The sequence below is a fragment of the Providencia sp. UF-224 genome, from assembly GCF_058245955.1.
Genome location: NZ_JBSICC010000001.1, coordinates 171,852 through 229,522, shown reverse-complemented (window position 1 = coordinate 229,522; position 57,671 = coordinate 171,852). Strand labels below are relative to the sequence as shown.

The following is a 57,671-nucleotide window of genomic DNA, read 5'->3' as shown; positions in this document are numbered from 1 at the left end:
CTAGTTGCGATACTGTTTACTGCTCTGAGCTACGGCAAGCTGGTGAAACGCTTCCCATCTGCTGGCTCAGCGTATACTTATGCTCAAAAATCAATGAGCCCACACATTGGTTTCCTTGTGGGTTGGACATCTTTGCTGTCCTACATTTTTATGCCAATGATCAATATCTTATTGGCTAAAATTTATTTACAAGATATTTTCCCTAACGTAGAACCTGCGATTTTTGTTGTCGGTCTGGTTATCGTGATGACAGCGGCAAACTTACGCGGTATCAACGTGATTGCGAATTTAAGTACGGTTATTGCGATTATTCAAATTGGGGTAATGGCGGTATTTACAGGCTTAGTGATCCATGGTGTTTCTAGCGGTGAAGGCTCTGGCGAAATCTGGACATTCAACCCATTTGCCAACGAAAAAACAGAAATGATCCCATTAATTGCTGGGGCAACGATACTCTGTTTCTCATTCTTAGGCTTCGATGGTTTAAGTTCACTGTCAGAAGAAACGCCAAATGCCGGTAAAGTCATCCCACGTGCGATTTTCTTAACGGCACTCATTGGTGGGATTATCTTTATCACCGTTTCATTCTTCTTACAGCAATACTTCCCAGATGTATCGCGCTTTAAGAATATCAATGAGACACAGCCAGATATTATGCGTTTTGTTGCTGGAGCATTCTTCCAGTCAATCATTTTGGTTTTCTCATGCGTAACAGTACTGGCTTCAGGAATGGCAGCTCATGCAGGTAGTGCCCGTTTAATGTACGTAATGGGACGTGATGGCGTATTTCCAGAGAAAGTATTTGGTTATGTTAGCCCGAAATGGCGTACACCGGCGTACAACGTATTAATGGTCGGTTTCTTGGCATTAGGGGCAATCTGGTTCGAAATGGACTTTGCGACCGCACTTATTAACTTCGGTGCATTAATCGCCTTTACTTTTGTTAACATTTCAGTGATCAGCCAGTTCTTTATTCGTGAACGCCGTATGACAGGCTTCAAAAATATTGTTAACTATTTGATTTTACCTATTATCGGCACACTAACCGTGTGTGTGTTATGGTTGAATATTGAAGAAGATTCAATGGTTTATGGACTTATTTGGACTGCGGTTGGTTTAGTCTATATGGCTGCATTGACGCGGATGTTTAAGCGGCCTATGCCGCAGATGAGCGACATCTAAGTATATTCTTCATATTTTACGTTGTAGCGGTGTTGCGTTCTCAAAACGACATGGGTCACATACTTATGTATGCTCCCCATGATCGTTTGGCTCCGCGCCTTGCTACAACGCGAACTATTTTGAATATGCCGATTGTAAGAAAGATAAATAGCGCCTTGGGCGCTATTTTTTTGTCTGTTAAGAATTCTTTAAGATAAACCGTGTAGCCTATTAACATCTTAATATTATGTGATATTGTTGTTGGAACTAATATCGCACATCTCATAATCAATATGAATTCGAGTAAGAAGGCGCACACATGAAAGATGCACAAAAACCTGAGAATCAACGATTATTACTCACACTCAGGAACATTGTTGGTAAAAAAAATATCCTCACTGAGCCACACAAAACAGAACGTTACCGTAAAGGGTTCCGCTCAGGAACCGGAGATGCGATTGCCGTTGTATTTCCAACCACCTTGCTTGAGCAATGGCACGTATTTAAAGCGTGTGTAGAAGCGGATAAAATTGTCTTAATGCAAGCGGCGAACACTGGGTTGACTGAGGGCTCAACACCGAGTGGTTATGATTATGACCGCGATATCGTGATTATTAGTACCTTGCGATTAAACCAAATCCAAGTGCTTCCTGAATTTAACCAAGTGGTTGCCATGCCAGGCAGCACCTTATATGACCTAGAAAAAATCCTAAAACCTCTTGGGCGTGAGCCGCACTCTCTGATTGGCTCATCTTGTATTGGTGCATCCGTTGTTGGTGGAATTTGCAATAGTTCTGGCGGCTCATTAGTGCGCCGTGGCCCTGCGTATACCGAGCTTGCGTTGTACGGTCGCGTTAATGATGATGGGAAAGTTGAGCTAGTTAACCACTTAGGAATTGATTTAGGGAATACGCCAGAAGAAATTTTGACCAATCTGCAAAACCGTGGTTATAGCAGCGAAGATGTACAAGTCAGTGATAAATTAGCCTCTGACCATGAATATGCTGAACGAGTTAGAGACGTTGATGCAGACTCTCCATCTCGTTTTAACGCCGATGAGCGTCGTTTATTTGAAGCATCAGGGTGTGCGGGCAAGTTAGCTGTATTTGCGGTGCGTTTAGATACCTTCCCAGCGGATAAAAAAACACAAGTTTTTTATATTGGCTCAAATAACCCTGATGTACTGGAAGATATTCGCCGTTATATTCTGAGTGAATTTAAAAACCTACCCGTTGCCGGGGAATATATGCACCGTGGTTGTTTTGATATTGCGGAAATATACGGCAAAGACACCTTCTTAATGATTGATAAATTTGGCACCGATAAAATGCCAATGTTTTTTACCATTAAAGGACGTATTGATGCTGTATTAAATAAAGTGCCATTCTTACCGTCTAATTTAATTGACCGTACAATGCAAGTACTCAGTAAATTATGGCCATCTCATTTACCGCATCGCATGAAAGAATTCCGCGACCGTTATGAGCATCATTTAATGTTAAAAATGGCAGGTGATGGAATTGATGAAGCTAAAGTTTGGCTAAAATCCTATTTTGCGCATGCAGATGGCGGCTACTTTGAATGCACCCCAGAAGAAGGGGCAAAAGCCTTTTTACACCGTTTTGCTGCGGCGGGCTCTGCGGTACGTTACCACGCGGTTCATAATAAAGATGTCGAGGATGTATTGCCGCTAGATATTGCATTGCGCCGTAATGACCGGGATTGGTTTGAAAAACTGCCTCCTGAAATTGAAGATTTATTAGTGCATAAATTATATTGCGGGCATTTTATGTGCCACGTTATGCACCAAGATTATGTTTTGAAAAAAGGGGTTAACCCAAAAGAATTAAAAGAAAAAATGCTCGCTTTGTTGGATGAGCGCGGTGCGCAATACCCTGCTGAGCATAATGTTGGGCATTTATATAAAGCGCCACCACAATTAAAGTCATTTTATAAAAATGCGGACCCAACCAATACAATGAACCCTGGTTTAGGTAAAACGACTAAACGTAAACATTGGGAAGGGGATTGTGGTTGCGGGCAATCAGGCGATCATTAATCTAAATTAATTTAAATAAAAAACGGGCAGATAATTTCTATTCTGCCCATTTTTTATTAACTCGCTAACTCCATCGCATAATTGACCAACGCTTTTAATTGCTGGCAGCGTTTTTCATCATGTTGATGTTCTTCTAATAAGAATTGTATTTGTTGCATATATTCCGTTAAGCGAGCTTCACTGAAATAATCCCGACGATGTTGTAACCAGCGCTGCTGTTCTTCATAAGAAAGGGTCGCTGGGTAATTACGTGCTTTATACCGGAAAAAGAGTTCTTTCATTCGTTTATCTTCAAAACTTAAATCTAACGCAGGTAAGTTTTGCGGCGGGGTTTCACGAATAATATCCATGGTAGAGCGGTCAGAAGGGCTAAAAAAGCCATTATATATTTGTGTATCCACATCATCCGAAATTTCGAACTTTTGCGGCTCGCTAAATAATTCGATCAATTTATTCCGAATATCGGGGTTCTTACGCAAGATGTCTAAATTGCGATGACAAAGATCTCTATCTAACCCTGTACGCACTGCATCTTCATCACGTAATGTTTTTTCAGGCGCTAAAATAGGGCATTTATTGATATGCACTAATTTGACAGGAACAGGAGGCTCACCATTTAGCTCAGATTTAGGTGTATATAAACGCTCGCGTAATTCTTGGGTATTTAAGGTTAACAATGGCGAAATATCCGCGGATAAATCACACATAATGACTGCGTTGCGGTTTTCAGGGTGCCAAGCTAGCGGAGCGACTAAGCTGACATAAGAACGCAATGCACCAAACATACCTGAAACATGTACTAAAGGCGTTATTTCTACAATATCAATAAGTTGACTGACTTTGTTTTTATTGCGTAGTTGATAAAAATAATCAAACATACGCGGTTGCGCCGCTTTGAGTAACTTTGCCATGCTAATAGTTGCTATCACATCTGACATCGCATCATGAGCATTTTCGTGAATAATGCCATTGGCTTTTGTTAAGTGCTCTAAACGCATACTTGGCAAACCGTCTTCATTTTCAGGCCATTCAATGCCTTCAGGGCGTAGCGCAAAACAGGCGCGCAGTGGGTCGAGTAAATCCCAACGTGAATTATTCTGTTGCCAGCTATATGCATAAGGGTCGTAAAAATTACGGTAGAGAATATTACGAGTGACTTCATCATCAAAACGAATGTTGTTGTAGCCCATAATACACGTATTGGGCACACTAAACGCTTGGTGGATGCGTTTAGTAAACTCGGCTTCATTAACACCTTGTGCTAAGGCAATTTGCGGGGTGATCCCAGTGATCATGACGGCTTCAGGCTGTGGCAGATAATCATCAGCAGGTGCACAGTAAAAAACTTCAGGCTCTTCAATGATGTTAAAGTCTAAATCAGTGCGTACACCGGCAAATTGAGCAGGCCTATCAAGTGCAGGGCGCTTGCCAAAAGTTTCGTAATCGTGAATAAAAAAAGAAGGTTGTTTTTTATTGTTTTGCAACGTTATCACCGTTTGAATTCTGTGCGTTTGAATCTGATAGTGGGATATTGTTAGATTCACTATTCCATATAAATCAATGATACCTTATCTATAATCAAAGCTAAACCAAGGTCATCTGAAATAGCAGGAAAATCAAATTGAATATCAATGAGGTATTTTTGAGTGCCAGAGGTGGGAGCCTAATGCTATTGTTAGTCTGTAGAGCATGAAATGTTATGTCTATCACATAAATAAATTGTTAACGTTAACATTGGTGATTAACATCACAAAACAATAGCTTTTGAGTGGGAATTAATAAATGTTAACCTTAACATTTGCCAAAGGTAAATTAAGAATAGGTGATTAACATGAATAGTAGTGCAAGGAAATACTATGTGTTATTGAGCGCATTGTTGTTTTTTTTCTTTTTTACATGGTCATCTACATTTTCAGTTGTTGCCATTTGGCTACGCAAGTATGTCGGCCTAGAAGGGGCGGATACAGGGTTTATTTTTGCCTGTATTTCAATTGTCGCGCTATGTGCTCAACCATTGTATGGCTTCTTGCAGGACAAATTAGGGTTACGCAAAAACTTATTATTATTTATTGCCGTTTTACTGATTGCGTCTGGGCCATTTTTTATGGTTTTTGGGTCGTTATTAAAATGGAACGTCGTGATTGGCAGTATTGTTGGTGGGTTATTTATTGGGATGACGTTCCATGCGGGAATTGGCGTCCTTGAATCTTATACCGAGCGTGTCAGTCGATTACGTAATTTTGAATATGGTAAGGCGAGAATGTGGGGTTCTTTGGGGTGGGCTGCTGCTACATTTTTCGCTGGGCGCAATATTAATATCGACCCTGACTATAATTTTATTATGGCGACGGTGTCTGGTGTGCTTTTTTTAATCATTCTATTAAACCTTAAAACGGCAAATGCGGATGCTTATAATAATTTAGAGCATGGTAATCCTTCTTCAATTACATTGCGTGATGCCTTACAGCTTTTTGCTTTACCGCGTTTTTGGGCGTTAATATTATTTGTATTAGGCACGTGTATTTATAGTGTGTATGACCAACAATTTATGGTGTATTTTTCGCATCAATTCCCAGATGAGAAACTAGGGAATGAGATGTACGGTTATCTAAACTCATTGCAAGTATTCCTAGAAGCAGGGGGAATGTTTTTAGCGCCGTTCATCGTCAACCGAATTGGGGCAAAAAATGGTTTACTATTTGCCAGTTCAGTGATGGCATTGCGGATTATTGGTTCAGGATTAGTCGAGGGGCCTATTCTTATCTCTGTCATGAAATTGCTGCATGCGGTTGAGTTGCCTATTTTACTGGTGGCAATCTTCAAGTATAACAGTCGCCATTTTGATAAACGCTTGTCATCAACACTTTATTTAGTTGGGTTTAGTTGTGTAAGCTCCGTGGTTGCCAGTGTGCTATCACCATTAGCGGGCTGGGGGTATGACAAAATTGGTTTTGCGCAGACCTATTTGATAATGGGCTTGTTTGTCGTTATAACAACGATATTGTCTGCTTTTTGTCTTAGAAATGATAAAACGAATAATACAAAGCCTAATCTTGATGAGAAATCAGCAGAATTAAATCAAAATAATCCAGAAATTCGAGCAGTAAAAGCATAACCCAATGATCTTTTTCAATAGATTAAATCAATAAATATGTGAAACTGACTTGTAACGTAAGGCGATTAGATTGTATTGTGTAATGAGATTATGCGTTTTGAATATTGACTAGAGGGTTTTAAACATGGACAACGCTAACAAGCCGTCTTTCCAAAATGTTCTGGAATTTGTGCGTATGTTTCGTCGCAAAAATAAAATTCGTCGTGAAATTACCGACAATGAGAAAAAAATTCGTGATAACCAGAAGCGTGTTTTGTTACTGGATAACTTAAGCGAATACATTAAGCCCGGGATGTCAATTGAAGACATTCAGGCGATTATTGCTAATATGCGCAGCGACTATGATGACCGTGTTGATGATTACATTATCAAAAATGCAGAATTGTCAAAAGAACGTCGTGAAATCTCTAAAAAATTGAAAGAGATGGGCGAGCTGCCACGAATTGACGTAAAATAGAATAAAATAGCCGAGTTAATCTCGGCTTTTCTTTACTCTTATTTAATCAACACTAACGATTATAATACGAGAGTCTTTACCTGCTTAATAAGTGCGTTAGCTAATGGCGCCATTTCTGTTTTTTCAATAAACCCCATTGTAATAGCTGCCGCGATTAATTCTCCCCCCTGATTAAATACAGGGCAGGCAATAGATTGTGCGCCGGGGATCCCCTTTGTGGGCTCATATCGAATCGCATAACCTTGGCTAACCACTTTATTGAGTTCATCTTGCGAATAATCTTCACACAAAAATTGCTTATCAAAAGCCGCATAAATTAAACCTGCTGCACTTTTGGCAGTGGGTAATGGGGTGTTTGGTAAGAAATCAATTTCAATATTTTTAAAACTACGGTTGTATTTAACCAGTGATAACAATTTCCCAGAACGTAATGCAACGCCAGTGGAAACATTTTGTTCATCGCGAAATTGAATCAAACTGTTATTAATAACATCGACAAAAGACCCTTCAGGCTCAACAAAATTTGCTAGAAAGGTGAGGTTTCGGCCTAAGCCATAACGGCTCGTTTGGGCATCTTGGTATAGCATTTGTGTCCGACACAGCGAAACTAAATATTTATGCAATCGGCTTTTGGATATTTCACAACCTTTGGAAATATCTGCGGCTCGCGCTATTCCACCATTTTGAGCAATAAAATTCAGAATGCTGACAGCGATATCAACAGAATTAACACCTTGCAGGGTAGACATACATAAACCTCGTTTTAACAATTCCTTCTATTTTACCATGAGTAATCTGTCCCTCCTAACAACCAAAGAATCTGAGAGTTAATCATTAAGTGGTAGTTATTTTGCACCTATAAATAATAACAAAGCTTGATTCGCCTCAAGTTCACTATTTGTGAATGGAGTATATATATAGTGTACTTTTAAAGGCAATGTCGAGGTTTACTATAATGAAAACAATAAATGAATTACGTCTAAAACGCCGAACGCTCCTAAAAGGGCTTGGTGTTGTTGGGTTGGCGACTATCACACCGTGTTCTTTTGCGCAGGGAAACAATAATCAGCCCCTGCCAAAGGTGCGATTAAAATTGTCTGACTACAAAACGTTTCGTTCAACCTGTGCAATGGAGTGTTTGCACTGCAACTTAACGGCTTATACCTACCAAGGTAAGTTAATGAAAATACAGGCAACAGAGGGCTTTAACGTTAAATGTTGCTTACGAGGAATGAGTAGAACGAAGTGGGTATATCATGACCAGAGGATCACAACACCGTTATTGCGTGTAGGGGAAAAAGGAAAAGCGGAATTTAAACCCATTAGCTGGGATGAAGCGCTTGATCTTATAGAGAAAAACATTCGAGAGACAATCGCTAAGTATGGTAACGAAGGATTGTTCATTTCGACCCATGCAGGAAATATGGATTCCATCAAAAATGATATGGGTAAGGCATTTTTTGATTATTTAGGCGGTTCGACAAAACAAGCGGGTTCTTTGTGTTGTTCAGCAGTCACTGCGGCAATGATCCCAATGGTGGGATTACGCTACGCTGATACACGGGATACGGTGGCGGATAGCCGTTATATTTTGTGTTGGGGAAATAACCCTGCGGTGACCATGCAGGCCTATTTTAAAAACTACAATCAAGCACGGAAAAATGGTGCGAGGTTAGTCGTCATTGACCCGAGGTTTAATGAAACCGCGGCAAAAGCGGATGAGTGGATCCCTATCATTCCAGGGACAGATACAGCGTTAGCACTTGGCATGATTAAAATTATTATCGAAGAAAATCGTATTGATGAAGGTTTTCTTCGTGCACATACTGGTGCGGTTTATTTGGTAGATGAGAAGCAACAGCAGCTTAGGCAAGATGCCTCTGACCCTGATAGTTATCTGGTATTTGATATTCTAAGTCAGCAACTTGTTCACCACGATTCCACAGGGATAAAACCTGCATTATTTCAACATGAGTTACCTAGGCAGTTCGCGTATACCACTGTTTTTGAGCAAATTTACCAGCAAGCGCAAGGGTGGGATGTGGCACGAGTTAGCGCGGAAACTGATGTGCCTGTGGAAACAATTGTGCGCCTTGCCCGTGATTATTCTTCAATTACCCCCTCAATGATTGTGCAAAATATGTCTGGTGCTCAACGTACTGAGCATGGTGCATATGTGGCGGCAAGTCAGTTTTACCTTGCTTTGCTAACGGGGAATATCGGTAAACGCGGCGCAGGTGTTTGCGATGCAGGCGGTGCAAGACAGATGGCTAAATTTAGCCCAATTGTACCACCTGCACCGAACGCAAAAAATATTCCGCCAATACCTGTGGCAAAAGTCGGCGACTATATCGTCAATGAGAAGCCCCATCCGATTAATTTTTGGTGGGTAATGACGATGGGCGTGATGACGCAATTGCCTAATACTAACAAAGTGCGGGAAGCACTGAAGAAAGTGCCTTTTGTGGTGGTTGCAGATAACTTAATGAGCTCAACAGCGCTATATGCGGACTTAGTCTTGCCTGTCACCACTATTTTCGAAGATACCAGCTTGATGGCTGGGGTGCGCAGTCAGTATGTACAATTGATGGAAAAAGCGGTTGAGCCTGTGGGGGAAGCTAAACCAGACTATTGGATCTTTGCTCGTCTAGCTGAGCGCTTTGGCTTTGGCGAGGTATTTAATAAGCCTATAGAGCATTATATTGATGCTTGCCTTGTGGGCTCGGGCATTACACGTGAAATGCTAGAGAAAGGCCCCGTAAGGCCAGTCGAAGGGGATTGGATCCCGTTTAAAGACGGGGTGTTTAGAACGTCGACCAAAAAAGCCCATTTTTTCATTGAAGATTGGCAAAAGAAAAACTTTTCACCTGTAGTGGCTTATTACCAAGTAAAAGAGTCGGTGAAGGGCTCCCCTGAACTTGCTAAAAAATACCCTTTAATGGCAGTGCAGCGCAAGTTAGCGCGCAGTGTTCACTCCAGTCATGGAATGAATGAATGGATCCTCGAGGTGCAACGTAATCAACCCAATGTGTTAATCCACCCAGAAGACGCTAAAACACGCGGCATTCAAAATGGTGAATGGGCAGTCACATTTAATGATAGGGGGGAGCATAGAGCGATTGCGGTAGTCACGACACACATTAAAAAGGGCGTCATTTCCCTCGATAATGGCTGGTGGGAGCAACAAGGGGGAAGCAGTAGCCATGTGACTAATGACCAAGTGGAGCATTTAGGCACAGGCCATTGCTGTAATAGTACGCTCGTTGACGTGAGAAGGGAGGCATAATCATGGTTAAGCAATATGGTTTTCTCATTAATACAAAAGATTGCTATGGTTGCCGCACTTGTTCAATGGCATGTAAATCAGAGAATGTGACTCCTCCTGGGGTTTTATGGCGGCGTGTACGTGAGTTCAATGATGATTCACCGAATACACAGGCATTCATTACAATGTCGTGTAACCATTGTGATGACCCTCAATGCTTAAAAGTCTGCCCTGCAGATACTTACACTAAACGGCCAGATGGAATTGTGGTGCAAGACCATGAAAAATGTATTGGTTGCCAAATGTGTATTATGGCGTGTCCATACCATGCCCCAGTTTTTGACCCGGCTGAAGGTAAAACCAGTAAATGTAATATGTGTGCTGAACGATTAGATGAGGGATTACTGCCTCGCTGTGTGGAGTCTTGCCCGACAGGGGCAATTGAGTTCGGCGAAATTTCTGAACTTCGTAAAAAACATACAACAAATTGGGCGGTACTGGAGAAGCGCTATAATATGCCCGATCACACAATCAGCCAGCCTAATATTGTGATTATTGGAATGGAGGACTAATCATGAATATTCATCATATGGAACTCCCTTTGGTATTTTTCACTGTGATGAGTCAGTGGGGGATTGGTGCGGTACTCGCCTTGACGTTATACCAAATGAAAGCCAGTACGGAAAATAAACTTGTTGGCAAATCCCTACGTACAGCGGTGTTAATCATTTGGTTAGTTGAAGTGATAGGATCGTCTATGTCTATGGGGCACTTAGGGGTTCCATTAGAAGCTTATCGTTCAGTACTTGGATTAGGCCATTCGTGGTTAAGTCGTGAAGCGGTTACGTTTGTTTTGCTTAATGGCCTAGTGACTCTCTGGGCACTTTCTTGCTGGTTACAACCAACAGCAAATATGCGTAATATTGTATTGGGTTGGTTGAGTGGTGTCGGTGGGTTAGCGGCAATTCTTGTCACAGCACAAGTGTATTATCAAATGGTAGCCCATCCACTCTGGCATAGCCCTGCAACACAAATTGCCTTTATTGGTAGTGCAATTGTATTAGGGTTTAGTTTTATCACACTGTTTGTTCGTGCTTTAGCCAAACCGGTGCCAACCGTGATTAAAATCGGCGTGATATTGGGTGTTGTGTTTGTATTGATATCACAAATTATTCGCGTGCAAATACCTGCAAGCCAAGGGGGAAGTTATCTCTTATGGTGGCAAGTTGTTATGAGCATGATATTACCGTGCGTGATAGCCCTAAGAGGGGGCAAGGGTAAAAAGCCATCAATACTGTTATTGGTTGCATTGATGGTGGCTATGTTTAGTGGTGAGTTAGCGGGTCGAGCGTTGTTTTATGGAGCGGTTATGATGCAGGCGCCTTGGTTCTAAAAATCCTCGTCATATTTCGGGCTGTGGCGTTGTTGGCTTCGCTCAGTCACACAGGTCACATACTTGAGTATGCTCCCTGTGCTGCCTTCGCTTTGCCGCCTAGCCACAACGCGAACTATTTAGAGAATTGGTCATTGGTATACAGCCATATTTCGGGCTGTAGCGTTGTTGGCTTTGCTCACTCACACAGGTCACATACTTGAGTATGTGGCCTGTTCTGTCTTTAATTTGTCGCCTAGCCACAACGCGAACTATTTAGAGAATTGGTCATTGGTATACAGCCATATTTCGGGCTATGGCGTTGTTGGCTTCGCTCACTCACACTGGTCATATACTTGAGAATGTGGCCTGTTCTGTTTTTAATTTGTCGCCTAGCCACAACGCGAACTATTTAGAGAATTGGTCATTGGTATACAGCCATATTTCGCGCTATGGCGTTGTTGGCTTCGCTCACTCACACAGGTCATATACTTGAGTATGTGGCCTGTTCTGTCTTTAATTTGTCGCCTAGCCACAACGCGAACTATTTAGAGGATTGGTCATTGGTATACAGCCATATTTCGGACTATGGCGTTGTTGGCTTCGCTCAGTCACACAGGTCACATACTTGAGTATGTGGCCTGTTCTGTCTTTAATTTGTCGCCTAGCCACAACGCGAACTATTTAGAGAATTGGTCATTGGTATACAACCATATTCAGGGTTGTAGCGTTGTTGGCTTTGCTCAGTCACACAGATCATATACTTGAGTATGTGGCCTGTTCTGTCTTTAATTTGCCGCTAGCCACAACGCGAACTATTTAGAGAATTGGTCATTGGTATACAGCCATATTTCGGGCTGTAGCGTTGTTGGCTTTGCTCAGTCACACAGGTCATATACTTGAGTATGTGTCCTGTTCTGTCTTTAATTTTTCGCCTAGCCACAACGTGGACTATTTTAAGGATTGGTATTAAATAGCCAATGAGATCCAGCCTTATTATTTGTTGACGAAGATATTTTTAGCAATATGCTTTTAGGCTCAAGGCTCAAGGCTCAAGGCTCAAGGCTCAAGGCTCAAGGCTCAAGGCTCAAGGCTCAAGGCTCAAGGCTCAAGGGCATTAGTTGCTATTCGTCAGGGACAAATGCGCTATTCATCAACTTAATAATAGGGTCGGATTTTTTATAACTATTGATAAGCGGGACGAGGCGTTTGAAATGTTCGCTCGCACAGTGAATATCAAGCGCGTGTTGGTCAGGCCATTCCTCAATAAAAACAAAATGCCCAGGATTTTTTTGGTCAACATACAAATCATAACTAATGCAAAGGGGCTCTTGTTTTGTCGCTTCAACCAATTCACGGTATAACGGCATCACAGTTTCAATCGCTTCTGTTTTGATAAAGTCTTCTGCAATCACTTTCAGCATAATAGATCCCTTTCTGTGTGGTGGTTACTGTATAAAAACACAGTTATATAACCATAAGGATAGTACTAACACAAGCGTTGATTATCGATAATCAATGAAACTTTTTAATTGGTAAATTAATAATTTGAATGCAGATAAATAACAAAAAAGCCTTGGTGGTTTCCCAACAAGGCTTTTTAGTCAGTACTGATTTAGCTTAGAAACTAGCAGGTTTTGCCATTTCTGAAGTTGCAACATTCGATGCCACATGGCCACCTGCGCCACCTTTACCTTCAAACGTAGAGGTCTCGCGTTGGTACTCAGTAATTTCAAATGCTGCCGCTGCATCAGTTGGTGCAGGTGCCTTAGTCATTGGTGAGTAGGCATGGCGTTTATGCAAGCTATTTGCAGTCGTATTAGAGGTTACTGGCGCCTCGACCTTAGTTGGTTCAATTACCACTGGGGCAACTGGCTGTTCAACGACAGGCTCGATAACAGTTTCTGCAATTTCTTCAACGACAACGGCAGGTTGAATGTTTTCTTCAATGATAGCTTCAACAACCGTTTCAACTTCGGTATCTGCAGCAACAATGGCTTCTTCAACCTCAGTTTTTACATCGTCGATAGCTGTTTCTGTTGTTTGCTCTTCAACAACTGCGGTAACTTCAGCGGTTGGTGTAATAACTTCAGCAGGTTGAATTTCTTCAACAACAGCTACTTCCTCAACCACAGGCGTTGCGACAACAGCAGGTGCAGCAGCCACTACCGCGTTTGCATTGACTGGCTCAATGCCATTTTGCTGTTCAAGCATTTCTTCATTCGTAATGATTGCCATGCTCTCTTGTTGAGGCTGAACAATTGGGTAATGAATGAAAACTTTACCTGAAGCAAGTTCTGGTGATGCTACCGCAGCCGCTAATGGCATTGGCGAAGCATTGAGATGACGCTCATCACGGTAACGACGACGACGTTGACCGCTCACACGTAGGTGGCGAGGAGAACGGCGTGAACGACGAGGAATGATGGTGTCTTGTTTTTCTTCGTTATCTGCTTGATGGTTTAAATCTTGCAGATCATCAGCTTGCACTTGGCCTTCAACTTGATTAACCGCAGCTACAGGAGCGGGTAATGCAGCAACTGGCGTAGAAACAACAGGTTCTGCAACATCGGTTTTAACCACTTGCTCGTTATCAGTCACACGAATTTTTTGTGTTAACTGACGACGTTGGCGACGAGGAGCCGCTGGACGCTGCTCTTCTTCTTCCCTTGCATTTGTAGCTTCAACGTTATCTTGTTGTGCATCTTGCTGAGTTTTTGCAGTTTGTTGCTGACGTTTTTCATCTTGACGGCGACGGCGATCAGCGCGCTGTTCACGACGCTGTTGGTTGTCACGATTGCCGTTTTCTGCAGTTTGCTCATCTTGCGGTGCCGCATTTTTATTATTGCGACCCTTGTTACGATTATTCGTCTCTTCCGATGAGGCATTGCGATCATTGCGGTTATTGCGATTGTCACGGTTGTCGCGATTATCACGGCTATCGCGGTTTTCGTTATCATCACGGTCACGGCGATTATTATTGCGACGATCATTATTACGACGACGATCGTTATTACGGCGACGGTCATTATTATTGCGTGGCTTAGGTGCTGGTGCTTCAACCACTTTCTCTTCTTCACCACCGAAGAGACCTTTAAAGAATGCTGCAATTTTGCTGAATAAGCCTGGTTGTGCAGGTTCATTTGCTGTTGCTACAGGCGCTTTAGTTGGCACCGCATCTTTTAGTTTGGCAGCAGGAAGTTCGACTGGCTCTTGCAGAGCAAATGCGGAAATAGCAGGTTGCTCAGGTGCTTTACGCTCAGCGGTTGTTTCATCAGTATGAGTTAAGGTTTCGGTTTCGTGATATTGAGCTAAGTTATAGCTCAACGTATTCACTTCTTCACCTTTACGGATACGGATCACGTGGAAGTGAGGCGTTTGCATCTGGTCATTTGGCACGATAACAACACGAACGTGAGTTTGGCGTTGTTCGATTTCACTTACTGCCTTACGTTTTTCGTTCAGCAAGTAAGACGCGATTTGTACCGGAACGATTGCGTGCACTTCGTGGGTATTTTCTTTCAGTGCTTCTTCTTCGATTAAACGAAGAACAGATAATGACAGCGATTCGTTATCACGAATTGTCCCTGTACCCATACAACGCGGGCAAACATGGTGGCTTGATTCACCTAATGATGGGCTCAAGCGCTGGCGGGACATTTCTAATAAACCGAAACGAGAGATACGGGCTATTTGAATACGAGCACGGTCTTGGCGAACAGCTTCGCGTAAACGGTTTTCCACTTCACGTTGATGCCTAACAGGCGTCATATCGATAAAGTCGATAACAATCAAACCACCGAGGTCGCGCAGACGTAATTGACGTGCAATTTCATCCGCAGCTTCAAGGTTAGTATTAAATGCGGTTTCTTCGATGTCACCACCACGCGTTGAACGTGATGAGTTGATATCAATCGCAGTTAATGCTTCAGTGGTATCAATGACTAACGCACCACCAGAAGGTAAACGCACTTCACGTTGGAACGCTGATTCAATTTGAGATTCGATTTGGTAATGGCTGAATAATGGCACATCGCCACTATAATGTTTGATTTTGCTTGCAAAATCGCCGCGACCAATCGCTTCAATATGGTTGCGAGCCATTTCGACGACTTTCGGATTATCAATCAGAATTTCGCCAATATCTGGGCGCAGATAATCACGGAACGCACGCACGATTACATTACTTTCCTGATGAATGAGGAAAGGTGCAGGGCGGTTTTCAGCGGCTTTTTGAATCGCTTCCCAGTGACGTAAACGGTACAGTAAATCTTGTTGCAGGGATTCTGCGGATTTACCAACACCCGCGGTGCGGACAATCAGGCCCATGCCATCTGGAATTTCTAAAGAAGACAGAGCTTCTTTGAGTTCCGTACGGTCTTCACCTTCGATACGACGAGAAATACCACCTGCGCGTGGGTTATTTGGCATTAACACTAAATAGCTACCTGCCAGACTAATAAAAGTGGTTAACGCTGCACCTTTATTACCACGTTCTTCTTTATCAACTTGAACGATAACTTCTTGGCCTTCTTTTAACACATCTTTGATGTTAGGACGGCCTTGAGAGTGATAGTTGCTTGGAAAGTATTCGCGAGCGATTTCTTTGATAGGAAGGAAACCGTGTCTTTCTGCGCCATAATCAACAAAAGCAGCTTCAAGACTAGGTTCGATACGGGTGATTTTACCTTTGTAAATATTCGCCTTTTTTTGCTCATGACCCGGGCTTTCGATATCCAAATCATAGAGACGTTGCCCGTCAACAAGGGCAACACGCAACTCTTCCTGTTGAGTTGCGTTTATTAGCATTCTTTTCATGTTATTACTTACTCATTATTTTCTTTTAAATAAAGAGCAGCGAAAGAAAGAGCTACTGTAAACCGATGGCCTCGTGATTTTTACAAAACCGTCTGCCTCGCGGCAGTCGTTCGTATAGAGACGCGCAGTATTCGGTGAACCTGATTTTTAGATTAAAAATTCAGCGTTCTTAATTAAGGTGCCGTTAATTATCATTAAAACGGAAGTCCCTAACCCAATAAGCCAAAATTCGTTGCTCGCTAATTTATTTGATATTGCTAAATGTCTTACGCCATTGCTGCATTGTTACGCTATCAAATAAGAAATCCTATAAACGCCAATTTTCGTTTTTTAAACATCTCGGCAACTACATATTATTCCATTGCCATGTGCATTATAGCAAGTCGATAAGGAAGTTATATGGAAATTTTATTTAGAAATAGGATAAATCATGCAGAAAATAACCAAAATAAAAAAAAACATAAAAAAATTCGTGGAGTCGGTATGATAGAGAGAGTCAATAAGCGCATATTTTAATCAATTAGAGTTAACGCATTCCCGAATGAATACACAAAATCAAGTTCAATTTATAGACATCAGCGATGACGAGGCTAGGCAACGCATCGATAACTTTTTGCTCGCTAAACTTAAGGGCGTACCAAAAAGTATGATTTATCGCATTATCCGTAAAGGGGAAGTGCGTGTGAATAAAGGGCGGATTAAGCCTGAGTACAAACTCGTTGAAGGGGATCAGGTTCGTGTTCCGCCGGTGAGAGTTGCAGAACGCGAAGCACCCGCTGTTTCCGCTAAATTAGATAAAGTGGCTGCATTAGCAAACTGCATATTATTTGAAGATGACGCCATACTTGTACTGAATAAACCTTCTGGTACTGCGGTACACGGTGGAAGTGGGTTAAGCTTTGGTGTTATCGAAGGGCTTCGTGCCTTACGGCCTGAAGCGCGCTTTCTTGAGCTGGTTCATCGCCTCGATAGGGATACCTCAGGCATTTTATTGGTTGCGAAAAAGCGTTCGGCATTAAGAGCCTTACACGAACAATTACGCTTGAAAACCATGCAAAAAGATTATTTGGCCTTAGTGCGTGGCAATTGGCAATCTCACGTAAAAGTGGTTCAAGCTCCGTTATTGAAAAATATTTTGCAAAGTGGTGAGCGAGTCGTCAAAGTGAGCAGTGAAGGCAAGCCATCGGAGACGCGTTTTAAAGTAGAAGAGCGTTTTGAGAATGCAACGTTAGTAAAAGCGAGCCCTGTGACGGGGCGAACGCACCAAATTCGTGTGCATACCTTATATGCAGGCCACCCAATTGCGTTTGATAACCGTTATGGTGATGAACAATTTGATAGCCAGTTAGCGGATACAGGCCTTAATCGATTATTTTTGCATGCAAGTGCATTAAAATTCACACACCCAAAAACTGGGGAAGAAATGCGCCTGCAAGCGCCAATGGGTGCAGAGCTCAACCAATGTTTAAAAGTCTTACGTAATCGTAAAACCTCATCTTAAGTTCCAATGATTGGCGGGTAGGGACGATTACCCGCCAATCATTGACTAATCCAGCAGTGGGTTCACATCATGCTGGCGTAGCATATCGAGCAGCAAGATAATTGGTAATCCAATTAAGGTGTTAGGGTCGCGCCCATCGAGCTTATCAAATAACGTGATGCCGAGTCCTTCTGATTTGAAACTCCCAGCACATTGGAACGGTTCTTCCTTATACAAGTAGTTGGTGATTTCCTGGTCAGTTAGCTGACGGAAATACACATCGAACAATTCACACTGCAAATTAAATTTGCCAGTTGCGGAATCTAATAGGCACAATCCAGTATAAAAAGTGATTTTATTGCCCGATGCTGCTTTCAATTGTTTGAATGCATTTTCAAAGGTGTGCGGCTTACCGACAATTTTGCCATCAATGACACACACTTGGTCAGAGCCAATAATTAAATGTTGAGAGTATTGTTCTGCAAGTGCCGCTGCTTTGGCATGAGATAACCGCATGACCAAAGCTTGAGCGGATTCATTTAAAACAGGCGATTCATCAATGTTCGGAGGCGAGGCTAAAAATGGCAACCCTAATTTTTTTAATAAGGATTGTCGATAGGATGAAGTTGACGCCAAAATAATCGATTTCATGATTTTTCTCGAAACTCGTAGCCAAAAGGGTTAACTCATTTTAAACTATAAACCGCAAAACCTGCGATTTTTTGGTGAAAAGGCGAGTTTACCCCGCCTTTTTCTTTGACTATAGCTCATTACAAAGTTAATATGCGCGCCTTATGCAAAAGGTAAAATTACCCCTGACTATCGATGCGCAGCGTGCAGCTCAGAAAAACCTCGACTATGTCGGGAGTTATACACCTGAGCAAGTTGCACGTCTTGCAGAATCAGTAGTCAGTGTAGACAGTGATGTAGAAACCGAATTATCATTTAATATTGATAAACAGCGTCTCACGGTTATCGAAGGGAAGTCCGATGTGGATCTCACCCTCCAATGCCAACGCTGCGGAAAAAATTTCAAGCATCATGCCTACGTATCGTATTGTTTTAGTCCTGTCGTCAATGACGAAAAGGCCGAAGCATTACCGGAGCTCTACGAACCAATTCAAATTGATGAATTTGGTGAAATAGATTTGCTGGGAATGATAGAAGATGAAATAATTCTTTCCTTACCAGTTGTTCCGGTTCATGATTCTGAACACTGTGAAGTGTCCGAAGCGGACATGGTGTATGGTGAACTGCCTCCTGAGGCAGAAAAACCAAACCCATTTGCCGTATTAGCCAGTTTAAAGAAAAGTACTTAAGGAGTAAGGTCAATGGCCGTACAACAGAATAAACCAACTCGTTCAAAACGCGGTATGCGTCGTTCACATGATGCACTGACTGCTACCCTAGTTTCTGTAGATAAAACTTCAGGTGAAACTCACCTGCGTCACCATGTGACTGCAGACGGTTTTTACCGTGGCCGTAAGGTTATCAGCAAGTAATTGTTGGTACCTTGGCTAATCTAACCATCGCGTTAGATGCAATGGGCGGGGATGTTGGTCCCCGCGTCACAGTGCCTGCTGCATTGCAGGCTCTGGCATCTAATTCAGCACTCAAATTACTGCTTGTCGGTCAACCCGAAGCCATTCAACCTTTGCTTGCACATTTAAGTGCTGAGCAAATTTCGCGCGTCGAAATTATCCCTGCAGACGGAATTATTGCTAATGATGCTAAGCCATCGAATGCAATAAGACAAAGCAAAGGAACCTCGATGCGAGTGGCATTAGAGTTAGTGAAGACAGGGCAGGCACAAGCGTGCGTGAGTGCAGGTAATACAGGCGCGTTGATGGGGTTAGCAAAGTTGATGTTAAAATCCATAGACGGCATTGAGCGCCCAGCGCTAATGACCATCTTACCGAATCAGCAAAAAAGCCAAACGGTGGTGCTGGATTTAGGAGCAAACGTCAACTGCAGTAGTGACATGTTAGTGCAATTTGCCGTAATGGGTTCGGTGATGGCTGAAGAAGTGGTCAACATCACAAAACCAAAAGTTGCTTTGCTTAATATCGGTGAAGAAGAGAGCAAAGGGCTGGATAATATCCGCGAAGCCGCCGCAGTGTTAAAAGAAACGGCGTCCATTAACTATATCGGTTACGTTGAAGGTAATGAATTACTGACAGGTAAAACGGATGTGTTAGTGTGTGACGGCTTCGCAGGTAACGTCTCATTAAAAACAATGGAAGGGGTAATCCGCGTTATTCTTTCCTTGTTAAAATCGGCGGACGATGAAAAGAAAAAACGCAGTTGGTTGATGCAACTGGCGAAAAAATGGCTTAAAAAACGTTTAATGAAGCGTTTTGGGGATATGAACCCCGACCAGTATAACGGTGCGACTCTGTTAGGATTAAAAGGTATTGTGATCAAGAGTCATGGTGCGGCTAACGAAAATGCATTTAAAGCTGCGATTGACCGTGCAGTGCAAGCTGTTGAAAAACAAGTACCAGAAAGAATAACAGCGCGATTAAATATTGTTTTACCCAGGAGCGATCAATAACCTATGGCTATGTACAGTAAAATCTTAGGAACAGGCAGCTACTTGCCAGCGCAAGTACGCACCAATGCTGATCTGGAAAAAATGGTTGATACTTCCGATGAATGGATTGTCACCCGCACTGGGATACATGAAAGAAGAATTGCTAACGAAGACGAAAATGTCTCCGTAATGAGTTTTCATGCGGCACAAAAAGCCCTTGAAATGGCGCAAGTTGAAGCCAGCGAAATAGGTTTAATTATTGTTGCAACAACGTCTGCAACCCACGCTTTCCCAAGCGCAGCTTGCCAAGTACAACAGATGCTAGGCATTCATGATTGTGCAGCCTTTGATGTTGCCGCTGCGTGTGCAGGTTTTACCTATGCAATCAGCATTGCAGACCAGTTTGTTAAAACGGGCATGACGAAAAAAGCATTAGTTATTGGCGCAGATGCATTGTCAAAAACATTAGACCCAGAAGACCGCGGTACCATTATTTTATTTGGTGACGCCGCAGGTGCTGTTGTTGTAGGTGAGTCTAACGAACCCGGTATTATTTCTACCCATTTACATGCTGATGGCCGTTATGGGGATTTACTCGCATTGCCTAATCGCAGTCGTTGTTCAGACGACCCTGCGTATTTAACCATGACAGGTAACGAAGTATTCAAAGTTGCAGTCCGTGAATTGGCGCACATTGTTGATGAAACTTTGGCCGCAAGCGGTATTGCAAAAGAAGAACTTGATTGGTTAGTGCCACATCAAGCAAATTTAAGAATTATTGCTGCGACGGCAAAAAAACTCGATATGACCATGGACAAAGTGGTTATCACCTTAGACCGTCATGGTAATACTTCTGCGGCATCGGTCCCAACTGCATTTGATGAGGCAGTGCGCGATGGACGTATTCAACGTGGCCAACTTGTGCTGTTAGAAGCATTTGGTGGCGGTTTCACGTGGGGCTCTGCCTTAGTTCGTTTTTAATTTACTGAGAAAACAGACATGACACAATTTGCGATGGTATTTCCCGGACAGGGTTCTCAGTCTTTAGGAATGTTAGCAGCATTAGCTGAAGAAAATCAGCTGGTTGAGCAAACATTTGCTGAAGCATCAGAAGCATTGGGTTACGATCTTTGGGCATTAGTCCAAAATGGTCCAGAAGAAGAATTAAACAAAACATGGCAAACACAGCCTGCATTACTAGCGGCATCTGTGGCGATTTTCCGTGTTTGGCAAGCTAAAAACGGTGCAATGCCTTCAATTATGGCAGGGCACAGCCTTGGTGAGTATTCTGCGTTAGTTTGCGCAGGCGTTATTGACTTCAAAGAAGCCATTAAGCTTGTCGAATTACGTGGCAAGTTAATGCAAGAAGCGGTTCCTGAAGGTACAGGCGCAATGTATGCCATTATCGGTTTAGATAATGAATCCATTGAAAAAGCTTGCCTAGAAGCGGCGCAAGGCCAAGTGGTTTCGCCAGTAAACTTTAACTCCCCAGGCCAAGTGGTTATCGCAGGGGAAAAAGCGGCAGTTGAACGTGCGGGTGCTGCGTGTAAAGAAGCGGGTGCAAAACGCGCACTGCCGTTATCGGTAAGCGTGCCTTCACACTGTGCATTAATGAAGCCTGCTGCTGAAAAATTAGCCGAAGCGTTAGAAAAAATTGAATTTTGTGAGCCAGTCTATCCAGTTATCAACAATGTTGATGTTAAAATTGAGCAATCGGCACAAAATATTCGTGATGCTTTAGTCCGTCAACTGTATAATCCAGTACGCTGGACAGAAACAGTAGAATTGATGGCAGATCAAGGTGTTGAACACCTTATCGAAATGGGACCGGGTAAAGTATTGACTGGTCTTACCAAGCGGATTGTCTCTAATTTAACTGCCGTAGCAGCCAATGATCCTGTATCATTAGACACTGCTTTAGAAAATAGCTGAGGACGACATGAGCTTTGAAGGAAAAATTGCACTGGTAACAGGTGCGAGCCGCGGAATTGGTAAAGCCATTGCTTTAACGTTAATTGCACGCGGTGCTACCGTTATTGGTACAGCGACCAGCGAAAAAGGCGCAGAAGCTATTACCGCTTACCTTGATGGTAAAGGGAAAGGTTTAGCGTTAAACGTGACTGATGCAGCATCAATCGAAGAAACGTTGACCAAAATTCGCGAAGAATTTGGCGAAATTGATATTTTGGTTAATAATGCAGGTATCACTCGCGATAACTTATTGATGCGTATGAAAGAAGAAGAGTGGCAAGATATTATTGACACCAATCTTTCATCCGTTTACCGTTTGTCTAAAGCCGTTTTGCGTGCCATGATGAAAAAACGTTGTGGGCGTATTATTTCCATCGCATCTGTTGTGGGCGTGATGGGGAATGCGGGACAAGCAAACTATGCAGCAGCGAAAGCTGGGCTGATTGGTTTTAGTAAATCATTAGCTCGTGAAGTCGCTTCTCGTGGTATTACTGTTAACGTCGTTGCTCCAGGTTTTATCGAAACGGATATGACGAAAGCATTGACAGATGAACAGCGTGCAGGCATTTTATCTCAGGTTCCTGCAGATAGACTGGGTGATGCACAAGAAATTGCCAGTGCTGTAGCGTTTTTAGCTTCTGACGAAGCTGCTTACATCACAGGTGAAACATTGCATGTCAATGGTGGCATGTACATGATCTAAAGAAATGATGGAACTATTTGCATTATTAGTGTTATCCAACGCTAAATAATGCAAAATAATGGTTCCAACAGCCGGGATTGGGTTGTATCTTTTCCTGTATTTCATAAACTACGAAAACCATCGCGAAAGCGAGTTTTGATAGGAATTTTAATAGTATGAGCACTATCGAAGAACGCGTTAAGAAAATCATCGTTGAACAACTGGGTGTTAAAGAGGAAGAAGTTGTAAATACAGCTTCATTTGTTGATGACTTGGGCGCTGATTCTCTTGACACAGTTGAGCTGGTTATGGCTCTGGAAGAAGAGTTCGATTGCGAAATCCCTGACGAAGAAGCTGAAAAGATCACAACAGTACAGGCTGCGATTGACTACGTCGAGAACGCATCTAAATAATTGTACGAAAAACATGTCTAGGCGATCACTCGATCGCCTATGTTCCTTTTGTAACTTTTCCCTCCTTGGAGGAAATACGTGTCTAAGCGTCGTGTAGTCGTAACCGGACTGGGCATGTTATCTCCTGTCGGCAACACAGTTGAGTCATCATGGAAAGCTGTTTGTGACGGACAGAGTGGTATCAGCCTCATAGATCATTTCGATACTACTAACCACGCAACTAAATTTGCTGGCTTAGTAAAAGATTTTAACTACGAAGATTTTGACATCTCTCGCAAAGATGCGAAGAAGATGGACCCATTTATTCAATATGGTATTGCAGCAGGCTTCCAAGCCTTTAAAGATGCTGGATTGGAAGTAACAGAAGCCAATGCTACTCGTATCGGTTTAGCGATTGGTTCTGGTATTGGCGGGTTAGGGTTAATTCAGGATAACTGTGAAGCTATGATGGCCGGTGGCCCTCGTAAAGTTAGCCCATTCTTCGTACCATCGACAATCATTAACTTGGCAGCAGGCCATTTAAGCATTATGTATGGTTTGCGTGGTCCAAGTATTGCGATTGCTACTGCTTGTACATCCGGTGTTCACAATATTGGACACGCTGCACGTATGATTGCCTATGGCGATGCAGACGTTATGTTGGCAGGCGGTACTGAAAAAGCGACGACACCTTTAGGTGTGGCAGGCTTTGGTGCTGCACGTGCACTATCAACTCGCAATGATGACCCACAAGCAGCAAGTCGTCCTTGGGATAAAGACCGTGATGGTTTTGTTCTCGGTGATGGCGCAGGTATCATTATTCTTGAAGAATATGAACATGCGAAAGCGCGTGGAGCTAAAATTTACGCAGAAGTGGCTGGCTTTGGTATGAGCAGCGATGCTTACCATATGACTTCTCCGCCTGAAAATGGTGAAGGAGCTGCATTAGCGATGGAAAATGCGCTAAAAGATGCAGGCATTGAGGCGAGCGAAGTGGGCTATATCAACGCGCACGGCACATCAACAAATGCAGGTGACTTAGCGGAAGCGCAAGCGGTTAAGTCTGTATTTGGTGAAGACTCAAATGTGTTAGTAAGTTCAACAAAATCCATGACAGGCCACCTATTAGGTGCTGCGGGTGCAGTTGAATCTATCTTCACAATTTTGTCTCTGTGTGATCAAATTGTCCCACCAACGATTAATCTAGATAACCCTGATGAGGGTTGCACACTGGATTTCGTTGCAAATAAAGCACGTAAAGTTGAGAACATGGAATACGCTCTGTGTAACTCCTTCGGCTTTGGCGGCACAAACGGTTCATTGATTTTCCGCCGTTACCACGCAGAATAATCAATTCGTTCCGTTATTAATTCAGCCTCAGTTGTGTCTGCAACTGGGGCTTTATTTTACCCGTCTCTTTGCACAGCTCTATGCTTTAGTTTATGATAGTTCAACCTGATTACTGTCTGATTTATCAGCTTTTATTATAAGTGTTATCAATGTCATATTGGGTTAATGGTCAACTTTGTCAGCAAATTAGTGTCTCTGATCGCGCTGTTGCGTTCGGGGATGGTTGTTTTACGACTATCCACGGAATGAATCAGCAAGCGAAGATGCTAAAAGAGCATATTGCGCGTCTAGCACGTGATTGTGAACGGCTAAAAATTACGGTGCCTGATTGGGATGAACTAGAGCGGCACTTAGTTGAAATTTGTGCAAATCAAGCGGATGACGAATTTGTATTAAAAGTCATTATTAGCCGTGGTGAAGGCGGGCGAGGTTACAGCTCTGTCGGTTTTACGAAGCCAACAATTATTGCCAGTGTTTCACCCTTTCCATCGCACTATACTCAATTACAGTGCAAAGGCGCTAAGCTGATATTGAGCCAAACACCTGTTTCGCGAAACCCATTATTGGCAGGGATGAAACACCTAAACCGCCTTGAACAAGTGTTGATCCGTCAAGAAATCGATGAGGCTCAAGCGGATGAAGCGATTGTACTCGATACTGACGGTACTATTGTCGAATGTTGCAGTGCAAATGTGTTTTGGCGCATCGGGCAAACAGTTTATACCCCCGTGTTATCACACAGTGGGGTGAATGGATTAATGAGACAAAAGATCATAGCGTTATTAGCAGGGAGCCAGTACCATTTTGAAGAAATTGAACGGTTCGCTTCCATATTAGCTCACTGTGATGAGGTCATTATGTGCAATGCCTTGATGCCAGTTCTCCCCGTTCAAAGTATCCAAATAGGCACACAAGAAAGCCCATTGCAGTATGATTCGCGGGAACTGTTCGAATACTTATTTTTACGCTGCAAAATCTAATTTGCATAAATTAAAGTCTAATACGCATTGGTATGGTCAATAAATGAAATTAGCTAAAAAAATCATTTTGATTGCTGTTGTTCTAATTACCGTTGTGGCGATTGCACTTTATTTGCAATATCGCCAAGTATTGAATTACGCGAAAACACCGATTAACCTCACACAAGAAAAAATTTTCACTGTGCCTGCGGGGACAGGGCGTGTGGCATTTGAAACATTGCTAATCAATGAAAAACTGATTGAGCAGGGAAATGAATTTCAATGGTTATTAAAGCTGCGTCCTGAATTGGCACAGCTCAAAGCGGGCACATACCGTTTACAACCTGATATGGATGTCGAACAGTTACTAAAATTGATCGTCAGCGGTAAGGAAGCTCAGTTTTCGATTCGGTTTATTGAAGGTAATCGTTTAGCCGATTGGAGCAATATTTTACGTGATGCGCCATACTTAGCGCACAAGTCCACTGAAATGACACCGACTGAGCTTTACACTGAAATAGGTTTTAAAGGTGAGGGAACCTTGGAAGGTTGGCTCTATCCAGACACCTATCTCTATACAGCGGGAACACCTGACACCGAAATTTTGAAACGTGCTCATAAGCGTATGCAAACCAGCCTTGATGATGAATGGAAAGGACGCGATAGGGATCTGCCGTATAAAAATGCCTATGAAATGTTGATTATGGCGTCAATTATCGAAAAAGAAACGGGGGTTGATAGTGAACGTTCGCAAGTAGCCTCGGTATTTGTTAACCGCTTGAAGCAAAAAATGCGTTTACAGACAGACCCAACGGTCATTTACGGCTTGGGTGATAAATATCGTGGTAAAATTTACCGCAGTGATTTAGATAATTACACCGAATATAACACCTATAAAATTGACGGGTTACCGCCAACACCAATAGCAATGCCAAGCTTGGCATCCGTAAAAGCAGCTGCACATCCAGCGAAAACAGATTATTTATATTTTGTCGCGGACGGTAAAGGGGGACATACCTTTAGCCGTAACTTGAATGACCACAACCGTGCCGTCAAAGTTTACCGCCAAATTGAACAGCAAAACTGATAAAACATGAAAAACCAATTTATTGTTATTGAAGGATTAGAAGGCGCAGGGAAAACCACCGCAATCAACACAGTGGTTGACACGCTTAACCATGCAGGTATCAACGATATCGTATTTTCCCGTGAGCCTGGGGGCACACCGCTGGCAGAAAAGCTGCGAGAGCTTATCAAACAAGGTATTGAAGGAGACAAAGTCACGGATAAAGCCGAACTTTTAATGCTGTATGCAGCCCGCGTGCAATTAGTTGATACCGTGATTAAACCTGCGCTTGCTGCTGGAAAGTGGGTTGTTGGAGATCGCCATGATATGTCATCGCAAGCTTATCAAGGCGGTGGACGCCAGATTGATCGCCATTTAATGCAGTCTCTACGTGATTTAGTGTTAGGTGATTTTAAACCTGACCTGACGTTATACCTTGATTTATCGCCAGAACTCGGTTTACAACGTGCTCGTTCACGGGGCGAGTTAGATAGAATTGAAAAAGAGTCACTCGCGTTTTTTGAAAGAACTCGAGAAAGATATTTGGAACTTGCTGCGGGTGATAAATCCATCGTGACGATTGATGCAAGCCAAAATATCGAGCAAGTTCAAAATGATATTCGCACTGCATTACTGACATGGTTAGCGAAATAAGGTGTTGATGGCATGAATTGGTATCCTTGGTTAAATGAGCCTTATCGGCAAATCATTGCGGCTTACCAAAGTGGCCGAGGTCACCATGCCTTGTTGCTTAGTTCTATTTCAGGTAATGGTGCTGATGCATTATGCTATGGGGTTAGCCGTTGGTTAATCTGTCAAAATCGTGATGGGATGAAAAGTTGTGGGGAGTGCCATAGTTGCCATCTGATGCTGGCAGGGACACACCCTGATTACCATGTGATAGAGGTTGAAAAAGGGAAATCGACGGTCAGTGTTGATTCGGTCAGAAAGCTGATTGAAACCTTAAGCAGTCATGCGCAACAAGGTGGTAGTAAGGTGGTGTATATTCCCAGTACGGATGCCCTTACCGATGCCGCGGCGAACGCATTGCTAAAAACCCTTGAGGAACCGGCTAAAGGTACCTATTTTTTGTTAGGTAGCGAAAAGCAAGAAAACTTGTTAGCTACGATCCGCAGCCGTTGCCTGAGTCACTTTTTACCAGCACCAGATTCGCAAATCGCATTATATTGGCTGCAAAAGCAAAAGCCTGATTTGGTTATGGCTGATGCGGTTACTGCCTTAAAACTTTGCCAAGGCGCACCAGTTGCGGCGTTAGCGCTACTTGATGCCAATTTATGGCAAAAGCGCACCGCACTATGCCATAGTATGGCGTTAGCATTACAAAACCGCGATATGCTAAGTTTGTTACCGTCGCTCAATATAGATGATGCGGTGATGTCTCTGAATTGGCTATTAAGCTTATTTGCTGATGCCATTAAGGTACAGCAAGGCGCAGCGCAGTTTTGCATTAACCAAGACTATAGCGCGCAAGTGATGCAGTTAGCATCCATGATGAACCGTACACAACTTCATGATGTGTACAAGCAATGGCTGCACTGTCGCCATCAATTACTGACCGTTCCTGCGTTAAACCAGGAACTTCTGTTGGCTAATCAATTATTACAATGGGAAGCCTTACTGGCGAGCCCCTCATTTTAAAAAGAGTTAAATATGTTTGTTGTTGATTCACACTGCCATCTCGACTGTTTAGATTATGAAAAATTACATACGAATGTCGATGATGTGATAACAAAAGCGTCTGCCCGTGATGTTGGTTTCATGTTAGCGGTGGCAACGACGCTGCCGGGCTTTGAAAAAATGAAAACGTTGATTGGTGAGCGTGACAATATTGCATTTTCTTGTGGTATTCACCCCCTGAATTTAGATGAAGGGCACGATTTCGAGCGTTTAGCGCAGTTAGCGGCGGGGAAGGAAGTTGTTGCCTTAGGGGAAACTGGCTTAGATTATTATTACCAGCAGGAAAATGCAGCGTTACAGCAAGAGTCATTCCGCCAACATATCCGTATTGGCCGTGAGGTGAATAAACCTGTCATTGTGCATACCCGCTCAGCGCGAGAAGACACGCTAGCAATCTTACGTGAAGAAAAGGTAATGGATTGTGGCGGTGTATTGCACTGTTTTACTGAAGATAAAGACACCGCTATCGAGTTGCTTGATTTAGGCATGTACATTTCATTCTCAGGCATTGTGACATTCCGTAATGCAGAGCAAATTCGTGAAGCGGCGCGAATTGTCCCGCTAGATAGAATTCTTGTCGAAACAGATTCACCTTACTTAGCACCCGTTCCGCACCGTGGAAAAGAAAACCAGCCTGCTTATGTGCGTGATGTGGCGGAATACATGGCTGTACTCAAGGGTGTTAGTGTTGAGGATATGGCCGAGATCACCACACAGAATTTCAATCGTTTGTTTCATTTAAATGTCGGCGTGAATAACGCATAATCAACACACGATAATTAAATCATTCTTGAATTATTAAGGAAATTAACATGGCAGAAGAAACCATTTTCAGCAAGATCATCCGTCGTGAAATCCCTGCGGATGTGGTTTACCAAGATGAGCTAGTCACGGCTTTTCGTGATATTTCACCACAAGCGCCATCACACATCTTAATCATTCCTAATAAATTGATCCCAACTGTGAACGATGTCACTGCGGATGATGAACTGGCTCTTGGCCGTTTATTTACGGTTGCGGCAAAAATTGCGAAAGAAGAAGGTATTGCAGAAAGTGGATACCGTTTAATTATGAATTGCAATGAGCACTCGGGCCAAGAAGTTTTCCACATTCATATGCACTTAGTGGGTGGTCGCCCATTAGGCCCATTATTGGCCAAATAATGAAAATATTGGGAACAACAATGAACCGCGCGGTATTACTAGGTACGCTCGTCGTACTTTTGAGTGGTTGCCTCTATAAAAAGCCACAAGGGTTGGTTTTTAATGAGCAGCAGCGTGTGATCATGGAACCGTCTGTGTTGGCACAAGGTATCATTGTTGAAAACCCAATTGTGAGTATGGTGGAGCATCAACTTGTTGCCACCATCAATATTAGCAATGTGGAGTCGAAAGCGGTCAATATCGCTTATCGCCTGTATTGGTACGATAAGCAAGGGTTGAAGGTGGAGACATCGGCAATTGCAGAGCAATTATTATTACCGAGCTCCACAGAGCAAATTCGCGCGGTAACCTCTTCTCCTCGTGCAGATAATCTGCGTATTCATATTTTTTTATCCCCTAAGGCCGGAGAATAATAATGAAACGGATCTTAATGGTAGCCGCGGCAGCGCTTATTTTAGCTGGCTGTCCGTCATACCCACCACAACAACCTGTTGAGCAGCCACCGATTGTGCCGATTGAGTCGCAGCAGCCAGAAGTGACGCCGCCACCGCCACCGGATAAGGTGCCAACACCGCCTAAACAGCAAACAACGGATTGGTCTGCGGCAATAGCACCGTTAGTTGCACAAATGGCAGCGGCAGATGGCGTGGAGTCTGGCAAAGTTTTACTTGTCGACTCAGTCAAAAATAATACGAATGGTTCTCTTCCTGTGCAACAGATTACAGCCAATATGATGTCTGCGGTAGAGAATACTCACCGTTTTAATGTTGTCCCACAAGATGTGGTTAATGCAGCGCGTAAGACGCTGGGGTTATCCCAAGAAGATAGCCTTGTGACTCGCAGCAAAGCAATTGGCCTTGGTCGCTATGTACAGGCAAATTATGTGATTTACAGCGTGATGTCTGGGTCAAACAAAGAAAGGCGTCTTGAGATGCAATTAATGGAAGTGCAAACAGGCGAAATTATTTGGACTGGAAAAAACAATATTGAGTAACATGCAGTCATTGCTTGCTTTACTCTCGGCACATTTCCCAGCAATTTCAAACAAGTGCTGGGAAATTTCTCCCTTAGTTGGGTTATCCGGTGGCAGCTTTTTAGTTGAAAGTCATCAACCCAATTGCCCCTTAAAACTGGTGGCTCGAGCTGATACATATCGGCAAAATGCCTTGTATGTCTCTCGACATAAAGAAGCCCGTATTTTACAGCAAATTCAGCATTTACCCTTTGCTCAGGCGGTGGTTGCACATAATGCTGAGTGGTTAGTTTTAGCATGGTGTGAAGGGCAACATCCCCACGAGGATCGGTTTTACTCGCAAGAATTTCAGCAGAAACTTGCCAGTATCGTTGCTACTTTGCATTGTTCATCGTTATTGACTTACACATTGCCATTGAGAGCCGAAATAGCCCATTATGGGGAACGCGTCGATCCACAACGGTTTTCTCCACGCTGGAAGCGGCTTCATCGAGACTTTTTACAAAAAAAGATGCCAAAGGCGTTGAAATTGGCACCTGCCCATATGGATATTCATCCTAAAAATATCATTATTCAAGAAGATGACGAATTGATGTTATTGGATTGGGAATATACCGCAAATACCGATATTGCGTTTTCGCTAGAAACCTATTTTCAATTCAATAACTTTACCGTGCGCCAGCGCCAGCAATTTCTGACGCAATATTGTGATATTCAAGGCGCTTACCGCGATAAATTTCAGTTAACGCATCACTGTAATTTATGGTCACCTTGGGTAAAATACATGACATTAATGTGGTATGAAGTGCAGTGGCATGAAAGTCGAGACCCTGACTTTTTGTTACACTCTCAACCACTACGACAATATTTCAGTTTGCTAGGCTAAATGCTTAGCACAACCTCTATACAGTTAACGAATGAAATAAGTGAGGCAGGTTATGGGCCCGATAATGCTCGATGTTCAGGGGTATGAACTGGACAATGAAGAACGCGAAATATTAGCTCATCCACTGGTGGGCGGCTTAATTTTATTTACCCGTAACTTTCATGATGCAGCACAACTGCGTGAATTGGTTCGTCAAATCCGGGATGCATCACGAAACCGACTGTTGATTGCAGTCGACCAAGAAGGTGGGCGTGTACAACGTTTTCGCGATGGTTTCACAGCACTACCATCAGCACAAGCATTTGCCGCACTGAATAATGAACATGATGGTGCAAAATTGGCAGAGGAAGCAGGCTGGTTAATGGCCGCAGAAATGATAGCGATGGATATCGACATTAGTTTTGCGCCTGTACTTGATTTAGGCCATCAAAGTATTGCGATTGGTGAGCGCTCATTCCATGAAAACCCTGAGATAGCGATGGTGATGGCAGAGCGCTTTATTAAAGGGATGCATAGCGCTGGAATGAAAACAACAGGGAAGCATTTTCCTGGTCACGGTGCAGTAAAAGCGGACTCTCATAAAGAAACACCTCGGGATGACCGTACCCTTGATGTAATTCGCGGCAAAGACATGTCGATTTTCAAAGATTTTATTCAAAGAGAATTGTTAGATGCCATCATGCCTGCCCATGTTATTTATACACAGGCCGATGACAGGCCGGCAAGTGGTTCGCCTTTCTGGTTAAAATCTGTTTTACGTGAGCAACTTGGCTTTAATGGCGTTATTTTTTCTGACGATCTATCGATGGAAGGTGCTGCGATTATGGGCAGTTACCCTGAAAGAGCCAAGGCGTCCTTGAATGCAGGTTGTGACATGATCCTGGTCTGTAATAACCGTGAGGGTGCAGTGAGCGTATTGGATAATCTACCAAAACAACATGATAGCCAAGCCTCGAAGCTTTATCACAGTGGCCGACAATACAGTTTGGCAGAGTTGCAAAGTGCGGCACGTTGGCAGGAAAGTAACCAAAAATTGGTTGAATTACATAATAGATGGCAAGAATCTAAGCAGTAATCAAAAATAAGAACCGATTAAGCCAGTGAGAAGACTTATCTCACTGGCTTTTTTTATGTAATAGCTAGCCTTAATGTGGCGCGTTTAGGAGCAGGGTATTCGCTGGTTATTTTCTATAACGTTACCCGTAACGCTATTAAATAAATTTAATAGGATTTAATTTATTTAAAAAATAGGATAAATAAAAAACCAAAACTTATTTTTTAATAAAAATTAATAATCCACAAAAACAACACAAATGAAACAAAGTTACTTCAAGAATATGGCAGAAGTATAAATGCTGATATTTTAATCGGACTGTAATTGGGAAGATAAACTAAATAATTTAAGATTAAAGTAATAAAAGATTGTTTTCAATTTCTCTTAGGGTAGTTTGGCTATGGTTCATAAATTGAGCTTATAATTAAAAGTATTAGAAAGGCTAAATAGCTGAACATTAACTCTCTGTTATTTGGGCATATTAGTTAACGCAAACGTTTTGCATAAAAACTAAACATATAATGCCGTATCTTAAGCTGGGCTAAAGGTATATATGTATTTAATATTCCAAAAACAAATGGGGTATTGACAAAAAGAATGGGGATATCAAGTTCTGAAAATGTGCATATAAGCACATAATGTTGTAGTTATGCTCAGATTTTAAAGGTTTTTTCTTTTGGCCTTAAGGTAAATAAAGTTTTCAGTTTTATATCTCTTAATCTATATAGAAGGTAAATAGGATTTATATGTGATGTATATCACATTCATATAGATATTGAATGCAACTTATGTAACGTGTTGTGACAGTGATCGTTTTAATTGACGTTAAATTACGTTAGCATTCCTATTATGATAGTTTTATGACAATGCGCCATCAAGTACAGTGCATTGAAAAAGAAAGCCATTCACAAACAAGATATTAAGTAAAATAGAGCAGGTAAATTCTGAGAAGCTTATTTCTCATGGGATAACTTTGCCCAAAAGAAAATAGAGATAGCTAACAGAATTTTGACCATAAATGATACTTTCTATGCTGTTTAAATATTAACACCTTATTGTTACTTAACCGAAATGAAACACGAAAAATGAGTGAGAATGCCTCGGAATAATTAAAATTAATTAAGTTTTAACAGTAAGGATAACACCTTATTAACTCAAAAAGTAAACACGTATGCGGCTAAATTGCTGTATGAATTTTTTTATTTAAAAAATGACTTTAGTGTTTGAAATGGACGTATTTGTTTATCGTTAAGTTAAATTGTTTTACTAAGCTAAAAATAAAAATGGTGATTTGTTGTTCATGAGAACATGGCACAACATAAAATTAATTCAAATAATCATTAACTAGGTTAATTCCAATGAAAGTTAAAAATCTTGCGCTATTAATGCTTTCTCCTTGCTATTTAGCAGTTACCATGGCAAATGCGAGCAACTGGGAAAATTCAATCAAAGAAAACTCATTTATTGCGGATTCAGAGTTAGAGCTGTCAACTCGTAATATGTGGAAATACCTGAAAACTGAAAACCGTTTCGATAAAGACGAAGGTCGTTATAGAAAGCAAGTTGCAAATGCTTGGGGTCAAAACTTCCAAGCTGATTTTACTTCAGGTTATTTTGCTGATGTGATTGGGTTTGATGCATCCTACTACGGCGGTATTAAATTAGGCGCAAGTAAAGACTTCGCCTCTCGTGCAATTTTATATAACGATGATGGCCATGCGAAAGGTTATAACAAAATTGGTCAGCGTTATGCCAAAGTAAAATTAGATTTAGAACCTGTTAAATTTAATGCGAAAGCAGGTTGGTTTACACTGAAAAACACGGGTATTTTCACGAACTCACAACGCCTTTCTTTAAACAGCTACAGTGGTTATTACACCAATACAGCCATTGATGATTGGAGCTTGGATTTATTATATCTCGACAAGAAAGTCATGCGTCGTGATAGCCCAAACATTGATGCAATGTATTTTACTGATGGTAATGGTGTAAGACACAACGTTAACCACGTGATCACGGGTGGCATTAACTACAATACTAAACCACTGAAAGTACATTATTTTTACGGTCAAGCTGACGATTTATTCCGTCAACAAGGTCTTGAAGCAAAATATAAGCTGACCTCTGACTTAACACTCGGCACACAAATTTATAATCATGAATACGGTAGTGACGGTAAACGTACTGAAACTAACGATGCAAAAGGCAAACGTAACTTTGACAAACGTGCATGGCACTATGCGGGAACCGCAGAATGGCGGGTACCAGAAACCCCATGGACACTTAGCACTGGCTTAACCCATACCCAAGCGAAAAAAGCGAACGGCGTTGGTCAATTTGCTCGTAACCCAATCGGCAACACCCGTGGTCGTTTTAACTCACCTGCATACTCAGATATCGACTATGTTCGTGACGGTGAAACGATGATCGCGTTAGCTGCTGAATACCGTGTGAGCAAAGAACTGTCTGTAGGTGCGCGTACCAACTATTCAGAATTCAAATATGAAGGCGAAAGATTAAAACAAGGTCAATTTGGTCTATTCAGCTACTGGAAACCAACAGAAAACTTATCGGTTTCATTGAGCGGCGGTCTGGGTTGGCACCATCAGCAAGAAAACGACTATACCACACCAAAACTGTATGACGGCCACTCACGTCGTGCACACTCGTTGTCAGGTTCTATGACAACCACTTATCGCTTCAAAATGTAGTCGGCAGTTGAGTCCTGCTTAAAATAAAAGGGTTGAAAAATGAAACATAAAATTGGATTACTGACCGTTTTGATTTCGGGAGCGCTACTTGCAGGTTGTGCAACCAAAACGGCCGACACAGTGAAAGTGCAGGTTATTGGTATCAATGACTTCCACGGCGCATTACAAGCTCCGGGCGATGGTAAATTAGGTGGCATCGAATCTATCGCGACTTTAGTTAACCAACTACGTGCACAAAACGATAAAACTATCGTGGTAGGTGCAGGTGACTTAGTCGGTGCGAGCCCATTATTGTCTTCTATGTTCTACGATGAGCCGACAATCGAAGCATTAAGCGCGATTGGTATGGAAACCAGTGCTGTAGGTAACCATGAGTTCGATAAAGGCAAAGAAGAGCTGCTGAGAAAACAAAACGGTGGCTGCCATCCGACCGCTGGTTGTGTGGGTAAAGATTCCTTTGCTGGCGCTGACTTTAACTACTTAGCGGCGAACGTAATCGTGAAGGAAACAGGCGAAACCCTGTTCCCATCTTACTTTATTAAAGAGTTTGATGGCATTCCGATGGCGTTTATTGGCCTAACATTAGAAGGTACACCGGCTATCGTGACACCAAGTGGTACCGCAGGTTTAGAGTTCAAAAATGAAGTCGAAACCATTAACAACCAAGTTAAATTGTTAAAAGCGAAGGGTATCAATAGCATCGGTGTTTTGATCCATGAAGGTGCGACCCAACAAGTCGATACTAAAGTCAAAGATATTAATCGTTGTGATAATATCAAAGGCCCAATTGTTGATATCGTTAATCAATTAGATGGCGCTGTTGATTTTGTGGTCAGTGGCCATACTCACCAAGCATATAATTGTGAAATTAACGGTAAAACAGTTATTTCAGCCCAGTCTAACGGTACGTTGTTATCTCAGTTAAACATTGAGATTGATAGAAAAACAAAAGATATTGTTAGCATTAAAGCGAAAAATATTCCTGTTGAAACAAAACGTTATGAGAAAAACCCTGAGTTAACGACTTTCGTCCAAAAATACGAAAAAATTGCGTTACCAATTTCGCAAGAAGTGATGGGTTCTCTGAGCGCGGATTCAGACAAGAAATTATTGTCTGGTGGGGATTCAACGCTAGGTAAAATCATTGCCGATGGCCAATTGTACGTTGCTTCTGCAAAAGATGCGGGTGGCGCACAAATCGCCTTCATGAACAGTGGTGGTATTCGTGCTGACATGAAAGCGGGTCAACAGACTTACGGTGATATCTTTACCGTTCAACCATTCTCTAACGTTGTGGTAACACAGTCCCTGACTGGAGCTCAAATTAAAAAAGCCCTTGAGCAACAATGGGATCGTGCGCGTCCACAAGTGATGCCAGTTTCTAAAGGTTTCTACTATGAGTGGGATGACAGTCGCGCAGTGGGCGATAAAGTTATCCAAAACTCAATCAAGTTAAATGGCAAACCATTAGACATGAAAAAAACCTACCGTGTTGCTGCTAATGAGTTCTTAGCAACGGGTGGTAGCCGTTTCTCAGCCTTCGATGAAGGTAAAGACCGTGTTTACAGCTTGCCAGATAACGAAGCATTAATGCAATACTTCAAAGATAACTCACCAGTTGCAGTCCCAACTGACGTGCGTATTAAAAAAATCAAATAACGAAAATTGATTTTTGAATAATTGAAACCCGAGGCGCTCAGCGTTTCGGGTTTTTTGTTGTTTTTATTCATTCCGCTATCCCACCATACAAAGATAATCAATTGTCTGTCTTAAAATAAAAATGATACAATAATGATTCTCATTATCATTAAATAATGTGTGGATTTAATCATCTGATTGATATTAAACAGTTTCAAGCTGACTCGATTCATGCCCTGACAAAAAATGATTTGAAGAGGGTTGCCGATGCCTTGATAATCAATTAAATTGATGTAAATCAATATTTGGTATTACCAATAGACCAAGCGTGATATTCTAAATTTTCTATCAAGAATAACGAGAGCGTTAATTATTGTTATCTAAGATTTTTATCACTAGAAACCTTAAATAACTTTAATATATTTGTTCGAGGAATTTATGACCTTATCTCAACCAAAAATCATCGTTGTCGGCGGTGGTGCGGGTGGCTTAGAGCTAGCAACACGTTTGGGCCGAAAATTAGGTAGAAAAAAACGTGCGCACATTACGCTTGTTGACCGTAACCCAAGTCACCTTTGGAAACCTTTGTTACACGAAGTGGCAACGGGCTCATTGGATGATGGTGTTGATGCGATTAGTTACTTAGCGCATGCAAGGCATAATGCATTCAATTTTCAGTTAGGTTCATTAACAAATATTGACCGTGAGAATAAAAAAATCGTGTTAGGCGAACTGCATGATAAGCACGGTGAGTTATTAGTACCTTTACGGGAATTGGAATACGATATTTTAGTGATGGCGCTGGGCAGTACATCAAATGACTTTGGTACCCCGGGTGTGAAAGATCACTGTATTTTCTTAGATAATCCGCATCAAGCTCACCGTTTTCATGATGAAATGTTAAATTTATTCTTACGCTATTCCGTGCGTGATAACGCAGAGGAAAAAGTGAATATTGCCATTGTTGGAGGCGGTGCGACAGGGGTTGAATTATCGGCAGAACTGTACAATGCCGTTGAGCAACTCACCAGCTACGGGTTTAAAGGGTTAGATACTGATGCCTTAAATGTGACGCTGGTTGAAGCGGGTGAACGTATTTTACCTGCATTACCACCGCGAATTTCAGGGGCGGCGCATCAAGAGCTGAATAAGCTAGGTGTCAATGTATTGACGAAAACTATGGTGACTAGCGCTGAGGCTGATGGGTTAAATACTAAAGAAGACGGTAAAATTCATGCAGATCTTATGGTGTGGGCTGCTGGCATAAAAGCGCCTGATTTTATGAAAGATATCGCAGGGTTAGAAACGAATCGAATTAATCAGCTAGTTGTTAAGCCTACGCTACAAACAACACTGGATGAGACGATTTTTGCCATCGGCGATTGTGCATCTTGCGCCAAACCCGAAGGGGGCTTTGTTCCTCCACGGGCACAGTCCGCACACCAAATGGCGAGCTTATGTTACGACAATATCCTTGCCATGATGAAAGATAAACCGCTTAAGGATTATATCTATAAAGATCATGGCTCGTTAGTGTCACTTTCGCGCTTTAGTACGGTGGGTAGCCTGATGGGCAATCTAATGCGTGGTGATATGATGGTGGAAGGGCGTATCGCTCGATTCGTTTATATTTCGTTATACCGTATGCATCAAATTGCACTGCACGGCTATATTAAAACGGGTTTAATGATGTTAGTCGGCAGTATTAATCGAATTATTCGCCCAAAACTTAAACTTCACTAATTTTACTCGTAGAAAGATAATTCTAAGTCACCACTGGTTATAATCTAGCCAGTGGTGTTGTCTTTAAGTTGCGAGGCGTGGGCAGAGAAAAGAGAGCACTGATGTAAAAAACGGGTTATTAGTTTTATTCACCTCATTTATTATCTACAAATATGGCTCTCTAGATCAATTCTCTTAATTGTTTAATCATTTAATATCATACAAGTATCATAGTTGATGATTGTATAGCATATTAATTTGTATTAAGTATTATTTAAAATGTATTAATTTAATTAAATACCATTAAATTAATTTGTTATTATTTTTTTATATAACGTTAAAATTGCAATGTTTTGATAAATTCATTTTAGTTTGTTGATATATGAATTTTTTTATTAGGGTTTACAGTGAATTTGAGTGCTCACAACTAGGTAGTTAGCATTTATAATGTATACATAAATAAAGAATTTATCATAGTATATTTGTTTGAAGTTAGGATAATTCTAAAAAAACGATATTTAGGTACGTAATTATCGAATTATCCAGTTCTATAGTTACAATATCTATATGGATATTAAAAAAAGGTGAATGCGGTGAAGCTAAAATTTAAGCTGTTGTTGGCGGCAGTCGCGGTTTGCCTTGTTGTTTTTGCTGTATCAGTGTTGGTCAAAGAGCCTGAAATTAAATTAGCTACAGTGCTCTCAGTTGAACCAATAAAAGAAAATCGCCTTGTCGAGTACGAAAATTGTACATTAACCGGTGTTCTTGGGTCGTTTAATCAGCAGTCGTTATCTCGTTTTCACCCAGCCCAAAACGAATGCAAGATGATTTTTATGATTGAAGCTCTGCAAGGTAAAGGCTTTCCTTCCTTATTTGACGACCGTAATAAAATCTGTGTGAACACACAAAAAATGGAACTGGTGGTGGTGGGTTATGATGTGGTTTATCAGATAGGTAAAACTATTGGTAAGGTTAGAACATCTTATGCCCCCTCGATTTTTATTCCATTAAATGATGACGGGCGTTTGGATTTACCCTCTTCAAATTCTATCTGCGAAACAGTACGTAGTGATGTTAAAGAACTTTTACCATTTTATTGCTTGCATCAAAATGAGTTGCCATTATCAAGCACATCAAACGTGTTGGAATTACAACAAAATAAAAATGCGTTAGGTTTTTTTGAATAAAATTAACGTGGTGTTCCGAAAGCAAAAAGGCTATCTAATGATAGCCTTTTTTAGTTGATTTAAAGAGGGTTAGGCAAGCAGATGTTCTTCAAAATCAGCGAGTAACTGCTTGATAAAATCTAGACGAGTCACTCTGTCAGATAAGTCATGGAAGAATTTCAAGCGTACAGGACCGTCTAAACGATAGGTTTTAGGTTGGTTTTGTAGCAGGCTAATTAAGAAACTTGGATCAACTTTATTTTTCTCACCAAATTCAATAAAACCGCCATTTTCATGCGCTTCGATACGTTTCACACCTAAAGATTGCGCTTGTAGGCGAATAGCCGCTGAGGTAAGTAGGAATTTCCCTGCATCAGGTAAACTACCAAAGCGGTCAATCAGTTCTGTACGCAATTCATTCAGCTCTTGGCTGTCTTTTGCACTTGCAATACGCTTATAAAATGAAAGGCGCATATTAACATCGTGAATATAATCATCTGGCAGCAAGACAGGCATTCGCAACTCAACTTCTGTTTGCTGGCTAGTTAAGTCTTCTAATGATGGCTCTCGCCCCTCTTTTAAGGCATCAACCGCACTTTCCAAGAGCTCCATATACAGCGTGAAGCCGATTGTGGTCATTTGCCCACTTTGATCTTCTCCAAGGAGTTCACCTGCACCGCGAATTTCAAGATCGTGTGTGGCAAGTGCAAAGCCTGCCCCTAAATCCTCTAAAGATGAAATCGCTTCAAGGCGTTTCTGTGCATCAGTAGTCATTGCCTTCGGATGAGGGGTCAGTAAATAAGCATAAGCTTGGTGATGAGAACGGCCGACACGGCCTCGTAATTGATGTAATTGCGCTAAACCGAAGTGGTCAGCACGCTCAATAATAATCGTGTTAGCGGTCGGGATATCGATACCGGTTTCAATTATGGTGGTGCAAATTAAAACGTTGAACCGTTGATGGTGGAAGTCTGTCATGACTCGCTCTAACTCGCGTTCACGCATTTGACCATGCCCCACGACAAACCGCGCTTCAGGGACTAACGTTTCGAGCCGTGCCTTGGCTTTTTCGATATTTTCTACATCATTGTACAAATAATAAACTTGTCCACCCCGTAAGGTTTCACGCAAAATCGCTTCACGAACGACGAGTTCATCATATTGACGAACAAAGGTTTTTACTGCTAAGCGACGTGCAGGTGGTGTTGCAATAATCGATAAATCCCGCATGCCACTCATCGCCATATTTAATGTTCGAGGTATAGGTGTTGCAGTCAGTGTTAAAATATCGACATCAGCCCGCATCGCTTTAATACGTTCCTTATGACGAACGCCAAATCGATGCTCTTCATCGACAACCAACAGGCCCAAATCTTTCCAGACAATATCGCTTTGCAATAATTTGTGTGTACCAATCAAGATATCCACTTTGCCATCTGCGGCATCAGCGATAATTTGTTGTTGCTCTTTTGCCGTTTTAAAGCGAGAAAGCATTTCGATACGAACGGGCCAGTTTGCAAACCTATCTCTAAAATTATCATAGTGTTGCTGAGCAAGAAGGGTGGTTGGAACTAACACTGCGACTTGCTTATTATTATTGATAGCAAGGAATGCAGCTCGCATCGCCACTTCAGTTTTACCAAAACCAACATCACCACAAACAAGCCTATCCATCGCCAATGGCTGGCACATGTCACTCAATACCGCATTAATCGCCATTTCTTGGTCTGGTGTCGTTTCAAAAGGGAAGCCTTGGCAAAATTCTTGGTATTGCTGTTTATCATGCTTGAAAGCAAAACCAGCTTTGGCTGCGCGTTGTGCATAAATATCAAGCAGTTCGGCTGCAACATCACGCACCTTTTCGGCCGCTTTTTGGCGAGCTCGCCCCCAACTGTCACTACCCAGTTTATGTAGCGGTGCATTTTCGTCAGCACCACCTGCATAACGGCTAATTAAATGCAGTGAGGAAACTGGCACGTATAGCTTGTCATTTCCTGCATAGGTCAGAATTAAATACTCAGCTTTAATCCCACCCGCCTCAAGTGTAATTAAACCCTGGTAGCGGCCCACACCGTGTTCAATATGAACGACAGGTTGCCCCGGACGCAGTTCTGCGAGATTGCGAATTAAGGTGTCCGTATTGATCGTGCGGCGGTTATCTGTACGGCGACGAACAACACGTTCGCCTAGTAGGTCACTTTCACAAATTAATGCTTTATTAGCATCTGATTGGATAAAACCGCGTTCTGCTGCACCAATAGTAATCGCGAAACGTGAGGTGACTGGACTTGTATAGCTTTCAATAATTTCAGGGCGTATTTTTAACCGTGCTAATAACTCCGTTACCGTTTCACGGCGGCCTTCACTTTCCACAGAAAAAACGAGCGTGCCATCGAATTGCTCACTAAACTGGCGCAGCTTTTCTAATGGCGTCTTGCTTTGCCCTTGAGTGCTGATATCAGGTAGCGGCAAATAATCTAAATTGGTATTTGCTGCTTTTTTAGGTAGCGTTTCAGATGAAAGTTGAATACGCGGCCATTGTTTTAAATTTTGGTTAAGTTGTTCAACGGTCAGCCATAAATCCGCAGGAGGAAGCAGGGGGCGCATAGGGTCAACACCGCGGCTTTCATAACGCTGTTGAGTGTCAATTTGGAAACGCTCTGCGGCTTCTTGTAGATGTTGTGAAACAATCAGGCTTGAAGGTGGTAAATAGTCGAACAATGACGGCAGTGGCTGGGCAAAAAATAATGGCTGCCAATACTCAATCCCTGTCGGTAGGGTATTCTTGCTGACTTGTTGATAAATGTGTTCAGGGTCGCGGCGTACTTCAAAGCGCTCACGCCATTGGCTACGAAAACGTTCAATCGCGTCTTTGTCCGTTGGAAATTCGTGAGCCGGCAATAAATTGATACTCGCGACTTCTTCTAATGTTCTTTGGGTATCGACATCAAACGTGCGTAAGCTGTCAATTTCATCATCAAAGAAATCAATGCGAAAGGGGAGTGAGCTGCCCATTGGGAACAAATCAAGAAGAGCGCCCCGAGTTGCATATTCGCCGTGCTCTAATACTTGTTCCACATGGCGATAACCCGCTTTGTCTAACTCATCACGTAAATTGTCACGTGACAGTTTGTCACCTTTTGCCATAACGAGTGCGTGGCTCGTTAAGAAGTCAGGTGGACACACTTTTTGCATTAAGGTATTTACAGGGAGGATCAGTGCGCCTTTTTGCAAAGTGGGTAAACGGTAAAGTGTTGATAAACGATGAGAAATGATTTCTTGATGTGGGGAGAAATTATCGTAGGGTAATGTTTCCCAATCAGAAAGTGTCTCAATAGGGTAATGTGTGAATTGTTGGATTTCATCACGTAAGCGTAATGCATTTTGCATATCTCGCGTCACAATCACAACGGGCCCTTGATGACGTTGTATCATTTCTCCACATTCAAGTGCACCAGCAGCCCCGATGAGGCAACCTAAATGGCGAACATCGCCACTACGACTAGGGAGTTCATAACGAAATTTTGAGGACATAGAAATCTTTGGTATCTCACAGCGATTAGTTAGCAGTTAAACAAGCGTCAGAACAATAATAGACAGCCTTTATATGATTCATACTTAAATAAATTAACAGACAGTTAAACAGCAAAACGAACCGTAAAACAACCTGTTTTTGTCAGTAATTTGTCCGAAATTCAAACAAAAAAGAAATGAAAGAAGAAAAAAAACCGTTGAGTGGTTCCATTCATCAATCGTACCCTTTATTATCGCTGAACACTTCGCTTTGGCAACAGGGGCATTAAAGATTTCATGCACCAATCTGTCTCATTATTTATAGGTCTACGTTATTTGCGTGGACGCGCAGCGGATAAATTTGGGCGCTTTGTTTCCAGTTTATCGGCTATTGGTATCACTCTCGGTGTTACAGCTTTAATTACTGTGACATCAGTGATGAATGGTTTCGAGCGATCACTACAAGATAGCATACTTGCCTATATGCCGCAGGCTATTTTAACGTCACCATCCGGTAATATCGACCCAGTAAAACACCCCATGTCTGACTTACAGCACCTGCAAGGTGTAAGTCGTATTGCACCCATTGTTCAATCTGATGTGGTATTGCAAAGCCGTACGAATGTTGGCGTGGGGGTTATGGCGGGCATCGAACCTGATGCGGATTCATTGTTGCTGGATAAACTCATTAGTGGCAGTCGAAGCGACCTCAAAGAAGGGAGTTATAATGTCTTTTTGGGTAACAAACTTGCAGATACATTGGGTGTGAAGCGTGGTGATGATGTTCGTTTAATTATTCCAGGCGTTAGCCAGTTGACTCCAATGGGGCGTATTCCAAGCCAGCGTTTATTTACGGTTGCAGGTATTTTTCAAACCAACGGCGAAGCGGATACGAGTGAGCTAATTGTTTCTGCTCAAGATGCCGCAAGAATGCTGCGCTATCCTGTGGGAAACATTACGGGTTGGCGCTTATATTTAAATGAGCCATTACAAGTGGATACGCTCAGCAAGCAAATTTTGCCTGAGGGACTTGTGTGGACGGATTGGCGTGAGCGTAAAGGGGAGTTTTTCCAAGCTGTTCGTATGGAAAAAAATATGATGGGCTTGCTATTGAGCTTAATCATTGCGGTTGCTGCCTTTAATATTATCACCTCCCTTTCTTTATTAGTGATGGAAAAACAGGGCGAAGTGGCGATTTTAAAAACCCTCGGTTTAAAGCGCTGGCGTATTTTGGCGATTTTTATGATCCAAGGTGCGGGAGCAGGTATTATTGGTACGTTGATTGGTACGGTTTTAGGCACGCTTTTATCAAGTCAGCTTAATGTGATTATGCCGTTAATTGGGTTATTACCCAAAGGGGTTTCTTTGCCCATTGTACTTGATTATTCAGGTATTTTAATTATTGCAGTTTCTGCGATGCTTATTTCACTGCTTGCGACGCTGTATCCTTCTTGGCGCGCAGCCGCAGTTCAACCTGCCGAGGCTTTACGTTATGAATAAACAACCACTTCTTGTCTGCGAACATTTAAGCAAAACCTATCAAGAAGGTTCTTTGTCGACGCAAGTGTTGAAAAATGTCAGTTTCTCCATGGGGCAAGGGGAAATGATGGCGATTGTCGGTAGCTCGGGGTCAGGAAAAAGTACGTTATTGCATTTATTGGGTGGTTTAGATACACCATCGGAAGGCAATGTTATTTTCCGCGGTCAGCATATTAACCAGCTTTCATCTGATGAGCGTGCGGCTATCCGTAATAAAGATTTAGGTTTTATTTATCAGTTTCATCACCTTCTGCCTGATTTTACGGCACTTGAGAACGTCGCGATGCCTCTGTTGATAGGTGCTATGGCAAAAGAATCTGCATTCGCTAAGGCAAAAGAAATGCTGCAAGCAGTGGGGTTAGAACATCGGGCAGATCATCGTCCTTCTGAGTTATCGGGTGGGGAGCGTCAACGTGTTGCGATTGCAAGAGCATTGGTGAATGAACCTGCGCTTGTGCTGGCGGATGAACCGACGGGGAACCTTGATTTACGCAATGCGGATGCGATTTTTGAGTTATTGGGCGAATTGAATCGTACACAACGCACCGCATTTTTAGTGGTTACCCATGACATGACATTGGCGCGTCGTTTATCACGCCAGTTGGAAATGCGTGATGGTCATTTACAGCAGGAAATCACGTTGGGGGCTCGGTGATGTCTAAATTGCCACTTACGCTCTTAGCTGCGCTGCGGTTTAGCCGAGGGCGCCGACGTACAGGTATGGTGTCTTTAGTGTCGATTGTCTCGACGCTGGGGATTGTGCTCGGTGTTGCAGTACTGATTATAGGCCTAAGCGCCATGAATGGTTTTGAACGTGAGCTGAACAATCGCGTATTGTCCGTTGTCCCTCACGGGCAAATCTACGCGGTAAAACCACCTTATAAAGATTGGGACTTTGCTGAGCAAGTGATCCGCAAAACGCCCGGAGTTGAAGGTGTTAGCCCATATGTGAATTTTACGGGGCTGCTTGAACGCGGTGCAAACTTAAAAGCTATTCAAGTAATGGGTGTATCTCCTGAAACGCAGTCACAAGTCAGTGCCTTGCCGCAATTTGTCTTAAATGATGCTTGGAAAAATTTTGCAGCAGGTAATCAATCGATTATTTTAGGGCAAGGCGTGGCTGATGCGTTGAATGTGAAACAAGGGGATTGGGTGACAATCATGATCCCCAACACCGATGAAAGTTTAAAGATCCAACAGCCTAAACGTATTCGTGTACAAGTCGAGGGGATTTTTAAACTCAGTGGTTTACTTGACCACCAATTGGCACTAGTGCCATTAGCAGACGCACAGCAATATTTAGATTACGGCGATGGCATAAGTGGTTTTGAAATTAAAGCGACAGATCCTTTTGAGGCCGATAAGGTCGTCTACGATGCAGGTTTAAAAACCATGCACCATGTCATTGTAAAAAGCTGGATTGGCGATTATGGCTATATGTACAATGATATTCAAATGGTGCGTAGTATCATGTACTTAGCGATGATTTTGGTTATCGGCGTTGCATGTTTTAATATTGTATCAACGCTGGTCATGGCGGTTAAAGATAAAAGCAGTGATATTGCTGTACTGCGGACTCTTGGTGCGAAGGACAGGCAAATTCGTGCCATTTTTTTATGGTACGGTTTACTCGGCGGTTTAGTTGGTTCCCTGATTGGTGTCGTACTTGGCGTATTGGTCTCTGTTAATTTAACGACCATTATTAAAGGGTTAGAGGCTGTTTTAGGTCATCCAATTCTTTCAGGGGATGTGTATTTTATTGACTTCTTACCGTCTGAACTTCACATTATGGATGTGGTTTATGTATTAATCACAACCGTTATTTTGAGCTTGCTGGCTAGTTGGTATCCAGCTCGTCGAGCCAGTAAATTAGACCCCGCTCGTATTTTAAGTGGTCAGTAGTTTTAGTATCAATGCCAGCGTATCTATTTCACTAAGGTGTAAGGTACGTTGGCATTTTTTCTTATTCTTTTTCTAAAAACATCTGTTTATAGCTGCGTTTTTCAATCATTTCTTCTGTAAAACCATACCCTTTAGCTACAGACATTAATCTTTGATAGTAGTGCCCAAGTAAGCTTTCATCATCCGTCATAATGGCAAATTCAGCAAACCAACCGATGCCATCAAGGTGGTCAACTGTTATGTGGACATCCCCGAGAAAATAAATACTGCGGATTTTTGTCGTTGTTAAATGACAATAATAACCTAAAGTCACTAACATATTTTGCACATGTTGGCAGTCATCAATATTAATGGCTTTGCATTCTGAAGAAGAAGGGCCTTTGACTATCCACAGTTTGATGCCAGATGGCACCATTTCACGAACACACATACTAATATTATTGTTTGAAAGGGGAAGGTTAGTGTTTTCATAGAAGTAATCTGTTTCTGAATTATTTTCAGTAAACGGTTCAGCGTGGTCAGCTTTGATTTTTTGTAGGAATACAGCGTGATCTGTTAAACGAAACTTAATTTCTGCTTCATATTTACCCACGAAATGTTCGCTCATTTTAACGTCCTTATTATGCCGTCATATTATTTAGGGTAATCGTAGCATAACAGGGAGAATGGCATAGCGTTAAAGGTGTGATAAAAATGAGAAGGCGCCTACTCTTCACATGAAAAATAGGCACAACAACAGTTTGAATTATTTTTTTGTCATCTTATCTAAGTAGCCCATGACAAAGGCAGAGAGTACAAAGGTGAGATGAATAATGACGTACCACATGAGTTTGTCATTTTCGACACTTTTTAAATCCATAAAGATTTTAAGCAAATGAATAGATGAAATCGCCACAATTGAAGCGGCAACTTTATTTTTTAGGGAAGAGGCATCCATCTTGCCTAACCAGCCTAGTTTCTCGCTGCTATCAGGAATATCCATTTGAGAAACAAAGTTTTCATAGCCAGAAAACATCACCATGACCAATAGGCCACCGACTAGCGCCATATCAATCAATGAGAGCAGCGTGAGGATCAAGTCAGCTTCAGGAATGGACAAGATATTCGGTAAAATATGGTAGAGTTCTTGGAAGAACTTAATCGTTAAAGCTAATAGTGTCAGTGAAAGCCCAAAATAAATAGGCGCTAAGATCCAACGTGAAGCATACATTGCTCTTTCGAAAAACTTTTCCATGAAACCCCTTTAAGTGATGAATTAATACCGCAGTAAATCTGCGGTGCATATCTTAACTGCATGAGGCATCATCAAGAAAGGTTTTTTTATTGTTTTACAGTTGTGCGATTTTTGTGGCTCAATCATGAGAAAATGATGAAATATTTATGATAAAAAGGTGACAAAATCGATACCCTCGATATTTTTATTTGCATTCATCAGTGTGATGCGCTCTAGTGTATTAATGTTTAAATAATATAGAAAAGTCGTGTATTAACAGGGGCAGTTTTCAATTTACTGTCTAGATTGTTATGCATTGGTTGCATGGATGAAGGGAAGTTTTTGATGTTGCGATATCGTCATAGACTAAAAAAAGCGCGTAAAAATAAGTGTGTACGTCGGCAGCGGCTCCGCAACCGGTCTTTTTATATAGATAACAGACTTAACGATATGAAAAAAGTGAATATTGTCGTATTAACGGGTGCAGGTATTTCAGCTGAGTCAGGCATTCAAACATTCCGCTCAGCGGATGGGTTGTGGGAGGAACACCGTGTTGAGGATGTTGCTACTCCAGAAGGTTTTGAGCGAAACCCTCAACTCGTACAGCGTTTTTATAATGAAAGGCGCAAACAACTTCAGCAGGAAAATATCAAACCCAACGCAGCACACTTTGCGTTAGCACAACTGGAAGAGTTATTGGGTGATCGCTTTTTATTGATCACACAAAATATTGATAATTTGCATGAAAGGGCGGGAAGCAAACGCATTGTTCATATGCATGGCGAATTATTAAAAGTGCGTTGTAATTGGTCCAACCAAGTTTTGGAATGGAAAGGGGATTTGACCACAGAAGATCGTTGCCATTGCTGTCAATTTCCACAGCCGCTAAGGCCACATATCGTCTGGTTTGGTGAAATGCCCATTGGTATGGATTATATTTACCAATCCCTTGAAAGTGCGACAATTTTTATTTCTATCGGTACTTCTGGGCATGTCTATCCAGCTGCGGGTTTTGTTCATGAAGCGAAATTACATGGTGCGCATACGGTTGAGCTGAACCTAGAGCCAAGCCAAGTCGAAAGTGAGTTTGATGAAAAACATTATGGGTTGGCAAGTCAGGTGGTGGTGGAATATATCAATCAGTTGATCATGGAATTGCAGGTTAAAGACACCGCACAATAAAAATAAGGGAAACGAGGGTTTCCCTTTTTAATTGCTTTTCTGTAAGCCTAAGTTAAACGTTTTCATCCATCATGGCAGGCATTGTAATTTCTTTCACACAGGTTGCATTACTGGTGCTGAGTATAAAACGAACAGCATTAACCACATCCTGTAGTGGAATTAATTGGCCTCCACTTTGTTCAATCACATCATCTACAGGCAAAGATAACGGATATTCAGTTGCCAAATAACCGAGGTTTAGTATCGAAATAGCAATTTTATCTTCTCTTAAGGTTTCCCTTAATGACTGAACAATGCCTCTAAGGGCATATTTTGTCGCTGAAAAGGTGACTTCTTTACCTTTATGGTTATCTAGCCCCCATGTAGAGCCAATTAAAATAATTTTGCTATTTTTTGCTAATCGCAAGTTGGGTAGTAATGCTTTCAAATTGAGCAAGCAAGCACTGATATTGGTTTGGATCATATTCAGTATTTCAATATCATCGCTTGTTTCAAACTGGTATTCATCACTAAACGCGAGTTTTTCCCAGATACCAACATTATAAATTAAGGTATTGATGGGCTGCTGCTTAATAGTATCTTTAATTATGTTAGCGGACTGATTATCGCTTAAATCTGCGGGGATCCAATGAAAGTTGGCCTGCTCGAATGGTGGTTTGGAGCGTGAAACGCCATAAATAATGTCGTTAGGACTAGGTACACCTTCAACGAGCGCCTTACCTAATCCTTTACTAACACCATAAATTAAACAAGTATTTGACATAATATCCTTAATTACTCAGAAATAAATTGATGTTATTTATTTGCTAAATGCCAAGTAAATAATTATTTACCTTGTATAGCACAGTTGTTTAAAAAATTATTGGTTAATAATGCAGTTGTTGATTAACAGTTAACTTAATTTGACACTTTAGGTAAGAAACAAATAAATCATTTTCGACTAAATAATACTCATAGGGTATTACCCTTATTATTTATGAGTACTTTTGTGAATAAAATGCCAACCGTTGTAAAAAATAAAACACGTGAATTAAATATAATTTACGAATTATCATAAAAAAGCATCAGCAATAACCGCAAAGCTGATTTGAAACAATAATTGAATCTGTGATCTTTCCCATAATATAGTTATTGATATTTTAGGGGGATGGGTATGGACAAACTCTTGGAGCGGTTTTTTGAATATACTGCTTTTGATACACAATCAAAACCGAATGCAAAAACAGTACCTAGCAGCACAGGCCAGCTAAAATTTGCCCGCGCACTAGCCAAAGAACTCAATGAATTAGGATTTGAACAGGTGACATTAACCGACCAAGGTTGCTTGATGGCCTCTTTGCCATCAAACGTTGATTGGGATGTTCCTACGATTGGTTTTATTTCTCATTTAGACACAGCACCTGATTTTTCGGGTAAAAATGTTTGCCCTCAAGTCTTAGAGAACTACCGAGGTGGTGATATTGCACTAGGTATTGGTGACGAAGTTTTATCACCAGTCATGTTCCCTGTACTGCATGAAATGATTGGCAAAACATTGATCATGACTGACGGTAAAACGTTACTAGGAGCAGATGATAAAGCGGGGATTGCTGAAATAATTACGGCTCTCGTGCGTTTAAAAGGCAATAATGTCCCTCATGGCAAAGTGTGTATAGCGTTTACACCCGATGAAGAAATTGGCCGTGGTGCTCGTCATATTGATTTTAAACAGTTTGATGCATTATGGGCTTACACCGTTGATGGTGGTGGTGTGGGTGAATTAGAGTATGAAAACTTTAATGCGGCAAATGTTGGGATAAAAATTGTGGGTAACAATACTCATCCCGGCACGGCAAAAGGGGTGATGGTCAATGCACTCAATTTAGCTAATCGTATTCACTCCATGTTACCTGCGGACGAAATACCTGAAAATACAGAAGGGTATGAAGGCTTTTATCATTTAACATCAATTAAAGGGACGGTTGAGAAAGCGGAAATAAACTATATTATTCGTGATTTTGATCTCGCCAGTTTTGAAGCAAGAAAGAAAAATATTATTCGTATTGCTGAAAAGGTAGGGGAAAACCTGCACCCAAGTTGCTATATCGAGCTGACATTAGACGATACATACTACAACATGCATAGAGAAGTGATGAAGTATCCACATGTTGTTGAATTAGCTAAACAGGCCATGATTGATTGTGGCATTGAGCCTATTGTTCAACCCATTCGTGGCGGAACAGATGGCGCTCAGTTGTCGCATCGTGGTTTGCCTTGTCCAAATATTTTCACCGGTGGGTATAATTTTCATAGTAAACATGAATTTATTACTCAAGAAGGCATGGAACAGGCAGTAGATGTTATTATTCGGATTGCAGAATTGACTGCTATTCATGCAAAACAGCAATAATATTTAAATCGGGTAAAAATGCGCTCAGTACATCATGTTCTGGGCGTTTTTTGTGGCTTAAAATTAAAAAAGCTCATCAGTATGATGAGCTTTTGAATAATAAATAACATTAAACTTGCGATTTAATCATCAAAGTACCAGTAACCGTTATTCACTAAAGCAGTCATCAGTGCAATGAAATTGACATCATCAATAGCATCACCCAGAGTTTGGCAGTTAACGGAGTCATAACGGCACAGGCTATCAGCCGCTTCATAGCAGGTGGTTTCTAAGCATTCACCGTTTACAAAGAACTGATCGCCAACACGTAATGCCCTGAGCCCATTGAGTTTATATAAGGTCTCTTCCTGCGTTTTCAGCAAGTCATATATTTCATCGTGCTCATAAGGCGGCTCAGGTGGTGCAATATCTAATTCATGACGAGATTGAGAAATAAACTCACCTAACCATTTGCGGAACAAATCAGGGTCGTTAATCAGTGACTCCATCATTTCACGCAGTTTGATTTGCTCGCCCTGTAATATCTCAGCAGGGTTATCACGGAACGATAAATCAGGATCGCTGTAGCGATAGCTGCCTAAATCATTCGAAATTAAATGGTCAGCAAAGCTGCTCATGAGTTCACGAGTATTCGGCGCGCGGAAGCCAACAGAATAGTTTAATGAGGGCTCAATAGCATAGCCTTCGTGTGGGAACCCCGGTGGGATATACAGGATATCACCGGGTTCCATCTCTTCATCAATGATGGCGTCAAAAGGTTGTACTTGCAGAAGATCAGGGTGAGGACAATGCTGTTTCATTGGGATCTTTTCCCCAACACGCCAACGGCGACGGCCTTCTCCTTGAATGATAAATACGTCGTATTGGTCAAGGTGAGGACCAACACCGCCACCAGGTACGGAATAAGAAATCATCAAGTCATCCATACGCCAGTCAGATAATACGCGAAATGGCTTCATTAAGGCTGCACTTGGATGATGCCAATGGTCCACAGCTTGCACCAACACAGACCAGTTCTCTTCACCGAGGTGATCATAGCTTTCAAATGGGCCATGGGCTACTTGCCAAATCCCCTCTTTATGGCTGACTAAACGGCTATCAACCTCATCTTCCATCGCCAAACCAGCAAGTTCGTCTGGTGAGATAGGATCAATAAAACGCGCAAACCCTTTTTTGATAAGCAGTGGGCGCTTCTGCCAATGACTGTCGAGAAAACTCTGCCAGTCAAGATTGAGTGTATAATCCATCTTATTGTCCCTAGTAAAAAACTTCTTAAATAGTATACCTGAAACGCTTTGCAAAGTAGGGGCTAAACGGACTCACATCACAGATTAGCTATCTTCAATCATGGATTGCTGTCGAAATGTGACGGCCAAACGTGCGCCGCCGAGTGGGCTATCGCTAATGGTGATAGCGCCATCATATTGATCAATAATATCGACTGCGATTGACAACCCTAATCCTTGGCCGGGGCGAAGTGTATCTGCGCGTTGCCCACGAACAAAAATCAGGCTACGCTTGCTTTCAGGAACGCCAGGGCCATCATCATCCACAATTAATGTGAGGCTGTCTTGCTCAACGATGGCGGTGACTTCCACAAATTCCAAACAATATTTGCAGGCATTTTCCATAATATTGCCCATCACTTCCATAAAATCATTCGGTTGACCTAACCAAGTGACCTCTGGGGAAATATCTACGGTAATAGAAACCCCTTTGTGTTGATAAACTTTATGTAGTGCGCTTGCTAAGCTGTCTAAGATTGATGGAACAGATGAAATCTCTCTAAGCATCAGGTTTTCATCACCTTGTGTTGATGCGCGATGTAAATAATAACCGACTTGTTGCGAGATTCGGCCAATTTGCTCTAGCATAATAGGCTCTGCTTGGTCGATATTCATCTGTTTGCCTGAACGTAGCAGCCGCAAAGTGGATTGTAAAACGGCGAGTGGAGTTTTTAGGCTGTGAGTTAAATCAGATAACGTCGTGCGGTATTTGCTGTAACGCTTTCGTTCGTTAGTTAACAAAATATTCAAATTACGCACTAAGCCCCTAAGCTCAGAAGGCGGGTTTTCATCAAGGGTATCTCGCTCGCCTTTTTCAAGACTGCTGAGCTGGGAAACCAAAGATTTAATTGGACGTAAGCTCCAATAGGCAGCAAGCCATAGTAAGGGAATAACTAAAATAAGGTTAGCCAGTAATACATAACCAAACCATTCCCATACTAACCCTGTGTTTTGTAAATCTTGCGGCAGCGTATCGACGACGACAATGGTTAAAGGTGGAAGATTTTCACCCGCAGCATATTGATTTACGGAAACGGAATGAGTGAGTGGTTCATCGTCAGTTTCCATTTTATCCAGTTTATTATTATATTCTGGATTGTCATCAAGGAGTTGGCGAGTTTCGCGGATATCAGTGTCAATCTCGTATAACCCTTCTTTTTTCAGCCAATCGTTACGGATCAGCCGTTCAACACTGGGCACATCGCGTTGACGCCATAATACTTGCCCTTGTTCATCATAAATAATAACAAGTGTAGGGTTATTCAGCGTAAAATTAGGGGGAACACGGATGTCAATTTTATTGTTTTGCCACTGAGCTAGGCTGTAAATAAGGTTACTTTGGCTTCGTAGTAGGGTGTAAGTTGTTTTATCAAAGCTAATTAAATAGCCAAGTATGGCCACAATGCCATAGGACAGGGTTAATGCAAGAATAACAGCCGAGGTTGCGCACAAAAACCGAGCACGCAACGAAAGTGGTTTAACTTTAAATTTGCTTAGCCACATATTAGCCATTCACATCAAAACGGTAGCCTTGGCCACGAACCGTTACGATAACTTCATCATTATGAAATTGCTGAATTTTCTTACGTAATCTACCCATTAAAACATCAATGGTATGGCTTTCTCTGAGCTCTGCGTCTGGATAAAGTTGGCGCATTAAGGAATCTTTGCTGACTACTTTGCCATTGTTGCGTAATAAGGTTTCAATAATGGTGTATTCAAATGCAGTGAGTTTGACGGCTTCGCCGTTTACGGTAAATTCTTTACGGGATAGGTCAATAACAAAATTACCTAACTCTAATACTTGTGATGCTAACCCGCTATTTCTACGCATTAATGCCTGCATACGGGCCACAAGTTCTTCCAGTTGAAAAGGTTTGGTGACGTAGTCATCTGCGCCGCTATTTAAAGCTTGGACTTTTTCTTGCCAACTTTCGCGAGCAGTCAGTACTAAGAGAGGGATATTTACATGATTGCTGCGCCAACGTTTGATCATTGATAGACCATCTTCATCGGGTAAGCCTAAATCGACAACGGCGATGTCAGGGCAGCTTTCATGCAAAAAGTAATCTGCTTCTTTTGCGTCTTCAGCCGAATCAACCTGGTGACCCAGCTCTTTAAGTTGAACTGTTAAATGATGACGAAGTAACGCATTGTCTTCGACGATAAGAATACGCATCTGAAACCCTCATAGTAAAAAGAGATAGTGTCTGCCGAGATGATAGTAGCACTAGAACTGCAATGGTAAAAAGAGATCTCAGCCGCGACAAGGGATTAAGTAAATATAAGTCAAACAAAGCAAAAAAAAAGCGGTTTTTTTCGAGCAATAAGGCGGTTTTGGGGTATTTATGGCTAATATAGAAGCTGTGATAATAAAAAAGGCGGCACATTGGCCGCCTGATTAAATAAACTGAGATTATTTTAGTTCATCAATAAAAGTGACAGCGTAACCAATGTAGTTAGCAGGCGTCATTGCCTTTAAACGTACCTTTTCATGTTCTGGTAGCTCTAAACCATCAATAAACTGTTTCATGCCTTCTGCAGTAACACGCTTACCACGGGTTAATTCTTTTAGCTTTTCATAGGGCTTTTCGATGCCATAACGACGCATAACCGTTTGAATAGGCTCAGCTAATACTTCCCAGTTTTGGTCTAATTCATCCAGCAAATGCTGTTCGTTAACTTCCAACTTGTTTAAGCCTTTCATGGTAGATTGATAGGCAATTAAGGCATAGCCTAAACCTACACCTAAGTTACGCAGTACAGTAGAGTCGGTTAAGTCACGCTGCCAACGGGAGACAGGCAGTTTGCTTGCCAAATGGCCTAAAACTGCATTAGCTAAGCCTAAGTTACCTTCTGAGTTTTCGAAGTCGATAGGGTTAACTTTGTGTGGCATGGTCGATGAACCGATCTCGCCAGCAATCGTTTTTTGTTTAAAGTGATTTAATGCGACATAGCCCCAAATATCACGGTCGAAATCTAACACAATCGTGTTAAAACGCGCGACACAATCAAACAGTTCAGCAATGTAATCATGCGGTTCGATTTGTGTGGTGAATGGGTTCCATTGAATACCTAATGAAGTCACAAAAGTTTCACTGAATTCGTGCCAGTTTACTTCTGGGTATGCGACCATATGCGCATTGTAGTTACCAACCGCACCGTTGATTTTACCTAAAATTTCAACCTGTTGCAGTTGGCGGAATTGACGCTCTAAACGGTAAGCAACGTTAGCAAATTCTTTACCAATCGTTGATGGTGTTGCTGGTTGACCGTGAGTCCGAGAGAGCAGCGGCAGGTTGCGGTACTCATGTGCCATTGCTTTAATTTTATCAATAATTTGACGCCACTGAGGTAAAAGTACCTCTTCGCGTGCAGTTTTGAGCATTAAGGCGTGAGATAAATTATTGATATCTTCTGAGGTACAGGCAAAATGAATAAATTCAGAAACGGCATGCAGCGCAGGAATATGCTCCACTTTTTCTTTGAGAAAATACTCAACAGCTTTAACATCATGGTTGGTTGTGCGTTCAATTTCTTTAATCCGCATCGCATCTTTTTCGCAGAAGTTCGCGACAATTTCATCTAAGTAAGCGATTGCGTCAGCATCAAATGAAGGAACTTCTTTGATTTGAGCGGTTGCAGCCAGTTTTTGCAGCCAGCGAACTTCAACTTGCACGCGAAATTTCAGTAAGCCAAACTCACTAAAAATAGTGCGTAAAGCGCTGACTTTATCACCGTAACGGCCGTCAATCGGGGATACAGCGGTCAGTGAGGATAATTCCATTGGTAGCAACTCCAGATTTAAAGGTGAGACAAAATTTCTTTCGCCTGGTTTGCCAGACGATTGCGAGAAAACATAAGTTGGATGCGACTTCCACCCACTTGCTGCCAAAGTACTGCGGAACGAATGCCAGCAAGCAGAATTGCGCGAACTTTAGCCTGAACTAAGGTGTTTTTCAGAATGTCAGGGGAGCCCGTTACTTGGATTCGTGGACCTGCGGGGCTGACGACATCAACATAAATTCCTGCTAACGCATTGAATACGCCTTCAGAAAGTGGCTCAAAATAGCTCGCTTGGCGCTCAAATTGTTCAATACGCTGACCAAGTTTATTCATTGCTTCGTCGTCTTTATTTAGACGACGTTCGAGGGCCATCATGCTCAGCATATAACGCGTCATTTCGGCAGATAAACCACTATTCCCCCCCGTTAGCATGCCTAACATTGCCCCTAAACCCGTTTTGATATTTGCAGGGTCATTACCATACACATCTAGCGTGGAGTTTGGGTTCATATTGGTCAGGCTATTGACCATCGTTTCGGCATCGCTATCAAGGCAAGTGCCTTCGTGGGCCAGCTTTTGAACCATAGCGCCTGCTTGACAGATCCCCGCCAAGGCAAGTGTAATGTCGTAATAATTTTTCGCCACAACTACTCCTGAATACGGGCTTCAATAATGCCGCCACCAAGGCAGACTTCGTCAATATAAAACACGGCAGATTGCCCCGGGGTGACCGCGGCAACAGGGTAATCAAATGTGACTTCGATTCGCTCTGCATCAATAGGCGTAATTGTACAAGGGATGTCCCCTTGGCGGTAACGCGTTTTGACCGCACAGCGTAATGGTTTGGTTAACGTTTCTCTATCAACCCAGTCTAATTGCTGTGCAATCAATCCGATAGACATCAAACGCGGATGCTCATGGCCTTGTGCAACAATTAAAATATTGTTCTCAACATCTTTATCAACAACATACCAAGGATCTTCTGAACCTTCTTTTGTTCCGCCAATACCTAAGCCTTTACGTTGCCCTAATGTGTGATACATCAGGCCTTCGTGTTGACCAATGGTTTCGCCATCAACCGTGACAATTGGGCCTGGTTGAGCAGGTAGGTAGCGGCCTAGGAAGTCACGGAATTTACGTTCGCCAATAAAGCAAATGCCCGTTGAGTCT

General features: G+C 42.1%; 50 protein-coding genes (2 of these 50 cut by a window edge). 35 read left to right on the top strand and 15 right to left on the bottom strand.

Annotation, left to right across the window (positions count from 1 at the left end; genetic code table 11):
* A protein-coding gene (locus AC4IFO_RS01140; RefSeq protein WP_219247338.1) for an APC family permease crosses the window boundary here: on the top strand, nt 1-1,182 show its 3' portion. It extends 201 nt beyond the left edge of the window; the window shows 1,182 of its 1,383 coding nt (coding positions 202-1,383); its start codon lies off the left edge, out of view; the stop codon is at nt 1,180-1,182.
* 298 nt (nt 1,183-1,480) lie between these two features.
* The gene (gene dld, locus AC4IFO_RS01135) at nt 1,481-3,220 is read left to right on the top strand and encodes a D-lactate dehydrogenase (RefSeq protein ID WP_490731140.1); all 1,740 of its coding nucleotides are present in this window, start codon (nt 1,481-1,483) and stop codon (nt 3,218-3,220) included.
* 56 nt (nt 3,221-3,276) lie between these two features.
* On the opposite strand, the gene sbcB is transcribed toward dld, so the two are convergent.
* The gene (sbcB, locus tag AC4IFO_RS01130) at nt 3,277-4,704 is read right to left on the bottom strand and encodes an exodeoxyribonuclease I (RefSeq protein WP_490731138.1); all 1,428 of its coding nucleotides are present in this window, start codon (nt 4,702-4,704) and stop codon (nt 3,277-3,279) included.
* 347 nt (nt 4,705-5,051) lie between these two features.
* On the opposite strand from sbcB, the gene AC4IFO_RS01125 reads away from it, so the two are divergent.
* Both AC4IFO_RS01125 and tmaR read left to right on the top strand, forming a co-directional pair.
* Nucleotides 5,052-6,335, top strand: coding sequence for an MFS transporter (locus tag AC4IFO_RS01125; protein WP_490731136.1), 1,284 nt, complete (start codon nt 5,052-5,054; stop codon nt 6,333-6,335).
* A gap of 124 nt (nt 6,336-6,459) precedes the next feature.
* The gene (gene tmaR, locus AC4IFO_RS01120; protein WP_004253179.1) at nt 6,460-6,792 is read left to right on the top strand and encodes a PTS system regulator TmaR; all 333 of its coding nucleotides are present in this window, start codon (nt 6,460-6,462) and stop codon (nt 6,790-6,792) included.
* A gap of 59 nt (nt 6,793-6,851) precedes the next feature.
* Here the strand turns inward: tmaR and AC4IFO_RS01115 are convergent, their stop codons facing one another.
* Nucleotides 6,852-7,541, bottom strand: a complete 690-nt coding sequence (locus AC4IFO_RS01115) for a helix-turn-helix domain-containing protein (RefSeq protein ID WP_490731134.1) — start codon at nt 7,539-7,541, stop codon at nt 6,852-6,854.
* Nucleotides 7,542-7,747: 206 nt separating this feature from the next.
* Between AC4IFO_RS01115 and AC4IFO_RS01110 the strand changes: the two genes are divergently transcribed.
* Genes AC4IFO_RS01110 through AC4IFO_RS01100 form a run of 3 tightly spaced genes read left to right on the top strand, consistent with a single transcriptional unit; the run spans nt 7,748 to nt 11,450 of the window.
* Nucleotides 7,748-10,078, top strand: coding sequence for a molybdopterin-containing oxidoreductase family protein (locus AC4IFO_RS01110; protein WP_490731132.1), 2,331 nt, complete (start codon nt 7,748-7,750; stop codon nt 10,076-10,078).
* A 2-nt stretch (nt 10,079-10,080) separates the two neighbouring features.
* A complete protein-coding gene (locus tag AC4IFO_RS01105; protein ID WP_225818851.1) occupies nt 10,081-10,629 on the top strand; it encodes a 4Fe-4S dicluster domain-containing protein in 549 nt (182 codons plus the stop codon).
* A 2-nt stretch (nt 10,630-10,631) separates the two neighbouring features.
* Nucleotides 10,632-11,450: a dimethyl sulfoxide reductase anchor subunit family protein gene (locus tag AC4IFO_RS01100; RefSeq protein WP_490731130.1), complete on the top strand. Its 819-nt coding sequence runs from the start codon at nt 10,632-10,634 to the stop codon at nt 11,448-11,450.
* A 1,103-nt stretch (nt 11,451-12,553) separates the two neighbouring features.
* Here AC4IFO_RS01100 and AC4IFO_RS01095 read toward each other — a convergent pair.
* A complete protein-coding gene (locus AC4IFO_RS01095) occupies nt 12,554-12,853 on the bottom strand; it encodes a putative quinol monooxygenase (RefSeq protein ID WP_490731128.1) in 300 nt (99 codons plus the stop codon).
* Between the two features lie 196 nt (nt 12,854-13,049).
* Complete coding sequence (gene rne / locus AC4IFO_RS01090) at nt 13,050-16,247, bottom strand: ribonuclease E (protein WP_490731126.1); 3,198 nt, start codon at nt 16,245-16,247, stop codon at nt 13,050-13,052.
* Nucleotides 16,248-16,788: 541 nt separating this feature from the next.
* Here rne and rluC point away from each other — a divergent pair.
* Nucleotides 16,789-17,748: a 23S rRNA pseudouridine(955/2504/2580) synthase RluC gene (gene rluC, locus AC4IFO_RS01085; RefSeq protein ID WP_490731124.1), complete on the top strand. Its 960-nt coding sequence runs from the start codon at nt 16,789-16,791 to the stop codon at nt 17,746-17,748.
* 45 nt (nt 17,749-17,793) lie between these two features.
* On the opposite strand, the gene AC4IFO_RS01080 is transcribed toward rluC, so the two are convergent.
* Complete coding sequence (locus AC4IFO_RS01080) at nt 17,794-18,378, bottom strand: Maf family protein (protein WP_490731122.1); 585 nt, start codon at nt 18,376-18,378, stop codon at nt 17,794-17,796.
* A 143-nt stretch (nt 18,379-18,521) separates the two neighbouring features.
* Between AC4IFO_RS01080 and yceD the strand changes: the two genes are divergently transcribed.
* From yceD to umoD, 22 genes are all read left to right on the top strand, one after another.
* A complete protein-coding gene (gene yceD / locus AC4IFO_RS01075) occupies nt 18,522-19,046 on the top strand; it encodes a 23S rRNA accumulation protein YceD (RefSeq protein WP_004911841.1) in 525 nt (174 codons plus the stop codon).
* A 12-nt stretch (nt 19,047-19,058) separates the two neighbouring features.
* Nucleotides 19,059-19,229, top strand: a complete 171-nt coding sequence (gene rpmF, locus AC4IFO_RS01070; RefSeq protein ID WP_047755811.1) for a 50S ribosomal protein L32 — start codon at nt 19,059-19,061, stop codon at nt 19,227-19,229.
* Between the two features lie 11 nt (nt 19,230-19,240).
* Entirely contained in the window at nt 19,241-20,281 is a 1,041-nt protein-coding gene (plsX, locus tag AC4IFO_RS01065; protein WP_353243614.1) for a phosphate acyltransferase PlsX, read from the top strand.
* 9 nt (nt 20,282-20,290) lie between these two features.
* Nucleotides 20,291-21,241: a beta-ketoacyl-ACP synthase III gene (locus tag AC4IFO_RS01060; protein ID WP_490731491.1), complete on the top strand. Its 951-nt coding sequence runs from the start codon at nt 20,291-20,293 to the stop codon at nt 21,239-21,241.
* A gap of 18 nt (nt 21,242-21,259) precedes the next feature.
* Nucleotides 21,260-22,192 (top strand): ACP S-malonyltransferase, encoded by a 933-nt coding sequence (gene fabD, locus AC4IFO_RS01055; protein ID WP_490731119.1) that lies wholly within the window; start codon nt 21,260-21,262, stop codon nt 22,190-22,192.
* Nucleotides 22,193-22,199: 7 nt separating this feature from the next.
* Nucleotides 22,200-22,934 (top strand): 3-oxoacyl-ACP reductase FabG, encoded by a 735-nt coding sequence (gene fabG, locus AC4IFO_RS01050; RefSeq protein ID WP_225818844.1) that lies wholly within the window; start codon nt 22,200-22,202, stop codon nt 22,932-22,934.
* Nucleotides 22,935-23,089: 155 nt separating this feature from the next.
* A complete protein-coding gene (gene acpP / locus AC4IFO_RS01045) occupies nt 23,090-23,326 on the top strand; it encodes an acyl carrier protein (RefSeq protein ID WP_004253236.1) in 237 nt (78 codons plus the stop codon).
* Between the two features lie 78 nt (nt 23,327-23,404).
* Complete coding sequence (gene fabF, locus AC4IFO_RS01040) at nt 23,405-24,655, top strand: beta-ketoacyl-ACP synthase II (RefSeq protein WP_490731116.1); 1,251 nt, start codon at nt 23,405-23,407, stop codon at nt 24,653-24,655.
* Between the two features lie 149 nt (nt 24,656-24,804).
* Nucleotides 24,805-25,635 (top strand): aminodeoxychorismate lyase, encoded by an 831-nt coding sequence (gene pabC, locus AC4IFO_RS01035; RefSeq protein ID WP_490731114.1) that lies wholly within the window; start codon nt 24,805-24,807, stop codon nt 25,633-25,635.
* Nucleotides 25,636-25,678: 43 nt separating this feature from the next.
* Nucleotides 25,679-26,701, top strand: coding sequence for an endolytic transglycosylase MltG (gene mltG / locus AC4IFO_RS01030; RefSeq protein ID WP_490731112.1), 1,023 nt, complete (start codon nt 25,679-25,681; stop codon nt 26,699-26,701).
* 6 nt (nt 26,702-26,707) lie between these two features.
* Nucleotides 26,708-27,334 (top strand): dTMP kinase, encoded by a 627-nt coding sequence (gene tmk, locus AC4IFO_RS01025; RefSeq protein WP_490731110.1) that lies wholly within the window; start codon nt 26,708-26,710, stop codon nt 27,332-27,334.
* Between the two features lie 12 nt (nt 27,335-27,346).
* Nucleotides 27,347-28,339 (top strand): DNA polymerase III subunit delta', encoded by a 993-nt coding sequence (gene holB, locus AC4IFO_RS01020; RefSeq protein ID WP_490731108.1) that lies wholly within the window; start codon nt 27,347-27,349, stop codon nt 28,337-28,339.
* Between the two features lie 12 nt (nt 28,340-28,351).
* Entirely contained in the window at nt 28,352-29,143 is a 792-nt protein-coding gene (locus tag AC4IFO_RS01015; protein ID WP_490731106.1) for a metal-dependent hydrolase, read from the top strand.
* A 47-nt stretch (nt 29,144-29,190) separates the two neighbouring features.
* On the top strand, nt 29,191-29,541 hold the full coding sequence (hinT, locus tag AC4IFO_RS01010; RefSeq protein WP_219247379.1) for a purine nucleoside phosphoramidase: 351 nt from the start codon (nt 29,191-29,193) through the stop codon (nt 29,539-29,541).
* Nucleotides 29,542-29,561: 20 nt separating this feature from the next.
* Nucleotides 29,562-29,954, top strand: coding sequence for a YcfL family putative periplasmic lipoprotein (locus AC4IFO_RS01005; RefSeq protein WP_490731104.1), 393 nt, complete (start codon nt 29,562-29,564; stop codon nt 29,952-29,954).
* Nucleotides 29,955-29,956: 2 nt separating this feature from the next.
* Nucleotides 29,957-30,535, top strand: a complete 579-nt coding sequence (gene lpoB / locus AC4IFO_RS01000; RefSeq protein WP_490731102.1) for a penicillin-binding protein activator LpoB — start codon at nt 29,957-29,959, stop codon at nt 30,533-30,535.
* A gap of 1 nt (nt 30,536) precedes the next feature.
* Nucleotides 30,537-31,400: a phosphotransferase gene (locus AC4IFO_RS00995; RefSeq protein ID WP_490731100.1), complete on the top strand. Its 864-nt coding sequence runs from the start codon at nt 30,537-30,539 to the stop codon at nt 31,398-31,400.
* A gap of 52 nt (nt 31,401-31,452) precedes the next feature.
* Nucleotides 31,453-32,475 carry a beta-N-acetylhexosaminidase gene (gene nagZ, locus AC4IFO_RS00990; RefSeq protein WP_490731098.1) on the top strand — a complete coding sequence of 341 codons (1,023 nt, stop codon included), beginning with the start codon at nt 31,453-31,455 and terminating at the stop codon, nt 32,473-32,475.
* 1,337 nt (nt 32,476-33,812) lie between these two features.
* Complete coding sequence (locus tag AC4IFO_RS00985; protein WP_490731096.1) at nt 33,813-35,165, top strand: OprD family outer membrane porin; 1,353 nt, start codon at nt 33,813-33,815, stop codon at nt 35,163-35,165.
* A gap of 39 nt (nt 35,166-35,204) precedes the next feature.
* On the top strand, nt 35,205-36,824 hold the full coding sequence (locus tag AC4IFO_RS00980) for a bifunctional metallophosphatase/5'-nucleotidase (RefSeq protein ID WP_490731094.1): 1,620 nt from the start codon (nt 35,205-35,207) through the stop codon (nt 36,822-36,824).
* Between the two features lie 417 nt (nt 36,825-37,241).
* On the top strand, nt 37,242-38,546 hold the full coding sequence (locus AC4IFO_RS00975) for an NAD(P)/FAD-dependent oxidoreductase (protein ID WP_490731092.1): 1,305 nt from the start codon (nt 37,242-37,244) through the stop codon (nt 38,544-38,546).
* Nucleotides 38,547-39,118: 572 nt separating this feature from the next.
* A complete protein-coding gene (gene umoD, locus AC4IFO_RS00970) occupies nt 39,119-39,712 on the top strand; it encodes a UmoD family flagellar biogenesis regulator (RefSeq protein WP_490731090.1) in 594 nt (197 codons plus the stop codon).
* A gap of 69 nt (nt 39,713-39,781) precedes the next feature.
* Here umoD and mfd read toward each other — a convergent pair whose 3' ends face one another.
* A complete protein-coding gene (gene mfd, locus AC4IFO_RS00965; RefSeq protein WP_490731088.1) occupies nt 39,782-43,225 on the bottom strand; it encodes a transcription-repair coupling factor in 3,444 nt (1,147 codons plus the stop codon).
* 276 nt (nt 43,226-43,501) lie between these two features.
* On the opposite strand from mfd, the gene lolC reads away from it, so the two are divergent.
* From lolC to lolE, 3 genes are read left to right on the top strand one after another with little or no spacing between them, the layout of a single operon-like run.
* Nucleotides 43,502-44,704: a lipoprotein-releasing ABC transporter permease subunit LolC gene (lolC, locus tag AC4IFO_RS00960; protein ID WP_490731086.1), complete on the top strand. Its 1,203-nt coding sequence runs from the start codon at nt 43,502-43,504 to the stop codon at nt 44,702-44,704.
* Complete coding sequence (lolD, locus tag AC4IFO_RS00955) at nt 44,697-45,398, top strand: lipoprotein-releasing ABC transporter ATP-binding protein LolD (RefSeq protein WP_490731084.1); 702 nt, start codon at nt 44,697-44,699, stop codon at nt 45,396-45,398. The genes lolC and lolD overlap by 8 nt, the downstream gene beginning before the upstream one ends.
* On the top strand, nt 45,398-46,645 hold the full coding sequence (lolE, locus tag AC4IFO_RS00950; protein WP_490731082.1) for a lipoprotein-releasing ABC transporter permease subunit LolE: 1,248 nt from the start codon (nt 45,398-45,400) through the stop codon (nt 46,643-46,645). The genes lolD and lolE overlap by 1 nt, the downstream gene beginning before the upstream one ends.
* 61 nt (nt 46,646-46,706) lie before the next feature.
* Here the strand turns inward: lolE and AC4IFO_RS00945 are convergent, their stop codons facing one another.
* Both AC4IFO_RS00945 and AC4IFO_RS00940 read right to left on the bottom strand, forming a co-directional pair.
* A complete protein-coding gene (locus AC4IFO_RS00945; protein ID WP_490731080.1) occupies nt 46,707-47,252 on the bottom strand; it encodes a class IV adenylate cyclase in 546 nt (181 codons plus the stop codon).
* A gap of 138 nt (nt 47,253-47,390) precedes the next feature.
* Entirely contained in the window at nt 47,391-47,879 is a 489-nt protein-coding gene (locus AC4IFO_RS00940) for a TIGR00645 family protein (RefSeq protein ID WP_219247404.1), read from the bottom strand.
* Between the two features lie 327 nt (nt 47,880-48,206).
* Here AC4IFO_RS00940 and cobB point away from each other — a divergent pair, with 327 nt between their 5' ends.
* Entirely contained in the window at nt 48,207-49,040 is an 834-nt protein-coding gene (gene cobB / locus AC4IFO_RS00935; protein WP_490731489.1) for a Sir2 family NAD+-dependent deacetylase, read from the top strand.
* Nucleotides 49,041-49,092: 52 nt separating this feature from the next.
* Here the strand turns inward: cobB and AC4IFO_RS00930 are convergent, their stop codons facing one another.
* On the bottom strand, nt 49,093-49,803 hold the full coding sequence (locus AC4IFO_RS00930; RefSeq protein WP_490731078.1) for an SDR family oxidoreductase: 711 nt from the start codon (nt 49,801-49,803) through the stop codon (nt 49,093-49,095).
* A 390-nt stretch (nt 49,804-50,193) separates the two neighbouring features.
* On the opposite strand from AC4IFO_RS00930, the gene pepT reads away from it, so the two are divergent.
* Nucleotides 50,194-51,429 carry a peptidase T gene (pepT, locus tag AC4IFO_RS00925; RefSeq protein ID WP_490731076.1) on the top strand — a complete coding sequence of 412 codons (1,236 nt, stop codon included), beginning with the start codon at nt 50,194-50,196 and terminating at the stop codon, nt 51,427-51,429.
* Nucleotides 51,430-51,551: 122 nt separating this feature from the next.
* Here pepT and AC4IFO_RS00920 read toward each other — a convergent pair whose 3' ends face one another.
* The 6 genes from AC4IFO_RS00920 to mnmA all read right to left on the bottom strand — a co-directional run.
* Entirely contained in the window at nt 51,552-52,676 is a 1,125-nt protein-coding gene (locus AC4IFO_RS00920) for a ribosomal protein uL16 3-hydroxylase (protein WP_490731074.1), read from the bottom strand.
* Between the two features lie 84 nt (nt 52,677-52,760).
* Nucleotides 52,761-54,218 (bottom strand): two-component system sensor histidine kinase PhoQ, encoded by a 1,458-nt coding sequence (gene phoQ / locus AC4IFO_RS00915; RefSeq protein ID WP_490731072.1) that lies wholly within the window; start codon nt 54,216-54,218, stop codon nt 52,761-52,763.
* A gap of 1 nt (nt 54,219) precedes the next feature.
* Nucleotides 54,220-54,894, bottom strand: coding sequence for a two-component system response regulator PhoP (gene phoP / locus AC4IFO_RS00910; protein ID WP_490731070.1), 675 nt, complete (start codon nt 54,892-54,894; stop codon nt 54,220-54,222).
* A 237-nt stretch (nt 54,895-55,131) separates the two neighbouring features.
* Complete coding sequence (gene purB / locus AC4IFO_RS00905) at nt 55,132-56,502, bottom strand: adenylosuccinate lyase (protein ID WP_490731068.1); 1,371 nt, start codon at nt 56,500-56,502, stop codon at nt 55,132-55,134.
* A gap of 17 nt (nt 56,503-56,519) precedes the next feature.
* Complete coding sequence (gene hflD, locus AC4IFO_RS00900; RefSeq protein ID WP_490731066.1) at nt 56,520-57,146, bottom strand: high frequency lysogenization protein HflD; 627 nt, start codon at nt 57,144-57,146, stop codon at nt 56,520-56,522.
* Between the two features lie 2 nt (nt 57,147-57,148).
* A protein-coding gene (gene mnmA, locus AC4IFO_RS00895; protein WP_490731487.1) for a tRNA 2-thiouridine(34) synthase MnmA crosses the window boundary here: on the bottom strand, nt 57,149-57,671 show its 3' end. Its footprint extends 581 nt past the window's final position; only the last 523 of its 1,104 coding nucleotides appear in the window; its start codon lies off the right edge, out of view — the gene reads right to left on this strand; its stop codon occupies nt 57,149-57,151.

Excerpts from the sequence above, each read along its gene's own strand:
- dld (WP_490731140.1), top strand. The coding sequence starts at position 1,481 with ATGAAAGATGCACAAAAACCTGAGAATCAACGATTATTACTCACACTC.
- AC4IFO_RS01125 (WP_490731136.1), top strand. The coding sequence starts at position 5,052 with ATGAATAGTAGTGCAAGGAAATACTATGTGTTATTGAGCGCATTGTTG.
- tmaR (WP_004253179.1), top strand. The coding sequence starts at position 6,460 with ATGGACAACGCTAACAAGCCGTCTTTCCAAAATGTTCTGGAATTTGTG.
- AC4IFO_RS01115 (WP_490731134.1), bottom strand. The coding sequence starts at position 7,541 with ATGTCTACCCTGCAAGGTGTTAATTCTGTTGATATCGCTGTCAGCATT.
- AC4IFO_RS01110 (WP_490731132.1), top strand. The coding sequence starts at position 7,748 with ATGAAAACAATAAATGAATTACGTCTAAAACGCCGAACGCTCCTAAAA.
- AC4IFO_RS01105 (WP_225818851.1), top strand. The coding sequence starts at position 10,081 with ATGGTTAAGCAATATGGTTTTCTCATTAATACAAAAGATTGCTATGGT.
- AC4IFO_RS01100 (WP_490731130.1), top strand. The coding sequence starts at position 10,632 with ATGAATATTCATCATATGGAACTCCCTTTGGTATTTTTCACTGTGATG.
- AC4IFO_RS01095 (WP_490731128.1), bottom strand. The coding sequence starts at position 12,853 with ATGCTGAAAGTGATTGCAGAAGACTTTATCAAAACAGAAGCGATTGAA.
- rne (WP_490731126.1), bottom strand. The coding sequence starts at position 16,247 with ATGAAAAGAATGCTAATAAACGCAACTCAACAGGAAGAGTTGCGTGTT.
- rluC (WP_490731124.1), top strand. The coding sequence starts at position 16,789 with ATGAATACACAAAATCAAGTTCAATTTATAGACATCAGCGATGACGAG.
- AC4IFO_RS01080 (WP_490731122.1), bottom strand. The coding sequence starts at position 18,378 with ATGAAATCGATTATTTTGGCGTCAACTTCATCCTATCGACAATCCTTA.
- yceD (WP_004911841.1), top strand. The coding sequence starts at position 18,522 with ATGCAAAAGGTAAAATTACCCCTGACTATCGATGCGCAGCGTGCAGCT.
- rpmF (WP_047755811.1), top strand. The coding sequence starts at position 19,059 with ATGGCCGTACAACAGAATAAACCAACTCGTTCAAAACGCGGTATGCGT.
- AC4IFO_RS01060 (WP_490731491.1), top strand. The coding sequence starts at position 20,291 with ATGTACAGTAAAATCTTAGGAACAGGCAGCTACTTGCCAGCGCAAGTA.
- fabD (WP_490731119.1), top strand. The coding sequence starts at position 21,260 with ATGACACAATTTGCGATGGTATTTCCCGGACAGGGTTCTCAGTCTTTA.
- fabG (WP_225818844.1), top strand. The coding sequence starts at position 22,200 with ATGAGCTTTGAAGGAAAAATTGCACTGGTAACAGGTGCGAGCCGCGGA.
- acpP (WP_004253236.1), top strand. The coding sequence starts at position 23,090 with ATGAGCACTATCGAAGAACGCGTTAAGAAAATCATCGTTGAACAACTG.
- pabC (WP_490731114.1), top strand. The coding sequence starts at position 24,805 with ATGTCATATTGGGTTAATGGTCAACTTTGTCAGCAAATTAGTGTCTCT.
- mltG (WP_490731112.1), top strand. The coding sequence starts at position 25,679 with ATGAAATTAGCTAAAAAAATCATTTTGATTGCTGTTGTTCTAATTACC.
- tmk (WP_490731110.1), top strand. The coding sequence starts at position 26,708 with ATGAAAAACCAATTTATTGTTATTGAAGGATTAGAAGGCGCAGGGAAA.
- holB (WP_490731108.1), top strand. The coding sequence starts at position 27,347 with ATGAATTGGTATCCTTGGTTAAATGAGCCTTATCGGCAAATCATTGCG.
- AC4IFO_RS01015 (WP_490731106.1), top strand. The coding sequence starts at position 28,352 with ATGTTTGTTGTTGATTCACACTGCCATCTCGACTGTTTAGATTATGAA.
- hinT (WP_219247379.1), top strand. The coding sequence starts at position 29,191 with ATGGCAGAAGAAACCATTTTCAGCAAGATCATCCGTCGTGAAATCCCT.
- AC4IFO_RS01005 (WP_490731104.1), top strand. The coding sequence starts at position 29,562 with ATGAACCGCGCGGTATTACTAGGTACGCTCGTCGTACTTTTGAGTGGT.
- lpoB (WP_490731102.1), top strand. The coding sequence starts at position 29,957 with ATGAAACGGATCTTAATGGTAGCCGCGGCAGCGCTTATTTTAGCTGGC.
- AC4IFO_RS00995 (WP_490731100.1), top strand. The coding sequence starts at position 30,537 with ATGCAGTCATTGCTTGCTTTACTCTCGGCACATTTCCCAGCAATTTCA.
- nagZ (WP_490731098.1), top strand. The coding sequence starts at position 31,453 with ATGGGCCCGATAATGCTCGATGTTCAGGGGTATGAACTGGACAATGAA.
- AC4IFO_RS00985 (WP_490731096.1), top strand. The coding sequence starts at position 33,813 with ATGAAAGTTAAAAATCTTGCGCTATTAATGCTTTCTCCTTGCTATTTA.
- AC4IFO_RS00980 (WP_490731094.1), top strand. The coding sequence starts at position 35,205 with ATGAAACATAAAATTGGATTACTGACCGTTTTGATTTCGGGAGCGCTA.
- AC4IFO_RS00975 (WP_490731092.1), top strand. The coding sequence starts at position 37,242 with ATGACCTTATCTCAACCAAAAATCATCGTTGTCGGCGGTGGTGCGGGT.
- mfd (WP_490731088.1), bottom strand. The coding sequence starts at position 43,225 with ATGTCCTCAAAATTTCGTTATGAACTCCCTAGTCGTAGTGGCGATGTT.
- lolC (WP_490731086.1), top strand. The coding sequence starts at position 43,502 with ATGCACCAATCTGTCTCATTATTTATAGGTCTACGTTATTTGCGTGGA.
- lolD (WP_490731084.1), top strand. The coding sequence starts at position 44,697 with ATGAATAAACAACCACTTCTTGTCTGCGAACATTTAAGCAAAACCTAT.
- lolE (WP_490731082.1), top strand. The coding sequence starts at position 45,398 with ATGTCTAAATTGCCACTTACGCTCTTAGCTGCGCTGCGGTTTAGCCGA.
- AC4IFO_RS00945 (WP_490731080.1), bottom strand. The coding sequence starts at position 47,252 with ATGAGCGAACATTTCGTGGGTAAATATGAAGCAGAAATTAAGTTTCGT.
- AC4IFO_RS00940 (WP_219247404.1), bottom strand. The coding sequence starts at position 47,879 with ATGGAAAAGTTTTTCGAAAGAGCAATGTATGCTTCACGTTGGATCTTA.
- AC4IFO_RS00930 (WP_490731078.1), bottom strand. The coding sequence starts at position 49,803 with ATGTCAAATACTTGTTTAATTTATGGTGTTAGTAAAGGATTAGGTAAG.
- pepT (WP_490731076.1), top strand. The coding sequence starts at position 50,194 with ATGGACAAACTCTTGGAGCGGTTTTTTGAATATACTGCTTTTGATACA.
- AC4IFO_RS00920 (WP_490731074.1), bottom strand. The coding sequence starts at position 52,676 with ATGGATTATACACTCAATCTTGACTGGCAGAGTTTTCTCGACAGTCAT.
- phoQ (WP_490731072.1), bottom strand. The coding sequence starts at position 54,218 with ATGTGGCTAAGCAAATTTAAAGTTAAACCACTTTCGTTGCGTGCTCGG.
- phoP (WP_490731070.1), bottom strand. The coding sequence starts at position 54,894 with ATGCGTATTCTTATCGTCGAAGACAATGCGTTACTTCGTCATCATTTA.
- purB (WP_490731068.1), bottom strand. The coding sequence starts at position 56,502 with ATGGAATTATCCTCACTGACCGCTGTATCCCCGATTGACGGCCGTTAC.